The sequence below is a fragment of the Arenibacter certesii DSM 19833 genome, assembly GCF_000429545.1.
Lineage (GTDB): Bacteria > Bacteroidota > Bacteroidia > Flavobacteriales > Flavobacteriaceae > Arenibacter > Arenibacter certesii.
The window spans coordinates 1-57,671 of record NZ_AUCB01000007.1; the positions used below are offsets into that span (position 1 = coordinate 1).

At 37.8% G+C, this 57,671-nt stretch carries 50 protein-coding genes and 2 pseudogenes (1 of these 52 running past the window's edge); 11 read left to right on the forward strand and 41 right to left on the reverse strand.

Annotated features, from left to right (window positions below; translation table 11 throughout):
• The 4 genes from G466_RS24225 to G466_RS0103785 all read right to left on the reverse strand — a co-directional run.
• The coding region (locus G466_RS24225; RefSeq protein ID WP_205622022.1) for a hypothetical protein at positions 1 to 190 on the reverse strand (190 nt) is incomplete at its 3' end.
• Between the two features lie 189 nt (positions 191 to 379).
• Complete coding sequence (locus tag G466_RS0103775; RefSeq protein WP_026812449.1) at positions 380 to 1,738, reverse strand: RagB/SusD family nutrient uptake outer membrane protein; 1,359 nt, start codon at positions 1,736 to 1,738, stop codon at positions 380 to 382.
• Between the two features lie 9 nt (positions 1,739 to 1,747).
• Positions 1,748 to 4,762 (reverse strand): SusC/RagA family TonB-linked outer membrane protein, encoded by a 3,015-nt coding sequence (locus G466_RS0103780; RefSeq protein WP_026812450.1) that lies wholly within the window; start codon positions 4,760 to 4,762, stop codon positions 1,748 to 1,750.
• A 135-nt stretch (positions 4,763 to 4,897) separates the two neighbouring features.
• Positions 4,898 to 6,886: a S9 family peptidase gene (locus tag G466_RS0103785; protein ID WP_034234584.1), complete on the reverse strand. Its 1,989-nt coding sequence runs from the start codon at positions 6,884 to 6,886 to the stop codon at positions 4,898 to 4,900.
• A gap of 456 nt (positions 6,887 to 7,342) precedes the next feature.
• On the opposite strand from G466_RS0103785, the gene G466_RS0103800 reads away from it, so the two are divergent.
• Entirely contained in the window at positions 7,343 to 8,191 is an 849-nt protein-coding gene (locus G466_RS0103800) for a 3-keto-disaccharide hydrolase (RefSeq protein ID WP_026812452.1), read from the forward strand.
• A 141-nt stretch (positions 8,192 to 8,332) separates the two neighbouring features.
• Here G466_RS0103800 and G466_RS0103805 read toward each other — a convergent pair whose 3' ends face one another.
• The 9 genes from G466_RS0103805 to G466_RS0103845 form a co-directional block, all read right to left on the reverse strand.
• Complete coding sequence (locus tag G466_RS0103805) at positions 8,333 to 8,962, reverse strand: hypothetical protein (protein WP_026812453.1); 630 nt, start codon at positions 8,960 to 8,962, stop codon at positions 8,333 to 8,335.
• A 103-nt stretch (positions 8,963 to 9,065) separates the two neighbouring features.
• Positions 9,066 to 10,436 carry an MBL fold metallo-hydrolase RNA specificity domain-containing protein gene (locus G466_RS0103810; protein WP_026812454.1) on the reverse strand — a complete coding sequence of 457 codons (1,371 nt, stop codon included), beginning with the start codon at positions 10,434 to 10,436 and terminating at the stop codon, positions 9,066 to 9,068.
• A 92-nt stretch (positions 10,437 to 10,528) separates the two neighbouring features.
• Positions 10,529 to 11,380, reverse strand: a complete 852-nt coding sequence (locus G466_RS0103815; RefSeq protein WP_026812455.1) for an ATP cone domain-containing protein — start codon at positions 11,378 to 11,380, stop codon at positions 10,529 to 10,531.
• 178 nt (positions 11,381 to 11,558) lie between these two features.
• Complete coding sequence (locus tag G466_RS0103820) at positions 11,559 to 12,407, reverse strand: universal stress protein (RefSeq protein WP_026812456.1); 849 nt, start codon at positions 12,405 to 12,407, stop codon at positions 11,559 to 11,561.
• Between the two features lie 215 nt (positions 12,408 to 12,622).
• Complete coding sequence (locus G466_RS0103825) at positions 12,623 to 13,459, reverse strand: universal stress protein (protein ID WP_026812457.1); 837 nt, start codon at positions 13,457 to 13,459, stop codon at positions 12,623 to 12,625.
• A gap of 15 nt (positions 13,460 to 13,474) precedes the next feature.
• Complete coding sequence (locus G466_RS0103830) at positions 13,475 to 14,320, reverse strand: universal stress protein (RefSeq protein ID WP_026812458.1); 846 nt, start codon at positions 14,318 to 14,320, stop codon at positions 13,475 to 13,477.
• A 101-nt stretch (positions 14,321 to 14,421) separates the two neighbouring features.
• Complete coding sequence (locus G466_RS21405) at positions 14,422 to 15,324, reverse strand: universal stress protein (protein ID WP_051315517.1); 903 nt, start codon at positions 15,322 to 15,324, stop codon at positions 14,422 to 14,424.
• A 135-nt stretch (positions 15,325 to 15,459) separates the two neighbouring features.
• Positions 15,460 to 16,512, reverse strand: a complete 1,053-nt coding sequence (locus tag G466_RS0103840) for a response regulator (protein ID WP_026812459.1) — start codon at positions 16,510 to 16,512, stop codon at positions 15,460 to 15,462.
• A 63-nt stretch (positions 16,513 to 16,575) separates the two neighbouring features.
• Positions 16,576 to 17,802 (reverse strand): PAS domain-containing sensor histidine kinase, encoded by a 1,227-nt coding sequence (locus G466_RS0103845; protein ID WP_026812460.1) that lies wholly within the window; start codon positions 17,800 to 17,802, stop codon positions 16,576 to 16,578.
• Positions 17,803 to 18,151: 349 nt separating this feature from the next.
• Here G466_RS0103845 and G466_RS0103850 point away from each other — a divergent pair, with 349 nt between their 5' ends.
• The gene (locus tag G466_RS0103850) at positions 18,152 to 18,553 is read left to right on the forward strand and encodes a hypothetical protein (protein WP_026812461.1); all 402 of its coding nucleotides are present in this window, start codon (positions 18,152 to 18,154) and stop codon (positions 18,551 to 18,553) included.
• Positions 18,554 to 18,596: 43 nt separating this feature from the next.
• On the opposite strand, the gene G466_RS0103855 is transcribed toward G466_RS0103850, so the two are convergent.
• On the reverse strand, positions 18,597 to 19,478 hold the full coding sequence (locus G466_RS0103855) for a universal stress protein (RefSeq protein WP_084418723.1): 882 nt from the start codon (positions 19,476 to 19,478) through the stop codon (positions 18,597 to 18,599).
• 183 nt (positions 19,479 to 19,661) lie between these two features.
• On the opposite strand from G466_RS0103855, the gene G466_RS0103860 reads away from it, so the two are divergent.
• Positions 19,662 to 19,931 carry a hypothetical protein gene (locus tag G466_RS0103860; protein ID WP_026812463.1) on the forward strand — a complete coding sequence of 90 codons (270 nt, stop codon included), beginning with the start codon at positions 19,662 to 19,664 and terminating at the stop codon, positions 19,929 to 19,931.
• A gap of 8 nt (positions 19,932 to 19,939) precedes the next feature.
• Here G466_RS0103860 and G466_RS0103865 read toward each other — a convergent pair whose 3' ends face one another.
• Positions 19,940 to 20,785 carry a universal stress protein gene (locus G466_RS0103865; RefSeq protein ID WP_026812464.1) on the reverse strand — a complete coding sequence of 282 codons (846 nt, stop codon included), beginning with the start codon at positions 20,783 to 20,785 and terminating at the stop codon, positions 19,940 to 19,942.
• Between the two features lie 285 nt (positions 20,786 to 21,070).
• Here G466_RS0103865 and deoC point away from each other — a divergent pair, with 285 nt between their 5' ends.
• The 5 genes from deoC (at position 21,071) to G466_RS0103890 (ending at position 24,911) form a co-directional block, all read left to right on the forward strand.
• Positions 21,071 to 21,715 (forward strand): deoxyribose-phosphate aldolase, encoded by a 645-nt coding sequence (gene deoC / locus G466_RS0103870; RefSeq protein ID WP_026812465.1) that lies wholly within the window; start codon positions 21,071 to 21,073, stop codon positions 21,713 to 21,715.
• A gap of 11 nt (positions 21,716 to 21,726) precedes the next feature.
• Positions 21,727 to 22,425, forward strand: coding sequence for a purine-nucleoside phosphorylase (gene deoD / locus G466_RS0103875; RefSeq protein WP_026812466.1), 699 nt, complete (start codon positions 21,727 to 21,729; stop codon positions 22,423 to 22,425).
• 104 nt (positions 22,426 to 22,529) lie between these two features.
• A complete protein-coding gene (locus tag G466_RS0103880) occupies positions 22,530 to 23,174 on the forward strand; it encodes a SanA/YdcF family protein (protein ID WP_308427483.1) in 645 nt (214 codons plus the stop codon).
• Positions 23,175 to 23,279: 105 nt separating this feature from the next.
• A complete protein-coding gene (locus tag G466_RS0103885) occupies positions 23,280 to 24,530 on the forward strand; it encodes an NRAMP family divalent metal transporter (protein ID WP_026812468.1) in 1,251 nt (416 codons plus the stop codon).
• 186 nt (positions 24,531 to 24,716) lie between these two features.
• Positions 24,717 to 24,911, forward strand: coding sequence for a hypothetical protein (locus G466_RS0103890; protein ID WP_026812469.1), 195 nt, complete (start codon positions 24,717 to 24,719; stop codon positions 24,909 to 24,911).
• A gap of 68 nt (positions 24,912 to 24,979) precedes the next feature.
• Here G466_RS0103890 and G466_RS0103895 read toward each other — a convergent pair whose 3' ends face one another.
• The 8 genes and pseudogenes from G466_RS0103895 to G466_RS0103920 all read right to left on the reverse strand — a co-directional run bounded on the left by G466_RS0103895 (position 24,980) and on the right by G466_RS0103920 (position 35,879).
• Positions 24,980 to 26,920 (reverse strand): OmpA family protein, encoded by a 1,941-nt coding sequence (locus G466_RS0103895; protein WP_026812470.1) that lies wholly within the window; start codon positions 26,918 to 26,920, stop codon positions 24,980 to 24,982.
• Positions 26,921 to 26,939: 19 nt separating this feature from the next.
• Positions 26,940 to 27,941 carry a PorP/SprF family type IX secretion system membrane protein gene (locus G466_RS0103900; RefSeq protein WP_026812471.1) on the reverse strand — a complete coding sequence of 334 codons (1,002 nt, stop codon included), beginning with the start codon at positions 27,939 to 27,941 and terminating at the stop codon, positions 26,940 to 26,942.
• A complete protein-coding gene (locus G466_RS24670) occupies positions 27,938 to 30,271 on the reverse strand; it encodes a T9SS type B sorting domain-containing protein (RefSeq protein ID WP_373296586.1) in 2,334 nt (777 codons plus the stop codon). Before G466_RS24670 ends, G466_RS0103900 begins: the two co-directional genes overlap by 4 nt.
• 42 nt (positions 30,272 to 30,313) lie before the next feature.
• Positions 30,314 to 30,589, reverse strand: a pseudogene (locus G466_RS24675) (Calx-beta domain-containing protein); the annotation flags it as partial.
• A gap of 21 nt (positions 30,590 to 30,610) precedes the next feature.
• Positions 30,611 to 32,815: pseudogene (locus G466_RS24680) on the reverse strand (Calx-beta domain-containing protein); the annotation flags it as partial.
• A gap of 247 nt (positions 32,816 to 33,062) precedes the next feature.
• Positions 33,063 to 33,950 carry an ACP S-malonyltransferase gene (gene fabD / locus G466_RS0103910; protein ID WP_026812473.1) on the reverse strand — a complete coding sequence of 296 codons (888 nt, stop codon included), beginning with the start codon at positions 33,948 to 33,950 and terminating at the stop codon, positions 33,063 to 33,065.
• Between the two features lie 232 nt (positions 33,951 to 34,182).
• On the reverse strand, positions 34,183 to 34,692 hold the full coding sequence (locus G466_RS0103915; protein WP_026812474.1) for a gamma carbonic anhydrase family protein: 510 nt from the start codon (positions 34,690 to 34,692) through the stop codon (positions 34,183 to 34,185).
• 194 nt (positions 34,693 to 34,886) lie between these two features.
• Complete coding sequence (locus tag G466_RS0103920; RefSeq protein WP_026812475.1) at positions 34,887 to 35,879, reverse strand: PorP/SprF family type IX secretion system membrane protein; 993 nt, start codon at positions 35,877 to 35,879, stop codon at positions 34,887 to 34,889.
• A 118-nt stretch (positions 35,880 to 35,997) separates the two neighbouring features.
• Between G466_RS0103920 and G466_RS0103925 the strand changes: the two genes are divergently transcribed.
• The 3 genes from G466_RS0103925 to G466_RS0103935 all read left to right on the forward strand — a co-directional run bounded on the left by G466_RS0103925 (position 35,998) and on the right by G466_RS0103935 (position 38,170).
• Positions 35,998 to 36,903 carry a NifU family protein gene (locus G466_RS0103925; protein WP_026812476.1) on the forward strand — a complete coding sequence of 302 codons (906 nt, stop codon included), beginning with the start codon at positions 35,998 to 36,000 and terminating at the stop codon, positions 36,901 to 36,903.
• Between the two features lie 70 nt (positions 36,904 to 36,973).
• Positions 36,974 to 37,174, forward strand: coding sequence for a dodecin family protein (locus G466_RS0103930; protein ID WP_026812477.1), 201 nt, complete (start codon positions 36,974 to 36,976; stop codon positions 37,172 to 37,174).
• Positions 37,175 to 37,345: 171 nt separating this feature from the next.
• A complete protein-coding gene (locus G466_RS0103935; RefSeq protein WP_026812478.1) occupies positions 37,346 to 38,170 on the forward strand; it encodes a mechanosensitive ion channel family protein in 825 nt (274 codons plus the stop codon).
• On the opposite strand, the gene tsaB is transcribed toward G466_RS0103935, so the two are convergent.
• From tsaB to sov, 18 genes are all read right to left on the reverse strand, one after another.
• Positions 38,167 to 38,838 carry a tRNA (adenosine(37)-N6)-threonylcarbamoyltransferase complex dimerization subunit type 1 TsaB gene (gene tsaB, locus G466_RS0103940; RefSeq protein WP_026812479.1) on the reverse strand — a complete coding sequence of 224 codons (672 nt, stop codon included), beginning with the start codon at positions 38,836 to 38,838 and terminating at the stop codon, positions 38,167 to 38,169. The two genes, G466_RS0103935 and tsaB, sit on opposite strands and share 4 nt — an antisense overlap.
• A gap of 18 nt (positions 38,839 to 38,856) precedes the next feature.
• Positions 38,857 to 40,197 carry a TolC family protein gene (locus tag G466_RS0103945; RefSeq protein WP_026812480.1) on the reverse strand — a complete coding sequence of 447 codons (1,341 nt, stop codon included), beginning with the start codon at positions 40,195 to 40,197 and terminating at the stop codon, positions 38,857 to 38,859.
• Positions 40,198 to 40,234: 37 nt separating this feature from the next.
• Positions 40,235 to 41,374 (reverse strand): efflux RND transporter periplasmic adaptor subunit, encoded by a 1,140-nt coding sequence (locus G466_RS0103950; RefSeq protein WP_026812481.1) that lies wholly within the window; start codon positions 41,372 to 41,374, stop codon positions 40,235 to 40,237.
• A gap of 31 nt (positions 41,375 to 41,405) precedes the next feature.
• Complete coding sequence (locus tag G466_RS0103955; RefSeq protein ID WP_026812482.1) at positions 41,406 to 42,668, reverse strand: ABC transporter permease; 1,263 nt, start codon at positions 42,666 to 42,668, stop codon at positions 41,406 to 41,408.
• A 1-nt stretch (position 42,669) separates the two neighbouring features.
• The gene (locus tag G466_RS0103960) at positions 42,670 to 43,899 is read right to left on the reverse strand and encodes an ABC transporter permease (protein WP_026812483.1); all 1,230 of its coding nucleotides are present in this window, start codon (positions 43,897 to 43,899) and stop codon (positions 42,670 to 42,672) included.
• Positions 43,889 to 44,593 carry an ABC transporter ATP-binding protein gene (locus G466_RS0103965; RefSeq protein WP_026812484.1) on the reverse strand — a complete coding sequence of 235 codons (705 nt, stop codon included), beginning with the start codon at positions 44,591 to 44,593 and terminating at the stop codon, positions 43,889 to 43,891. Before G466_RS0103965 ends, G466_RS0103960 begins: the two co-directional genes overlap by 11 nt.
• A gap of 518 nt (positions 44,594 to 45,111) precedes the next feature.
• Positions 45,112 to 45,324 carry a hypothetical protein gene (locus G466_RS0103970; RefSeq protein ID WP_026812485.1) on the reverse strand — a complete coding sequence of 71 codons (213 nt, stop codon included), beginning with the start codon at positions 45,322 to 45,324 and terminating at the stop codon, positions 45,112 to 45,114.
• Positions 45,325 to 45,361: 37 nt separating this feature from the next.
• Positions 45,362 to 45,895, reverse strand: coding sequence for a DUF420 domain-containing protein (locus tag G466_RS0103975; RefSeq protein WP_026812486.1), 534 nt, complete (start codon positions 45,893 to 45,895; stop codon positions 45,362 to 45,364).
• A gap of 1 nt (position 45,896) precedes the next feature.
• A complete protein-coding gene (locus tag G466_RS0103980; protein ID WP_026812487.1) occupies positions 45,897 to 46,625 on the reverse strand; it encodes an SCO family protein in 729 nt (242 codons plus the stop codon).
• Positions 46,625 to 47,257 carry a thioredoxin domain-containing protein gene (locus G466_RS0103985; protein ID WP_026812488.1) on the reverse strand — a complete coding sequence of 211 codons (633 nt, stop codon included), beginning with the start codon at positions 47,255 to 47,257 and terminating at the stop codon, positions 46,625 to 46,627. Before G466_RS0103985 ends, G466_RS0103980 begins: the two co-directional genes overlap by 1 nt.
• A 118-nt stretch (positions 47,258 to 47,375) precedes the next feature.
• Positions 47,376 to 47,759, reverse strand: coding sequence for a cytochrome C oxidase subunit IV family protein (locus G466_RS0103995; protein ID WP_026812489.1), 384 nt, complete (start codon positions 47,757 to 47,759; stop codon positions 47,376 to 47,378).
• 52 nt (positions 47,760 to 47,811) lie between these two features.
• Positions 47,812 to 48,789 carry a cytochrome c oxidase subunit 3 gene (locus G466_RS0104000; RefSeq protein WP_026812490.1) on the reverse strand — a complete coding sequence of 326 codons (978 nt, stop codon included), beginning with the start codon at positions 48,787 to 48,789 and terminating at the stop codon, positions 47,812 to 47,814.
• Between the two features lie 148 nt (positions 48,790 to 48,937).
• Positions 48,938 to 49,519, reverse strand: coding sequence for a cytochrome c oxidase subunit 3 (locus G466_RS0104010; RefSeq protein WP_026812491.1), 582 nt, complete (start codon positions 49,517 to 49,519; stop codon positions 48,938 to 48,940).
• Positions 49,520 to 49,524: 5 nt separating this feature from the next.
• On the reverse strand, positions 49,525 to 50,424 hold the full coding sequence (cyoE, locus tag G466_RS0104015; RefSeq protein ID WP_026812492.1) for a heme o synthase: 900 nt from the start codon (positions 50,422 to 50,424) through the stop codon (positions 49,525 to 49,527).
• A 217-nt stretch (positions 50,425 to 50,641) separates the two neighbouring features.
• Positions 50,642 to 51,346: an energy transducer TonB gene (locus tag G466_RS0104020; protein ID WP_026812493.1), complete on the reverse strand. Its 705-nt coding sequence runs from the start codon at positions 51,344 to 51,346 to the stop codon at positions 50,642 to 50,644.
• Positions 51,347 to 51,582: 236 nt separating this feature from the next.
• Positions 51,583 to 51,942, reverse strand: coding sequence for a VanZ family protein (locus G466_RS21410; protein WP_034234590.1), 360 nt, complete (start codon positions 51,940 to 51,942; stop codon positions 51,583 to 51,585).
• A gap of 37 nt (positions 51,943 to 51,979) precedes the next feature.
• Entirely contained in the window at positions 51,980 to 52,360 is a 381-nt protein-coding gene (gene gcvH / locus G466_RS0104030; RefSeq protein ID WP_026812494.1) for a glycine cleavage system protein GcvH, read from the reverse strand.
• Between the two features lie 133 nt (positions 52,361 to 52,493).
• Positions 52,494 to 57,671: the 3' portion of a T9SS outer membrane translocon Sov/SprA gene (gene sov / locus G466_RS0104035; protein ID WP_026812495.1), read on the reverse strand. It continues 2,001 nt past the right edge of the window; 5,178 of the gene's 7,179 nt are visible here — the last part of the coding sequence; its start codon lies beyond the right edge, outside the window; it ends in the stop codon at positions 52,494 to 52,496.

Below are 57,671 nucleotides of genomic sequence, written 5' to 3' on the forward strand. Positions count from 1 at the left end.
AGATGCACCTTGGGCCCTTTTTGGCTTCCTTCAGACCAAGGGCCGCTACCAGTTCGTCCCAAGGGATGGCGATATAGATCTTGCCAAGATCGCTTTCGAGAAACCGGGCGTAAAACGCATCGAACTCTTCGGTCTGGGAGGAAAATGTAAAACTGTGCTGGAAATCGTGGATTCTTCGTATCTTGGACATAGACATTAAGATAAAAACCCCGTTTTTTGAGCTAGAGACTCGTTTTCGGGGTTTTATTATATCTAAATATACGAATTAAATACCTGATAAACAAGCAGTTGCGTCAATTCTGAATGCGCCGAATTAAAAAGGGCATAACCGACATATAGTGGTTATGCCCTTTTCATTTACTCAAAACGCCCCTATTCTCTAATACCCATCATTTTGAACTAAATTGGTATTGGCATCGGTTTCTCGTTGTGGAATAGGCAACACCAGATTATTAGCATTATGAGGAATAGATCCCACTTCATTCCCCAAGCGTTTAGCATCGAACAGTGCAAAACCCTCAAATGCAAGCTCGCGTTTTCTTTCCTTTAAAATTGTTTCTAAATCTATGGCAATAAGATAAGTAGCCGCCGAGGAGCGCATACGCAATGTGTTTATATCGCTTATAGGGGTGGTGCCAATAGAGGTAGAAAGCCTAAAATTACTTTCGGCACGAATTAAATACATTTCTGCCAATCTAATAAACGAAATATTGCCAAACTGGCTTTTCCATTTAGTAGTGGCCATTCCCCTAGCTTGGTAAAAGAAATTTGCTCTTTGATCATTAGGATCATCATAAATTTCCAAATGCTGATCTTCTATAGAAACATCCGGATTCCCAGAGCGACCACCAAAATCCCTCCCTGCCCAGAAAGTATTATTATCATTAATACTAACATCTTGGCTAGTTACCTGCCAAGCGAAGAGATTTTCAGAAGAATTGGAATCATTATTAAAAGCTCCTGCAAAATCACCTGTTAAACTGGCCCCGCTCTCACGTATCACCTCATCTGCCATATCCCGTGCCTTATCATACATCCCCATATCCAGATACACTCTTGCCAAAAGTGCCGCTGCACTGTATTTATTGGCATAAAAAGAATTAGAAGCAGGAAGTTTATTATAAGCGTCGGTTAAATCGGTTACCACCCTATTGAATACCTCGTCCAGGGTGTTTCTTGCCGGGGACTCTAGAGTATAAGGATCTATAACGGCGGCCAATGTTATAGGCACCGCCAATTGCGTATTGGGAGCACTCGCATTAAAGGGTTTGGAAAACAATCTTCCTAAATCGAAATAAATTAACCCTCTAAGAAATTTTGCTTCTCCCTCCTTGGTGCTTTTCTCGTCCGGATCTGTATAGACCTCCAAATTTTCAATTACAATATTTGCTTGGTTGATAACACTATATCCGTTCATCCAAATATCCTCCACAAAGCCATTATCGGGCAACATTGCTTTTTCATTAAATTCTGCAGGACCTACGTAGGTGCCGTTCCACGATAGATCACCACCGTTTCCAATTAATTCTGAGGCTAAATTAATGCCCCCTCCATAACTAGAACTGGCTCTGGCAGTTCCGTAAGCATTATTAAGAATCTTATTCAGATTCTCCGATGTGGAAATTACCTTCTCCGTGTTTAGGTATTGCTCCGGATCTATAGTGAGGTTGTCATTGCATCCCCAAAAGGATAGGGATAGCAGGACAATTACTGTTTGTATAGTTCTATAGTTGTTCATAATCATTCGTTATAAGTCAATATTTAAACCAATCGTATATGTTTTTGCTGGCGGTGCTGAATAGAAAGCAACCCCTTTCTGAATGTTGGAATTCCCATAATTATCATAGGTAGACTCTGGGTCGTACCCAGAATAATCTGTGAATGTCAGCAAATTAACGCCCGTGAAGTAGATCCTTACCCTATCTACGGAAAACTTTTGTGTGATATCTTTGGGCAGCGTATAGCCTAAACTTAAATTTCTTAATCTAACAAAATCAGATTTTTCCAAATAGCGGGTAGAAGCTTGCTGTCCGTTGGTGCTGTACATCCTTGCTTGCGGAACCATGGTTATGTCCCCGGGATTTTGCCATCTATTCATCTGATCTAAGGTCTGATTATCTTCATATCTAGCATTCCCAGACTGAAACTTACCTCCCTCATTATAGATAGACGCCCCCCACTCTCCTTGAAAAGTAAATGAGAAATCAAAATTATATGCGGATATATTATTAGTAAAACCAGCCATAAAAGTTGGGTAGGGACTACCTGCAATAACACGTTCTGCTTGACTATAATCACTGGTTTTAGTCCTATCTCTATTTCCATTTGCATCTAGGGTGTTGGTATAAAACAAAGCATCTCCATTATCTGGGTCTACTCCTGCGTATTCTACCACATAAAAAGAAGAAATAGTTTCTCCTTCCCTAACCAAATTTCTTCCTGATATAATATCCCCTTTAGGAAGCGAGGTTACCTCATTTTTTAGGGTAGACAGGTTTAAGGAACTAGTCCAGCTTAGATTTTCCTGAACTATATTCTTGGTGTTTAACACAAACTCAAAACCGCTATTTTCCAGAGAACCCACGTTTCTTGTAATGGAACTCCAACCAGAAGTGCCCGGTAACGGTTCATTTAACAAAAGGTCGTTAGTGTTTTTTATATAATAATCTATCTCCCCGGTTAGCTTATTATTAAAAAATCCAAAATCTAGCCCCACATCAAATTGCGTGGTACGCTCCCATTTTAGGTCTTTGTTAGGAAGCTGATACGGATTTAATGCGGATGTTTTGTTATATGCCGCACCGCGGAACAATCCTAAGCTAGCAAAGTTATCTATGCCCGCATTACCTGTAACACCATAACTTGCACGAAATTTTAATAAGGATACCACTTCGGAAGCCTTTATAAACTCCTCTTCAGACATTATCCACCCTACCGATGCGGCAGGGAAGAGCCCGTATCTATTGGAAGCTCCAAACCTAGAGGAACCATCGTAACGAATACTTCCTTTTAATAGATATTTATCCAATATAGAAAAGGTGGCCCTGCTAAAATAGGAGAGAAAGTTATATTTGGTCCTAGTGGTAGATCCCGCTGTAATTTCAGAGGCACTATCTACCGTTTGCAAATCGTCCGAAGGATAGCCGGTACCTGCTACATATTGTGATTTTCTAGAACTCTCTTCAAAACTCATACCCGCTACCACTTCTAAATCGTAGTTACCAATAAATTCCCTATTGTAAGTAAAGTAATTGTTTAAATTGTATTTGTCTGCCTGTACCGAAGTGGCGTCGGCATATCCATTAGTGGAGGCAGATTCCGTTAAACTACCTGCAAAATACTCGTCTAGCTGACTGTTATTGTCATACCCTATTTCGGACTTGAATCGCAGGCCAGGAATAATCTCGTATTCAGCATAGGTATTCATTATGGCCCGGAATATATTTACATTCCAAGATCCATTGTATTGTTGCATCAAGAAATTATAATAGATCGTAGACTCGTTGTTAGGCACTATTCCATCCGATAAATAAGGCGGTGATAAGGGTGATTGCGCAATGGCCTGCAATGGCGTAGAAAATGAATTATCGGTTCCCAGTCTTTTTACATGGGTTTTGCTTAAGCTACTATTTAATCCTACTCTAAATCTATCGGATACCCTATGATCTATATTGCCACGATACGAATAACGCTCCAAAGTGTTACCACGAACAATACCCTCGGTATTGTTGTATCCTCCTGAAATATAAAAAAGGGTTTTCTCATTTCCACCTGATACGGAAATACCATGGTCCTGAACGTAACCTTTTACCAGTGCAAGATCTTGCCAATCGGTGTCTACCTCCCCGGTTCTCCAATCTAAACCATTTGCCATGTCATCAAAATAACCCCCCTGCTCTGTGAGCCATAAATCATCTGCACCATAACTATTTGCCGAGGCTTCGGTAAACAATTCTACATATTGCTCAGCATTTAACCAATCTACCTTATTGGTCGCTTCACTCCATCCCGTAGCGGTATTAACTGATATTTTAGTCTTGCCTAATTTACCTTGTTTGGTCGTAATCAAAACTACCCCATTAGTACCCCTAGCACCATATATTGCCGCAGATGAGGCATCCTTTAATATCTGTATGGATTCTATATCATTTGGATTTAAGGATATCAGCGGATTCATTGGTGCCTCTGAAACACTTTCATCATCGTTGATCAAAGGCAATCCGTCAATCACATACAAAGGCTCTTGGGAAGAGGAAATGGTAGAAATCCCCCTGATTCTCATTTTTACCCCTCCTTCTACCTTACCATTTATTTGTTGAATCTGCACTCCAGCCGCTTTACCTGTTAATGCTCCCTGCATGCTTGCTACTGGGATCTGGTTGATTTCATCGGAACTTATTGAAGCGATATTATCCGTTACCTTACGCTTAGATTGTTTACCAAACCCAAGAACTATAACTTCATCCAATTCATTGTCTACCGTCATGGTAACGTTAATAGTGGATTCTTGACCAACGGTGATTTTTCTGGGTTTGAAACCTACAAAAGAATATACCAGAACATTCCCAGGTGCCGCTTTTATAGAATAATTACCATCAAAATCTGTTTGTGTACCAGACTGGGTATTCTCAATAATTATATTGACTCCTAAGAGGGGAATTCCCTCTCCATCCTTTACCACCCCAGAAATATCTTTTTCTTGTGCCATCGTCACCGACGAAAACAATATGGAGGTGAAAAGAAATAAAATATTGATTTTCATACAGTTATATTTTAGTTGATGTTATAATAAATTCCGTTGCTTTATATTATTTACGGCATAATTGTGGTGCGTTCCAGAATTAACAACGTTTAAAATTACGTTAATTTTAAGTTAAAATTAACTTTTGAAATATATTTATTTTAAATACTTTGAGAACCATTGTAGATAACGTTCATAGCGGTCCTTAATAAACGAGGGTTTTTGTATCCCATGAGATTCTCCTGGGTACACTACCAATTGGGTCTCTCTACCCAATCTTTTCATTGCTTGGTACATTTGTTCTGAATTGAGGATTGGCACATTCCAGTCGTCACTACCTCCTATCCATAACGTTGGGGTAGTAATATTAGCGACGTCATTAAAGGGGGAAATTCTTTCCCAGGCTTCGGCATTTTCCCAAGGCAATCCCAATTCTATTTCCCAAGTCAGCTGATAGTGGTCGTGACCATAATTCGCCCTATATAGCGCTTCGCTTGCGCCTGAAATAGCAGCTTTAAAACGGTTACTCTTAGTAATTAAGTAATTAGTGAGAATACCTCCATAAGACCAGCCCCCTACCCCTAAGCGATTAGGATCTGTATAACCTTGCTCTATTATATAATCTAATCCTGCCAATACATCCTCCACATCCTTATTTCCCCAATCGGCAAAAAGCGCCTGAGAAAAAGCTTGTCCATAACCAGAAGACCCTCTGGGATTAATTAACAAGGTAACATATCCGTTAGCGGCAAAAAGTTGGGCGTTATTATTAAATTCAAATTCGTACTGACTTACTGGCCCTCCATGTAACCAAAGTATTAGCGGGTATTTTTTTTGGGCATCAAAACCTACTGGCTTCACTACAAATCCTTCTATCGGGGTACCATCTTTACTCTTAAAGTTAATGTTCTCTACCCTTGGCATTTGAAGGTTTTCCAAATAGGCACCATTTACGGTTGTCAATTGTTTTAAATTATTTTTTTGATAGGTATAAATTTCATTGGGATGGTTCACTTTCCCCAGCAAAGGAACTACTAAGGATCCATTTACATCATAGTCCCCTATACTAAATTCGCCCTTAACAGTACGTTTAAATCCCTTTCCCGTTACATCAATGGACGCAATGATACTCGTACCCTGTTCTTCCAATAGGAAATAAATTGATTTGCCATCCATTGAAAATTTCGGCTTACTAATATTCCTGTCTATTTCATCTCCCAGAACTCTAGCCTCTCTCCCAGATATTCCTACCATCGCTAATTTTTGAGTGGCGTACCACATGGCACTCCCATCGGTAATTGTGGTAAAAGCAATAGTTTTTCCATCCGGACTCCACACTGGATTTTTATCGGCGTTAGGATTAGTGGTTAACTGCTTTAAGGATGTATTTTTGGTTGGATTATCAGTAGAAACCAACCAAATATCTGTATTGGAGTTTCCATCCGGATTTTCCGTCCTATTGCTTTCGAAGACTATGGTTTTACTATCCGGGTGCCATGCAGGGTTTACATCGTCATAATCACCAAATGTTATCTGCACAGCTGTGGAATCTCCTGGCACATAAGTGTACAAATGTGTTCTTTCGTTATTTAAATACCCCACATAATCCCTTTTAAATTGCAGACGATCCACCACAATAGGTTTTGCCTTTTTATCATCTTCTTTGTCCTCCGTCAACTCTTCCGGACTAGGGTCCTTTAAACTTAACAATAACTTTTGCCCATTGGGTGCCCATTCGTAGCCTTTTACTCCCTGTTTAATTTTGGTTAATTGTTGCGCATCACCACCCAATCTATTTAAAGCATATACTTGGGTCTTTTCCTCATGTTTTGTTCCCAAAAATGAAAGATATTTATTATCGGGACTCCATCTAGGCTCCGATGCAGAATAGAACTCCTTGGATGTCATAGGGATTGCCTCTCCTCCAGCAGTTGGGACCATCCAAAGTTGACTTTGGGATTTGTCTTTTTTTAGATTTAATTCAGACGTAACAAAAGCTACCCAATTCCCATCGGGACTAATTTGGGGATTGCTTACTGATTTTAGCTCCAACAACACCTCAATCTTGAGTTTTTTATCGGTATTTTGGGCAAATAACCCTGCAGCAATGGAAAAGCATAAAATGAATATGAGTTTTTTAATCATAATAAAAGGTTTATAAGTTGGCTATCTGGTAGTCTGTTAGGTTGTAGATAATATTTTTACCTATTTAACAACTTCTTAAAGTTATAATAAAAAATGGATTGCGATATGTATCTATTTCTGATTTGTTACGAAATAATATCATTAAATCCAACTCACTCTTTTAAAGAGTATAATCACATAGCTATTGACAACATTTCAGAAAAAACTCAGGCCAGCAAAATAGGTACAACTGAAGGAGAGTATGAAGCCGTTTTCTATTGAAACATAGTAAGGAAATAGATATAAAAGGTGTTTGCAAAAATTGAATGACTCCAGTTTTCATAAAAAGAAAGGCTTTTATGAATCACAGCCCTGCCAATTGGGTCAATTCCAAATAAAAATGATATTTTTATCGATTGTAAAAATTGCTTTAGGCAAAGAAAGAATTAATATAAATTATAATTTACAACCTTATCCATGAAAAACAAATTTCACCATTCCGTTCCTGCACTTTCCTTAATTTTTGTGCTATCCCTCTTTCTACAAAGTTGCGGTACCTCCTCTAATTTAAAGTGGGAGCAAATGTACAACGGGAAGGATCTTAGCAATTGGAAGATTAAGATTAGAAACCATGAATTAGGTGAAAATTTCGCCAATACCTTTAGAGTAGAAGAAGGTAACATACAGGTACGCTACGATGGTTACGATAACTATGATGAGCAATTTGGACATCTATTTTATGAAAAACCATTTTCTTCTTACCTAATAGGGGTTGAATACCGTTTTGTTGGCGACCAAGTGAAGGGCGGTCCAGGATGGGCCTATAGAAATAGTGGCATAATGATTCACGGACAAGAGCCGGAAGAAATGACTGTAGACCAGGATTTCCCTAATTCTATTGAAGTACAACTTTTGGGCGGAAACGGTAAGAGCGAGCGCTCCAATGCTAACCTTTGTACTCCCGGAACTCAATATGAAAAGGACGGTAAGGTAATTAAACAGCACTGTACCAATTCTAATTCTAAAACCTTCCACGGAGACCAATGGGTACGCGTAGAAGTTTTGGTTTTGAACGATTCCTTAATAATACATTACGCTAATGGCGAAGAGGTAATGCGCTACAACAAACCCCAATTAGACCCTGTAGACGGGAATGAGAGAGGAACCTTTTTAACTGGTGGAACCATTTCTTTACAGAGTGAAAGTCATCCTATTGACTTCAGAAAAGTAGAAATTGTTAATTTGGAAAAAGTTGCAGACGATCCAAAAAAGCTACAGCAAGCTATTGATAAGTTAATGGCTGAAAAACGCATGCCACAACAATAGAAATTGCATAAGGAACTATTACTAAGGTAACCATATTTGGTGATGTCATCATTTTATGATTACAATCAGGATAAAATCATTTAGGGGTGTTGCGCTAAAAATCTTAGACCAACACCCCTAACCTTTTATCCATAATCCGTATTAATTTCGAAAAATAAGTTCTTCTTTTTCCATCGCCTTTACCAATAACGTTATATAATCATTCATCGTCTTACTAATTTTCTTGGGATCCTTAATATCCAGCGCACCTCTCCATATTAACGATCGATCCTTATCTACGCAGATACAGTACAATGAGGTTTCTGCATGATACACCTTGAATTGATTATAGTAATCCTGATCGTAATAGATATTTTGACTACCCAAATAATCATCCTTAAAGCCCCCATAAAATCTATTAAGTTCAGACATCGTTTTTCTAAAGGTTTGTTTGCTTTCAGAACCAGCTACCTTAGTAAATAATATCGCATCAAAATCCTTATCCAGAAGCTGCTCCTCCAATTCATCTAGCTCCTTTTCAGTTTTTTGGGTATTTGTAAAAGCAACGTCAAAGAGATCTATACTTCTCATGGCCTCCACTCCCCTTTTATCGAATTCTTTTTTAAGTCGGGTTTCAAAATCCTGCCTTACGTCACTATCATCTGTCATGCCAACAATAAGTACCTTATACGCATCAAACAATACGATGTCTGGATTCTTATAACTCTCCACCATCTCTACGGAAGAACAACCCATTAAACCTAAGAATACAATTAATAGTAGCTTTTTCACGTTTTTTAATTTTAAATATTTTCAATTATACCCTATCTCCCCTTTTCAAATCCATTATAAAAATCTGAAATCAATAATCACTTAGGTTATTCTTATTCATCTTTTATATAGACAACTCAATCACTTCTTGTAGATGGGGAACATACACCTGCCATCCGAGAGTATCTTTAATTTTAACCCTAAAAGTATTCAATGCAGTAGGTTCTCCATGGATCAAAAAAGTCTTTTCAGGTATATTCTTAACCTCTTTCAGCCATAGTAATAATTCTCCTTGATCTGCATGCGCAGATAGACTTTCCAAATGATGAACTGTAGCTCTAACCGGTTTATAGGTTCCAAATAGTTTTATTTCATGGGCTCCTTCCAACAATTGTCGCCCTCTTGTGCCTTCGGCTTGATACCCTACCAATAGAACAGTAGTGGAAGACTTATCTACCATCTGTTTAAGATAAGTAAGCACTCTTCCTCCAGTCACCATTCCGCTTCCAGCAATCACCACTTTTGGCCTAGGGTCGTCTATAGTCTTCCAAGTATCGCCATAGGACGTTATAATATTGAAATGTTCACACATGGCATTGTATTCCTTTGACGAAAGTTTATGCCATTGCGGATGACTTTCAAATACGGACAGCACATTATTCCCCATAGGACTATCGATAAAAATAGGAATATTGGGAATTTTATTTTCTTTAAACAGTTTCCATAGCAGATACATTAAGGATTGGAGTCGTTCTACGGCAAAAGAGGGAATTATTAAATTCCCCCTTTCATTGATAGTCTTACTTATTAAGTTTGATAAAATAGCTCCAACATTCTCTTCGGGGTGAAGTTTATTGCCATAAGTACTTTCCAGGAATAAATAATCTGCCCATTCTGGTCGGTCTGGAGGATATAAAAGAAGATCCTCACTACGGCCGATGTCTCCAGAAAAAACAAAAATCTTACCGAAGATATTCAATTCAATAAAGGTGGCTCCAATGATATGACCGTTATATTTAAATCTAAACCTTATGTTCTCCGATAGGGATAGCCACTCATCCTTCTCCGCGTGTTTAAACAACCCAACCGTCTTTTCTACATCCTTCTCATCATAATAAGGCAGTGCTGGACGATGTTTACTATACCCCTCTTCATTGGCCTTTTTAGCTTCTTCTATATGGATTTTAGCACTATCCCTCATTATGATTGCGGCTATAGACAAGGTGGGAGAGGTACCTACTATTTCTCCCTTAAAACCTTCTTTAACAAGCCGCGGCAAATAGCCTGTATGGTCTAGATGACCGTGGGTAAGCAGTACGTAATCTACTTTAGAAACATCTATTGATAAGGGCTGCCAATTAAGTTCCCTTAATTCTTTTTGACCTTGAAACATTCCACAATCGACCATAATATTTAAGTCAGGAGTTTCAAGGTAAAACTTAGACCCTGTAACTGTACCCGATGCACCCAAAAAGTGAATCTTAACCTTGTTCATGAATATTTTTATATAATAGGATTATAATAAAGCCCTTATGGACTTCCTCTATAAGTAAACAGCTATATTATAGCGTCTATTCAGTAGAAAGATCACTGTTTTCCATGATCACACAACTGGCTTATTTCTTTCATTATCTTTTGTTTCCTTGTCTCGGATACCCCTAAATGATCCAAGAAAAAATGATCTTTAATTAGTTGCCTACAGAGTACGACATCCCTGCTTAATAAGAATTGTTTTTCCCTATTGGTAAGCAGTTGGGATACGGTTATTGGATATAGTCCCAACCGATAGATACGATCTTTAAGCCCATTGTCTTTTGGGTAGTCCCAACTTAGCAGGTACAATCCCATACACTTACTGTATTTAATGGCATCTTCCGTAAACCGGGTATTGGTTACTACCCCACCATTTACCAACAAATTAACTATATTCTTATCTTTTTCTAGCTGTTGTTTTACATCCTGAAATCGTGAATTAATATACAATGGAACCTTTACATTACAGTTACGCCCTTCTTCCCCATGGAATTTACATTCTAAAAGATATACATTGTCATTTTTCTGTGCATAAACGTCAATCTCATGAGTAACACATACTCCATGCATATGCTTCCCTACCAAAGTTTTATATCCGGAATATTCCAAGATTGCCGCAACTAATTTTTCAAAGGGAAACCCAGTAGGACCCAGTTCATATATCGCCTTTTTCACTTTATACTTCGCAGCAAAAATGGATTTCTTATTCTTTAATAAGGCAAATGCACGGTTGTAAATTTCTTTACTCGTTATCCCGTCATATAGTTCTTCTCGCACTTGCCCCACTATCTGCTCCACTAATTGATCATCTGCTCCACTCTGTCTTAAAGAATTTTGCAACTGATCCGTAGAGAACCTAACCTTCTCACCTGAAGATTTAATGATATCTATAAGTGCATCTTCCAAATCAATTATTTTAAGTTAATACTAGCATCTAAAGCCTATACTAAGCTGTTTAGTGTGATTTCTCTAAATCTTCATAGCATCACTGGAATCCTAAATATCCACATCATCGGCATATTTAAAAGTTAGGGTTAGGTCCTAAAGACAAGCATATAATTAATATTGTCCAGTAGGAGTAGTTTTAGTCCATATCGTGCAATGCCAAAATAGGTACGTCCGAGCTATAACTTACTTCCTTAATTAGCGGTTTGGTAAAAATAGTCTCTAGAAAACCATGTTTTCTATTAACAAAAGCAAGCATATTACTTCCTCTTCTAGTCATAAAACTTATGATTCCTGCCGGTATTTTATCTCCTTCTTCAAAACAGAAAGCATGTTCAACTTCTTTAAAGATAGTACTTAATAAGTTTTTATTCTCTAACTGCGTTTTATTCAATCCAGATTCCGATCCAATATGGAGAACCTGCACCACCGTACTGTGTAGTTTTACAATGTCTAGAAGATATTGCAACTCCCTACGTTTAAAACTGGTTTTAAATTCCGTAGGAAAAACTATTTCTTTTGGTGCAATAAACTTAACTTTTTCTGGTACTGCTATTACAGGACACAAGGTTGTCTTCTCCATTACCTCAACCGTATTAGATCCGAAAAGGGCCCTAGCAGCACCGCTCTTGCCTTTAGTCCCCATCACCACAATATCTAAATCCTTTTTATCTATTGCCTGTTTAACGCCCTCTAAAAGGGAATTAAAAATAGAGATAATATGAAAAGTATGGGCTATATTCTCAGATGCTCTTTGGAAATGTTGTTGCAATTTATGGAGTCCCTCTTCTGATTTCTCCTTAGCTGCCTCATAGGCCAATTCACCTGGCTCGGGAACCATCATTTTATCCAGGCTATAGCCACTAATTCCAAAAACATTTAATAAATAAAAATCGCAAGGTTGATCCTTATAAAGTTGAACGGCATAATTAATCGCGTTTAATGCGTTTTGGGAAAAATCCGTAGGTAATAAAACGTGTATTGGCATATTTATAACAATTATTTTGACACTACTAAATTAACCGACAAATTCTGGTCTACGTATGACAAAGATCAGTTATGCCCAATAATTTAAGGAAGCAATAGTCCTATATAATACGTGTCGCTTTATACGAAACCATCACCGTATTTAAAACGAGTAGAAGAAAAAGATGAGAAATTATAGATAGCTGATAGCTTGGGTTAATTAAAATAAAATAACAGTTACCCTGGGATTACCATAAAGGGTATACGTACATATAGTCCCACATTCTTAATAACTGGCTCAATAAAGAGTCGTTCCAAAAAAGTATGTTTGTTTTGGATCATAACCAAGAGGTTGATTTTTCTATCTACTTGAAAATTATTTATGCCTTCAATTACTCCCTGATTTGGTAAATTGTGGAACAAATGGTTGGTATTCTTCAGTAATTCCTCCAGTATCCCTTTATTCATTTGTTGTATTTCAGATATTTCATAGCTTGTGGAAATATGCAATACCCTTATCTGGGACAAATGGTTTGACTGTAATTGCAACAACATTTTAAACTGATCCTTGCGATAGGAAACCTCATAATCTGTTGGAAACAAAATTTCTTTGGGTGCCGTATATTCGTATTCGGAGGGTACCGCAATTATGGGAAAGCTAGCTCTTTTTATTAATTGAATAGTATTGGTACCCAAAAGTATTTCCTGTGCTCCTGTTGCGCCTTGGGTTCCCATAATTACAAGGTCTATATTCTCCTTAGATACCGTCTGCACTATTTCATCTACCAGCATACTATAAGCAGAGTGAATTACAAAACGGTGATTGGTATTAGTAAACTCGCTTTCTAGTTGTTTCTTCAACTTTTCTAAACCAGTCATAGACCTCATCTGATACTTATCTCCCAGCCCAATCTGCCCTGGGCTATAAAGTAAATATTCCGCCTTATAAACTGCTGGAGAATAAGTGTTTAACAAATAAAACGTACACTCTTTATTTTTAAACAATTGCAGGGCATACATTATGGCATTATATGCATTTTCCGAAAAATCAGTAGGTAATAAAATACGTTTCATTGTTGCCCCTTTAAATTATCTGGATACATTTTGAAGTACCATAAATGGAATTTTAATATGTAGCCCTAACCTATCTATTGTAGATTGATATAACATATCTTCCATAAAGGAATGCCTAGAATTAACCAAAACTAACATATTAATAGCGTGATGCTCTATGTGTTTAGTGATGGCGAGCGTTTTGTCCTTCTCCAAAGTGGTCCCAAAGGTAAGCTTGGGCTTGCGCAAGCAATTCTTTAAGAACTCCTTATTATCTTGCTGCCTCCAAGATAGGTTGGTAATAGGATCTATATATAGTAAATGCATGGTAGAGCGAAAAGATCCCGTCATATCACAGAGCAGTTTTAATTCTCTTCTTTTGTTTGGAACCATATAATTTGTAGGAAAGAGAATTTCTTTTGGAGGATGGTATTCATACCCCTCCGGAATAGCAAGTACTGGGCAATGAACATATTTTAAAAGATGCAGGGTGTTGCTCCCAAATGTAAGCTCCCTATCATTGGTAGCCCCTCTTGTACCCATAACCACGATATCAATATTCTCCTGATTTACCAGATCGTTCACTTCATCTACCAAGTCGCCAAAAACTGCAATCGATTTTACCTTGTGATTCGGATTAGGGGAAAAATCCTTTAAATTTTTCAGCACTTTTTTTAGTGATTTCTGTGTTTTCTGCAAGACAACTTCTCTTAACTCTTCTACGTGGGCAGAGTCCATCTCTGCAGCTTGCCTATACACCTCATCACCATAGGCATGTACAATTAAAAAATCACTTTTTTCATACTTAAATACCTGACATGCATATTTTAATGCGTTATAAGCATTATCTGAAAAATCTGTGGGCACCAAAACTTTTCTCATAGGAATTATAGATTATCTTTTATTATACGTTCTCTGCTATCAGCATGAAACTACTGTAGTAAGGAACTTTTCTTTTAATTGCACCACTAACCCATTCTACTTTAATGTGCTAATTGGGATGGCCTACTTAACGCTGGCCAGCGCATATTGGAGGGCAGCTTTTCATGAAGCACCAGGAAGGGGAGTTTTATATGATAACTTATCTCTTCAACCGCTGGCTTAAATAAAATTCTTTGAAGGAAATTTAAATTCTTTGCCACCATGGCAATCATATCAATCTCCTTTGTCTCTGCAAAAGATTCTATTGCCGTTTCTAATTTAGAACCAGTAAGATAGTAAAAATCATGCTCTAAATCTTTAAAGTAGTCGGCTAGAAACTCTTTATTGGTCAATTGCTCCTCGCTTAATGGGTCTTTATTTTTTGAGAAATTCACTATGCGCAAGGCAGACTTGTTAATTTGTGCTATTCCTAATAAGTTTTCCAACACGTTTATCTCATAACCTAGATGGTAATCGGTTGGAAAGGCAATTTCTTTTAGCGTACTGTAGCATGCCTTTTCGGGAACCGCCAACAGGGAACATTTTACCTTTGTAATAACATCACTAGTATTGGTCCCTATAGCCACCTCATTTATTCCCGTAATTCCTTTGCACCCCATAACAATAAGGTCTATATTCCTATTTATCACCTCTCGTTTAATTGCATCCACAAAATAATCGTGAATCGCAATGGGCACATAGGTATGATTCCTATTGGGAAACATCGCCCCTATTTTTTTTACTAGGCTCCTTAATTGTTCACGACTATCCTCTAATGCCCCCTCATTTGCACGGGTTTCGGAAGGTATCTTTGAAGTTTTATTAACCGTATTTGTATAGGTAGACAAAGGATTAACATGTAGAATATAAAAGGTACATCTGAACTCTTGAAACAGCTTAACACTATATTTCAACGCATTAAAGCAATTTTCGGAAAAATCCGTTGCTACTAAAATGTTCTTCATTTCTATTTGATTTTGCTATACTTTTCAAAAGTAAGTTGCAAATACCGCAAACTAAATGATTAAAGTCATGTACTAAGTTTAAACCGCGGTAAAATAAAAACATTTTAGAATTGAAAACCCATCAACCGAAAGCAGTTAATAGACTCTACTTAGCCCTTCCATATCCAAGATCTGGATATTTCTATCCTCTATTTGGATCAACCCTTCTTTTTTAAAGCTAGACAAGGTCCTGATTAGAGTCTCCGTTGCCATGCCAGCAACACTAGCTAGATCGCTACGTAGAATATGCAATCTCCCTTGAGGATCTTTTTCCAGTTTGCTGGCAAATCGTAGAATGGTTGTTGCAGTCTTTCTTCTAACGGACCCGTATGCCATTTCTAATAATTGTTCATTGGTCTCAGTAAGGTTTTCATTTAATAACGCCAGCAGCTCCATTACCAATTCTGGATTTTCTTGGAGCACCTCTTTAAATTTTTCCTTGGCTATCCCAATTAATCTTACCTCTTCCATAGCAGTAGCAGATTCTTGATAAGGAAGATTTTTGGTAAAGCAGGAAAAGCCAAAAAAATCATCGGCCTTATAAATTGCCGTGATCAATTCCTTACCCCACTCATCAAGTTTATGGGTCTTTACTACCCCGCTACCTACTAAATATATTAGATTGGAATTACTACCTTCATTATATATCACTTCTCCTAGCCTAAATTCATATAATCGACCTTGCTTCGCAATATAGCTTTTAAGTTGATCTATAGTTCGTATCCCAAGACCAGTATTAGTTGGCTTTGAATTAGTAAGGGCCCTACTCTCTTTTAAAATTGTCATTCTTGCGAGTCTACTTTTAATAGCTCCAAGGAGCTCAGCCTCCGTAAAGGGTTTAGCAATATAATCATCGGCTCCGAGTTCCATACCCTTGCGTATATCCTCTTTTTCTGTCTTAGCAGATAAAAATATAAACGGTATCTGATTGGTCACCTTCTCTTGGGATAATGATTCTAGCACTCCATAACCGTCTAGTTCTGGCATCATAATATCACAAATGATAATATCGGGCAAGTGTTTCTTCGCTAGCCGAACCCCACTATTTCCATTGGATGCAGTACATACTTGGAAATCGGCCAACTCTAAAATTTCGGCTGTATTCTCCCGCAATATAGGATCGTCTTCTATAATCAACACTTGTTTCATATGTAGTAGTATTTAGATTAGCAAAAGTTATTTGTGGAACACTTGGTTTAGACATTTTATCCTTTATAAGGTACCAAAAGGCAGCACCACAGAAAAAACACTCCCTTTCCCTATAATGCTGGAAAAGGATATATTTCCCCCAACATTCTCTACATGTTCTTTTACAATATTCAATCCAATTCCAGAACCTTGGATGAGCAATGCGTTTTCTGCTCTAAAATACCGTTTAAAAATATGCTTCCTGCTCTTTTCTGGTATACCGATCCCTTGATCAATTATATGAAAGCCAATCTCATCTGCCCTCAATTCCACCTTAATATCTATATCCGTATTTTCTGATGAATACTTTATAGCATTGTGTAATAAATTGGTAAGCACCAAAGAAAGTATTCTTTCATCTTGAATAATTTCTACCTCATCAATGTTTTCAGGGTAATTTATTTTCTGCCCATCCTTTAATTGCATATTGGCATTATAAACCACCTCATTAACCACCTTACTTAGCGAGAATTTAGTATAACTATATACTTCTTTCCCCTTTTCCAAACGCTCCAAGGATAAAAAATCATTTAAAATTCCAGTAAGTAAATGAACTCCCCCAATTATGGTATTGAGATGTTTCTCTCTTTTTTCTTGCTGATTTTCAAATTTATACTTTCCAACTAAAGTTGCCGAGGTAAGTATACCGCTCAAAGGAGTTTTAAACTCATGGGAAACTAAAGATAGAAATTCTGTTTTAAGTTCATTCAATTCTCGCTCCTTTTGTAAAGCGCTCTTTATTTTAGACTCCGCAACTTCCCGCAACTTTATCTCCTTGGTAAGTTTGGCTACCGTTTGCTCCAGTTCTTGGGTACGCGTTTCTATCTTTTGCTGCAGTTGGGCATTTAGTTCCTTTATCTGTCTTTCTTGTTCCTTTTTTCCGGTAACATCTATAATAAGAGCCATTACATAAGATTCCCCATCTATGCTAAAAGGATTTAAACCTACCTCAATAGGAAACTGCTCCCCGCTCTTCCGCTTCCCATACAGCGTTCTTCCATGGGCCATCCTTCGTTGGCCGCTACTTTTGCTGAAACTTTCTACATATTCATTATGAACTTTGTGAAAGCTGTCCGGAATTAATAAATTTAAGTTATTCCCATTAATATCCTTGTCCTCGTATCCGAACATTTCATTGGTGCGATGATTGGTTGCCATAATTATTCGTTCCTGGTTTATCACCAAAATTCCTTCGGATACCGCTTCGGACAACAGGTTAAAAATTTTCTTGTTTTTTTCAAATCCTCGCATTTTATAAAGTTACATTAATTTCTTTATTTTTTTAGGGTTACAGCTGCTGTTACAAGTGCTATTCCTAATAATCAGTAGCTTTCGTGGTTTTGACCTTCCTTTAAAAAACAAAGCCTATTTTATAATCTAAAACGGGGAATATGAATACAATGCACAGATAATTGGAATCATTTTGTATTTTTAAAAGAGATCGGACAATCTTCCAAGGCATATAGTGCCTCTATTAGAGAAGTGCAAAGAATTAGACCGTATTAGCGGTTTGCCAATTTGGGAAGTCATCTTACGTAATAAAAAAGTCAATTTAGGCTTTACGTTAATTATTTAATAAAACATTCTCTAAACTCAAACTATGTTACATAACAAGGAAAAAGCAAAGGAGTTTTACCAATGTTTAGGCAAACTATTCTATTCTATTGCCATGGCCGACAAAAAAGTGATGCCAAAGGAAATAGCCTCATTAAGAAAGGACGTTAAAAAATATTGGTTATCCTCGGATCACGAGGTGGACGAGTATGGTACCGATGCCGCTTTTCAAATAGAAATTGTATTTGACTGGTTACATGAACAGGAAGCTGAGGGAGACAAATTTTTTAAAGAATTCACAGATTTTTACGATGCACACTCCTCTTTATTTAGTCCTCAAATAAAAAAGCGCATATGGAAAACGGCAGATGATATTGCGTTTTCCTATGCGCATAAAAACAAATCTGAATTGATCCTTTTAAATAAGCTCAAACTTATGCTCACCTAAATGTAGACCAGAACAGCACCTACCATAAATTAGGAGGAATTTATTAGACCTTGTTTGTTGTACTTTCCTGGTCAGCGTAAAGTTTAACTTCGTTATAACTCATTAAGGGTATGGAGATATGTGATTCCATTTTTTTAACTAAACTCTTATGGAATATGCGTTGAAAGAATCCTTTTTTCTCTTTTCTTTCCAATAAAACCAAAATATCTGCATTAATCTCTTCCGTCAGCTTCCTTAGTTTAGCTTCGATATCATCAGAAAAAATAAGCTTGAAATCTATGTTTTCATAATCAACTTTCTGTCTCAACATTTCCTTAAACCACTCTAATTGCTGTTCCCCTGCGTATTCTTTTTCTGTAGATATATGCACAATTTCTATTTTAGCCTTTAGCAATTGTGCCATAGAAGCCAAGTCTTGAAGGGCTATTATATCGGCTTCCTCAAAATCGGTAGCATATAATATGGTATTAATAGATGCTTTTTCCTTACTATTTGGAGCAATCAATAATGGGCAAGTAACCTTGTCCTGAAGATCCTTACCAATATCCCCTACAAATAACCCTCGTTCCGAATGTTTATCCTTTCTTCCGATTACAATCAGGTCTGCCTTATGCTCTTTGGACTTCTCTAAAATTGCTTTGGTAATAGAATCAGCCTCAACAACCTCAAAAATAATATTTTTGGGATCAAATTTGGCCCCAATATGTTCCCTACAATAGGCTTCAAGAATTTCCTTTTGTTCTTGGATTACATGATACTCTATTTGTTGGATTGGACGGCTAACCGAAACCCTTAAAGGCTCCATACTATGCACGTAAAAAATTACGAGTTTGGCCCCTAATTCAACACTGAGATTATAGACATTTTTTAAAACAGGAACTTCACGCTCCGATCTATCGGTAGCGTAAAAGATAGTATTCATCATAACTATAGTGTTTAATCCTTAAATATATTGGATTAATATTTAGCGAACAATGATTTTGGTCATAAAGCATTAAACCAATGTAGTATTAGTTACTTATTAGTGCACTCTATTGTGGAGAAACAATTAAAAATATCCTTAATATTTCCAACCAATATATCATAAAAATTCATTAGATTCAGTGCCATGAAAGCAATAGCACAACTTAAAAATCCCTTATCTTCTTTGGAAGGGGAGACCATTAAAAACGTATTAAGTCCCATTTTTAATATCCAGATATTAGACATCGATCTGGAAAAAGGAAAACTCCTATTTATGTATAACAGCCGTATGGATTTGGTAACTACAGAAAAAATACTATTGGAAGCAGGTCTTCCTATAATATCTTATTCCATTCCCAATCGCATCCCTATAAACCATAGTGGGACTGACCCAGACAAAACCAGATTAGCCTAAGTATATCGCTATCGCTCAGTTAATACCAAAAGTGGGATATTGGTATGGAAGCCCATCCTTTTTACTACCGCCTCTCGGGTAAGTTTTTCGAAAAAACTATGGCTATAATGGATCAACGCAATTATATCAGCTGCGTTGGTTTCAGCGAAATCGGAAATGGTATCAGCTACATTGCCTTTAAATTCAACCTTGTGAAAACTATGATCAATTGCCGAAAAATATTTTTCCAGTAGCAACGTATTTGTGGCTTGTAAATCATTGAAGATAAATTCCGTTCCAACCTGAAAAATATAAGTTTCCGCTTTCCATATCCTCACCAGTTCCAGCATTGGATTTAATTCTGAAGCCTCAAAATAATTGAGGAAATTAGTTGGAAAAGCAACACGTTTTAGACGCTGCAGGCTATACTCTTTAGGAACAACGATTATGGGTCTATTCCTTATGGACATTACTACTTTAACCGAATTGCTACCTACAAACACTTCTTTGGCCCCTGTTGCTCCCGTTGCCCCCATTATAATACATTCTATATGATGGGTGTGGATAGTATCTTTAATGGCATTTAAAAGATTATTTGCGATAGAAATTTTTTCGAAAGTATGATTTGGGTTCTTGTGATTTTTCCTTAGATAATCTATGATTTTATCCAGTTTCACCTGCAATTGTTTACTCATGGATTCATAGATCACCCCTATCCTTTGTTTACCATTACCCTCAAGTAGATTAGCTATATTTGGTTCATAAGAGTTTAAAACAATAAAATGACAGGAAAAATCGGCATACAGCTTTAATGCAGTGAACATTGCATTCCAGGCACTTTCTGAAAAATCTGTGGGCAAAAGAATTATTTTCATCGTTTTATTTTTTATGGGTTAAACCCCCTAACTTTAAGTGACATTCAAATGGGGTTTAGCATAATTCTGAGTTCCCTTACACCTCAATTATCTACCAGATCAATGTTATATGGAATTAAAAAAATCGTCCATTTATTCATTACAAAATAGCTTATTACCACGTTAAAGTTCATGATATTGACCAGTCCTAAATTTCAGATAGATGGTTGACTTATATCATATAAATAGATGAAGGAAACACTTAGATTTGAAAGCAATAAAAAGAGTAACAACCAAAGAAATCAAATGCAACTCCAAAAATATATTGACCACACACTTTTAAAGGCGACAGCTATCGAGGAAGATATTCTAAAGTTATGCGATGATGCGCTGAAGTTTAATTTCATTGCCGTCTGCATAAATGGTGCTCATATTCCGTTGGTAAAATCCAAATTAGGTAATTCCTCAATTAAAATAGCTACAGTGATAGGATTTCCTTTAGGGGCTATGTCTACCAAGGCGAAAGTTTTGGAAGCAACAGATTATATAAATCATGGTGCCGATGAAATAGATATGGTTATTAATATCGGCTGGTTAAAATCAGGAAAATTATTGGAGGTAAGGAACGACATTTTCGAAGTAAAATCTGCCATAGGCACTAAGATATTAAAGGTAATTATAGAGACCTGCTATTTAACGAAAGAGGAAAAAAAAATAGCTTGCAGATTAGCCGTAGAAGCCAAGGCCGACTTTGTAAAGACCTCCACTGGTTTTGGTCCTGGCGGGGCTACTTTTGAGGATGTTATTTTATTTAAAAAAACGGTTGAGGATGCTATTAAGATAAAAGCTTCTGGAGGCATTAAGGATAAGGCCACAGCTCTAAAATATATTGAACTGGGTGCCTCCAGAATAGGAACCTCCTCTGGGATTACTATGATGGCGACTAAATAAAACAAAAAAGAATGAGTTTACACATACATGCAGCGGATGGAGAAATTGCAGAAACAGTATTATTACCAGGAGATCCATTACGCGCCAAATGGATTGACGAAACCTTTTTAGAAAATCCTTCCTGCTACAATAATATTAGGGGTATGCTTGGATATACAGGCACCTACAAAGGAAAACTCATTTCGGTTCAGGGAAGGGGTATGGGAGTCCCTTCAGCTATGATCTATTACTATGAATTGATTCACTACTACGGGGCTAAAAATTTAATTAGAGTTGGGACGGCCGGTGCGCTACAGAAGAAATTACAACTAGGGGATATAGTTTTAGCCATGGCGGCATCCACTATTTCAGCTTTCAATAATAAGATTTTTGCACATTCCCATTTTGCCCCAATAGCCAGTTTCCAATTGCTACAAAAAGCGGCCAATTACGCGGAAAAAATGAAATTACCTTATCTGGCAGGAAATATACTTACTTCGGATATTTTCTATAACGACGATCCTGAAGAATACAGAATATGGGCTAAATATGGCGTCCTTTGTGTTGAGATGGAAGCAGCAATCCTATATAGTTTGGCAGCAAAACATCAAATTAATGCGCTGGCCATTCTTACCATATCCGATTCTTTGGTAACTGGTGAAAAATCTACCAGTAAGGAACGGGAATCTACTTTTGCTAATATGATAGCGCTAGCCCTTAATATTACTTAAAAATCAGTTCTTTATATCCTAGATTATGCTTTTCATTATTTTTTGAATCCTCATCGACAATCTCCACCATTTCCAAACATAATACTTACCTTTAAAAATGATTTATGGGAAGAATGTGGAAAAAAATTGGCTATGCCCTTCTTACTTTAGTAAGCTGCTTTTGTCTTGTTTTAATTGTATGCAACATTATCATTGAGATAGCCGGTAATGGGAAGACTTATGAAAATGTGAACGACATTCCGAAAAATAAAGTAGGATTAGTTCTTGGCACTTCCAGCAAGATTATTGGCGGCTCACCTAACCCTTATTACACCAATAGAATAAAGGCCACTATTGCCTTGTTTAAAGCAGGAAAAATAGATTATATTTTAGTGAGTGGTGATAATGGCACTCCCTATTACAATGAACCACTAGTCTTTAAAAAAGATCTTATGAAAGGAGGAATTCCTGAGGAATGCATCGTTTTGGACTACGCGGGATTTAGAACTTTGGATTCCATGATGCGCGCCAAAATAGTATTTGGTTTAGATAAGGTAACTGTGATATCACAAAAATTCCATAATAAACGAGCCATTTATTTGGCTGAGAAAAAAGGATTACATGCTATTGCATACAATGCGGGAAATCTTCCTTTAAAATATGGTTTTAAAGTTCAGGCTAGAGAGTATCTGGCGAGAGTCAAGGTTTTTATAGATCTGGCCCTAAATACCCAACCTAAATTTATTGGCAATAAGATTTTGATAGAATAAATGGCAGAAAAATTAATCTTTAACATCCTTTTCTGTAATCTAAAAATCATCCAGCGGTAGGTACCATCTAAGATTTATTTATATTTACCTATAGAAAAGCCAAGCATGTCTGCCGTTAAAAAGTTAATTAAAAATCTTGGTCCTGGGCTCCTTTTTGCAAGTATGGCCATAGGGACTTCCCATCTAGTGTTATCTACCAAGGCCGGGGCACAATATGGCTGGATTATGATTATCCCGATTATGCTGGCAAACGTACTTAAATATCCATTTTTCGAATTTGGGGTGCGTTACACAAATATTACAGAAAAAACACTAATAGAGGGATACTTAAATAGAGGAAAGGAATATCTCATATTTTATTCCATTATCACGTTTATTACCACTTTCACCATTTTAGCAGCCTTATATGTGGTCACTGCAGGTTTACTAGTCAATTTACTTAAATTATCCCCAGATACTGTAAGTCTGGCCGCAGGCGGACTCTTTGTGCTTATATCCCTCTTGCTTATACTAGGACGCTATCGCCTACTAGAAACTTCCCTTAAATTTGTGGTAACTATTTTATTTGTTGCATTGATTGCCACAACTACTATGGTTATAATAAATGGGAAAGTCGCTAACAACATCAATTTTGCACCTCTACCGATATTTAATGAAGTAGGAATCTTGTTTTTAATAGGACTCATGGGATGGATGCCTACCACGGTAGAAGCTTCTAGCTGGGTTAGCTTATGGACCGTGGAAAAATTTAAAACCTCCAAACAAAAGCCCAGTTTAAAAGATGCTCTATCCGAATTTAGGTTTGGGTATTTTATAACTTCTATACTTGCAGTATTCTTTCTTATAATAGGATGGTTTACCCTTTATGGAACAAATACTGAACTAAGTGGAAATGCAGTTATTTTTGCAGACCAGTTGGTACAAATTTTCACTAACAGTATTGGGATTTGGGCCTATATATTTATTGCTATAGCCGCCTTTGCTACCATGTTCAGCACCTGCCTAACTGCGCACGACGCCATTGCTAGGGTAAGCGTGGATGCCCTAAGCCTTTTGCTTCCCGGCGCAAGGAACATTAAAAAAAGGGGATTGCCCATTGCCATAATTCTGTTAGCAATAATAAATTTTTTAGTGATCACTGTATTGGCAGCCAATATGGGATTGCTGCTCTCCATTGCAACTTTTATATCCTTTGTTGTGGCACCAATAATTGGTTATATGAATTTAAAAAATGTAATGAGCCAGGAAATTCCCGAGAAATATCGACCAAAGAAAGGTCTACAACTATTAACATATTCGGGTATCCTATTTCTAAGCTTATTTTCTCTCTATTATTGCTGGATGGTGCTGTTCTAATAAAATCTCCTGTCACTACTATTTAGTTAGATTGGCCTTACCTCAATTATAACATAAGTAATATCCACCCAACAATCAACTGATTATCAATGCAGTTAAATTTATTTTAACACATCATTAACATCATAGATTTGTAATTGGCAACTGTATCCCTAATCTTTGCCCTCAATGCAAAGGACTATAACCATGAAATTGATTACAGTAACCAGAAATACCAAGCAAGAAAAAAGATTTACTCAAAAGATGGGTATGCTATATACCAATGTAACTTATATTAAAAAAGCTATTTTTGGTATTATACCTATTACCACCATCCACAAATACAGAGAGACCTACTACGGTAAGGTAAAAGATTGCGACCAATGTGTCTTGAGCAAATAATTTATTGGTAGTTTTTCTGAATACTGTTTTCACCTAAGAAAATATAAGCGACATTCCTTTTCTGTAGTTTACTTTAGACCAAACAGTTCGTTGTAATTTAGGATTATTATATTGGTTCTTTCATTTCTGTTATGCAACATTTCTAAACAAAACACCCCATTTTTACAATTGTTCAACAATTGCTCTTCCCCATATCCTACTGATTCTATAATGTTATTTTCAGGAACTCCTTCTTGCATCAAATAATCTTTAATGGCATCGGATCTCCTATTTGAAAGATTAATATTGTAGCGATTACTTCCCCTACTGTCTGTATGCGACTCTATTTTTAATTGTAGTTCTGGAAAACTATTTATAGCAGCAACAACTTTATCCAATTCTCTGCTTATTTCTGGTGTTACATTATATTTACCTTTATTAAAGAAGAACTTATTAAGTTTTATCACATTTTGTTCTTCATGCTCGGTAACGATATCATCAATAGAGACCATTTCTAAATTGAACTTGGCTGTATCGACAGTGTCTAATGAAGCAGCATCAAACTGCTGTTTATACGTAGAATACCGCTCTTTTATTGCTTTAAGGATAACATTATCTCTCCATGGTATTTCCAATTCATAATTTCCATCCCTATCTGCAATTACTTCTTTAATAATAGTCCCCTCATTATCCAATAAGCTAATTACAGCTCCATCAATTCCAACGCCATCATTGGGTTTTTTAATCGCTCCCTTTAATGCCAACGTCTTTAGACCAGGTTTTTCATCCATATGAAATCCGTAGATATCATCATTCCCTTTTCCCCCAGATCTATTTGAGGCAAAATACCCCACGAATCCTTTAGATTCATCCAATTTTATAATCATACCAAAATCGTCTTCAGCAGAATTTATTGCAGACCCCAGATTCACGGGAATACTAAAGTTGTCGTTTTCCTGTAAATTCGACCTATATATGTCCATCCCCCCTAAACCATAAAATACATCCGACGCAAAATAGAGCGTATTATCAAAAATAAAAGGTGCAATTTCATTTCCAGGAGTATTAATCCTTGGTCCTAAATTTACAGGAGAAGACATAATTATTCCATTATTAGTGTGTACATAATAAAGATCGGTTCCCCCGTAGCTATCGTCAAAATTAGCCGCAAAAAAGAGTCTACCTGTAGCCCCCTCATAAAAAGGATAATGAAAAGAAGTATCTAAATCCCTAAGAATATATGTGTGTGAATCTACTCCACTACTCATACCGATGGACATGGCATTTTTTCCTTTATCACTAAAAAGTAATTGCTCGCCATCTGCATTGGATAGACTGTAAAAAATACGATCTAATTCCGCAGCGTAATAAGGGGTAGACTTATGAAATGGAGAGTCCATTAGTCCTTCAAATTCCTTAACGGCGTTCAAATCCCCTTTAGAATCCACCTCAGCTTCATATATATTAAAAAAAGCCTCTCCAGATGGGTTGTATACCTTCTTGGAGCCTCGTGGCCGCCCACTGGAGAACAATACCTTATCATAAAAAAAAGCGGGGGAGAAATCGCCCTGACTACTATTAGCGCTTACATTGAAAAGCCCATAATTAGGTGCTGGTTTTGATTTGGATTGAAGAAGTTCATAATTAAACTCTGCATTTTCCAAAAGCTCCCCTGAAAACACGCTATTATTATCACTCAAAAACGTTTTCACCTCCTCCATGCCCGAAGTTTTGGCGATGGATTGCAGCAACCTATTAAAATGACTTGGGGACATAATGGTGTCCTTCTTAAAAATATCCACATAGATCTTAGCAGCATTTTTATAATTGCTCATCCTTAAATAAGAATCTGCCAGATTTAGGTACTGTTGATTGGTAAGTGCTCCTTTTATCTGTTCCTTTTGATATTCTTCTATGGCAGTCCTATAGGAATACTCAAAAAATGCAATATCACCCTTAGAACGCTTTTGCTGAGCAAAGCATAGGGAAGGAATAAATAATAACAGTAGATATAAGTTACTGAATCTCATGACACTATATTATATAATTTTAGAAAAACCTTGGACTATCAATCTGCTTTGGCTTTCCTTTTGATTTATTATCCTCATCTTCCTCGGAATTTAAGCTACTTTTACCAATATAAAATTTCAAGATTACCTCGTGCGAGCCTTGACTGTATTCCCCTAAATTAGTGGTATTATAATCATAGGAATAACCTAAGAAGATAGTGTTGGATATTTGTAGTCCAGCAAGTCCGCTTAATGCATTGTCCCATCTGTAAGAGGCCCCCACGGTAACTATATCACTAATTAAAAAATTGGTAGAGAGATTTACGTTCAAGGGAGCACCTTTTAAATGATTGATTAAAAATGCCGGTTTAAATTTTAAATTTTCGGAGAGGTCAAAAACATAACCTCCAATGAAATTAAATTGCACCTTATCTTCCACTATATTAGCAACTTCATCAGCATAGATACCTTCCGTAAGGAAATTAGGTATAGACCAACCCAGATACCAGTTTTGTTGATACATGAACATACCTGCTCCAATGGTTGGATAAAATTTATTAAACGTATCTTGTCCATTCAAAAGGGGTTCGTTAGGGTTTTGAAAGTTTCCTTTACTATAGTCAACATCTAACAGAGATCCCCCAGCATCTATTCCAAAAGACAGTTTAGTATTCTCTGAGAGTTTTACCTGAAATGAATAGGCTAAATCTATATAGGTTTGGGAAGTTGGCCCTAGTTGATCGCTTACTACATTAAACCCTAATCCTTGTTTTTTATTAGCAAAAGGAAGGTTTGCCCCTAGCCTGAGCGTTTTTGGAGACCCTGGAATCCCGGTCCACTGCACCCTATATAGTCCCGAAATGTCTGGCCTTTCCACCGTGCCAACATAAGCGGGGTTAAAACTTCCAATATTGTACATATATTGAGTGTACTGGGGCTCTTTCTGCCCGTATGCCATTAGCGTTGCCAACAACAAAAACACAGCGCACAATCGCTTACAATTTCTTAAATTATAAAATCTGTAATGCATAGTCTTTTTCATCTAATGATTTGGATCCAACCTTTTTTAATAGCTGTTCCATCACCTAGGTCGAGGATATAAAAATAAGTTCCTTTTGGCAAATCTCCCTTTTTCCCTGTTCCCCTCCAATTATTTCTATATCTACTTGTCGCAAAAACTTCATTACCATAACGATCAAAGATCTGAAGCCTATTTTTGGGATAATCTTCAATACAATTTATATGAAGGTGGTCATTATTCCCGTCTCCATTAGGGGATATTAAATTGAAAAGAAATCCGCAGTCTTCGGGAGTCACCTCTCCTACGGCAACCGTAACGGCAGCAGAATTATTTTTAGGATTTCCGTCCTCCGGAAAACTATCTACGAGGGTGGCTACATTTGTAAACCTACCCTCCTGTGGTACAGCTACGACAATCGTGAGGGTCTGCACCTCTTTTTCCATCATCTCTTCCAATTCCCAGAGGCCACTTAGTTCATCATACACTCCTGCAGATGTAGTACTACTTATGTACTGAAAGCCATGGCTAGAATCTATAAGATCATTAACCTGTATATCCGTTACCATAATAGTACTTAAGTTGGTTAGGGTTATGGTAAAAGTGATTTCATCCCCTATACCTGGGTTTTTCCGATTCACCTTCTTCTTTATTTCTAGGTCTACAATACAGTTTGCAGCATCTATATTAGGATAACATGCATCCAAGGCATCTATAATTCCATCGCCATTGGTATCTATGGGATTGTTTAGATCTGGACCAACCTCCTCTCCGTCTGGAATGCCATCTCCATCCGTATCTGGGTTAAAGGGATCTGTTCCCAGGACATTTTCGTCTCTGTCAAAAATACCGTCCCCATCACTATCTACAAAGCAATTGCCTACTGAAATAGTTACTTCCACACTTACCTCCTCACAAGGTGCAACCGCTGTATCAGTAGTAAATTTAAAGGTATATTCTCCTATGGAGGCGCCTTCAAAATTCACCTTATTATCTGCACCTATAGTGACCGCTCCGGGAGGAGTCCCTACTATGCTCCACTGTCCAGTTGCTACTCCACTTATCCGAGTGTCGTCTAAATCTACAACAGTTGCTCCCTCCCCTATTATATTACAGGCAACCGTATTCTCTGTAGTACCCACCTTAACAGGTTCTTGCACGGTAACTGTTACCGGAACGCGGTCTGTGGTACATCCGTTGCCAGTAGCTTCTACGTAATATACTGTTGTAGTATCATTACGAGGAGTGGTAAAGCTACTCCCTTCTCCAATTGGATCTATGGCTGTTTCTGAAGCATACCAAAAAAGACTACCGTTATCGGAGGCAGAGGCCGTAATAGTTGCTCGACCCCGACCGCAAATGGACGTACCTTCAGTATCCAAAATTTCTGGAGGAATATTCCTTACGAGCGTGACTTCTAAGGGCGGACTTACGCAACCTGTTCCCTTATTGTAAAGATAACCATAAAACGAAGCTGCAAAATCTACAATACTACTTTTTCTCCTCGCCCCTACATTGGAAAAGTCATCGCTACTACTCCACACTAATTCATAACCCGCTGGAATGGGAGTAGTTGTATACTCATTTAAATCCTGATTAAAATCGGAACAGAAAATAGTAGATACATCGGTATTTATCAATGGGGCCTCTATACAGTTATCGTTATCTGTTATGGTCCCTTGCCCGCGATTTTTTATAATTTTGGCAAGGCCTGTAGCATTCACTAAATTAACGTAAAACGTTTTGGTTCCTTCGGCTACATCATCATCTATTATAGGAATATTAATAATTTTCTCCTCCCCCTTAAACCCTACAAAAACAAGGTTTCCGGATCTACTTAGGTAATCGCTTCCTGCAATTGCAGTGTTGTCCGAAGTGGTGTAAGTGACAATGGTCCCCAATAACACGGCAGCATTTAGGGTTACGGTAAATTTTGCTACCCCAGCACTTTCTTCAACCACTACATCGTTTATAGAAACTCCAGCAACATCATCATTGGCAATATTTACAGTGGCTTTATTGGGAAACCCAACACTATATCCCGCATCCGGTAGAAGGGTAACTTCTACAGTTTCGAAATCCGCTTCTACTAAGTCATCATTAATTGGTGTTACGGTTATAGTACTTTCAAATTCGTTATTGGGTATAGAAACAGTTCTAGAAAGGGCAATATAATCGTCTCCTTCCGTAGCCGTACCTTTTACATCATAGTTTATAACGATAGGTCCTCCAGAAGTGTTTGTCGTATTTAAAGAAACTGTAAAAGTTCCCGATTTTAAAGGGTTTTCTGACGCATCTTCATCTGTTGCAAGAATAGTTGCGATATAACTATCATCGTTTAGTATGGTCCCAATGGACTTGTCTTTGCCGTCTTCAAAAACATAATTTAAAGGGGGAGCAGTGAGCGTTAATGTAAAAGTCTCATCTTTTTCTACTGTAAAGTCACCTTGGACCTCTATTGTTATAATTGCCGTTTGAGAGCCCGCAGGAAATGTAACTACACCATTAGGAAAAAAGCCTCCAACAAAATCGGCACCATTAACCGGATTCTTACCACTTGGCGAAACACTATAACTTATATCCACTTCATCATTGGCATTCCCAGTACGAGTTACTGTAAAATTAAATTCAGTTACTTCTTCATCGCCTTCTTCAAGGCTTACACTTTTCACTATAGATATTACATTAACATCATCATTCTGAATAGTTCCCTGTGCTGTGGTTTTTGCACCCAGCTCATATCCTGTACTAGGATCACTAAGGGTTACAATAAAAGTTTCATTGGGCTCCACATCGGCATCTCCCTTAACCTCAATTTCAATTGTTGCACTAGAAGAACCGGCTGGAAAATTCACATTCCCCGCTGGGAGGGAGTTTCCAACGAAATCTGCCTTAGTAGCAGGGTTAGTCCCTGTACCGGTTACCTTATATTTTGCAGTAGCAGCAGCAGTATTATCTCCAGTTCGGTTTGCGGTAAACGCAAAAACCGAAGTCCCGGAATTACCCTCTGGAAGAACCACATTCGCTGCCATGGTCATCTTTTCCAAATCATCGTTTACGATAGTACCCTGAGCAGTGGCCTTACCTAACACATAACCACTACTAAGCCCACTTAGAGTCACGTTAAAATTTTCATCTGGCTCCACATCCGTATCACCCTTCACGTTTATCGTAAAGGTAGTAGTAGCAGCCCCAGGCGCAAAATTTACTGGTCCTGTAGGAAATGTGTTATTAGGAAAATCCGCCGTATGGGCAGAATTGGTAGATCCGGCAGATACGGTATAGGTAGCACTTGCCCCAGAACTAGCATCCCCTGTGCGGCTTGCGGTAAAAGTAAAAGTGGTTGTTCCAGAATCCCCTTCCTCCGATACAACATTATCACCTATGCTGATTGTATTGCTATCATCGTTCAGAATTGTTCCAACCGCGGTAGTTGTTCCAATACTAGTATTCTTAGGATCAGAAAGGGTAAGCAGAAAAGTCTCATCAGGTTCGGCATCAAGGTCCCCTTTTACATTTATTGTGATTAACACCTCAGGAACCGCTACCTCAAACTCAACTGCCTCCTCAGGGAACCCTCCTCCTTCAAAATCCGCCGCATTGGCCGGATTGCTCCCAGTACCTGTTACCTTATATTTTGCACTGGCTAGCTCAGAGAGATCTCCAATTCGGTTAACCTTAAACTGAAATGAAGTTAGCCCTGTATTCCCCTCATTTAAAGACACATCGGAAGCAAGTGAAATTTCACTATCATCATTTTCTATGGTTCCAATAGCTGTACCTATTTCTATATTTGCATTTTCGGAATCGCTAAGATTTACCACAAAAGTTTCGTTGGCTTCATAATCTAAATCTCCTTTGACTTTTATGGTGATTGTCTTTTCTAGTTCATTCTTTTTAAAATCTACTTCCCCCTTCGGAAAAGTATCACCCTCAAAGTCCGCCTCATTAGCCTCATCCGTCCCACTGCCTATCACAGCATATTTCACTTTTGCCTTATCAGAGACATCGCCTTTACGGTTAACTATAAACTTAAAATCCGATGTACCCGAATCACCCTCTAATTGGGAAACATTTCCGCCTAATGAGATCTCAGTATCATCATTTAAAATAGTATAGGTGGTGGAATTAGGAGTTATAATGGAATTGACATTCCCACTTATAGCGCCAATGTTCAATATGATTTCTTCCGCATCTTCCACCGCATTATCATTAAGGATTGTGAGATCTAGCGGAAACGGCTCATTAACATAAGCGCCTGGAGGAATTGTAATTAGTTTATTATTAAAGGAAAAATCGACGTCTTCCGTTGCAGTACTATTGCCATCTACTTCTATTGTAACGGAGGTAGAGACATCCACAACATCACCATTTACTATCAAACCTGGCAAATTACCACCCACATTTTCAAAGTCTTCACTACTCACCGTTGAAAAGGCTACGGAAGCATCGTTGTCTTGGATCGTTATCGTTGTTGTATCTTGAATAAGACTTATGAACCCCTCATTAGCATTATCTACCTGAATAACTATTGTTTCAGGGCCTTCCACCAGTAAATCATCCTTTATTGTGATATCTACATTAACAAACGAATTTATTCCTGCTGTTAGTTCTACGGTAGCACCAAAATCTTCATAATCGTCTCCTAGTGTTGCGGTAGAGGAAGGTAATATTTTTAAGTCCACCGTAGAATCCCCCACAAGAACACCTAAGCAGGAAACTCTAAATCGAGCAGGAGTCGGTCCATCCTCTGAACCATCGTTTACAGCAGAGATAGAAATAATTTGCGCCTGTGCCAACGCTCCAAATAGTAATAAAGATATAAGCAAAGACCACATAGATAGGCCTTTAATCATTTTAGGAAGGAAAGTTGCTCTCAATAGGGTATCCATTTTCATAATTGATAATCTCTGTAAACAAATCCGAACATGATTGGTAATATCGCAGAAAGGGACTGTCAATATTACTAAAAAATAGCCCTCCCCCCTAACAAACTAGGGTTAAATAAGAAATTATCAGATGAACGGTAAATTACGGTTAGCTGTGGTCGTTCAAGCTTTTAATTATAAGAGGCAAAGACAGACCCATTAACTATATAGTAGTCGTCCATTCTTGCCTCTTAGAATTATTATACTCAGTAAATTATTATCCTTCTACATTGGCGGATTCTGTATGTGCATCAGGGTGAATTTTCTTAACCAATCCCTGCAAAACTTTACCTGGTCCAATTTCCGTAAACAGGGTTGCACCGTCGGCCACCATTTGTTGCACACTCTGCGTCCATTTTACCGGAGCCGTAAGCTGCGCAATAAGGTTTTCTTTAATTTCTTGGGGATCCGTCACTCCCGTTGTGGTCACATTCTGATACACTGGGCAACTAGGTGTATTAAAAGTTGTGTTTTTTATAGCTTCAGCTAATTCTTCTCTTGCAGGCTCCATCAAAGGCGAATGAAAAGCACCTCCAACGGGAAGTACCAATGCTCTTTTTGCACCGGCTTCCTTCAATTTTTCACAAGCCTCTTCTACAGCGGCAAGTTCCCCAGAAATTACTAGTTGACCAGGGCAATTATAATTTGCAGGTACTACAATACCGTCTATTTCCGAACAAATTTTCTCTACAACAGCATCTTCCAATCCTAGTACTGCAGCCATAGTACTTGGTTGCAATTCACACGCTTTTTGCATTGCCAACGCTCGCTGTGACACCAATTTCAAGCCATCTTCAAAACTCAAGGTGCCGTTGGCCACCAAGGCTGAAAACTCACCCAAGGAATGGCCCGCGACCATATCTGGCGCAAAACTATCCCCCATTATCTTACCTAAAATAACAGAATGTAAAAAAATGGCTGGTTGCGTCACCTTAGTTTCTTTTAAATCCTCTGGTGTTCCTTCGAACATCAAATCCGTAATGGAGAAACCTAAAATAGCGTTAGCCTTTTCGAACATCTCTTGTGCCAAGGGATAATTTTCGTAAAGATCCAATCCCATACCTACAAATTGGGCTCCCTGCCCCGGAAATATATATGCTTTCATATTCTAGTAATTTTAAATTTATATTATTAAAGTAAGTGCATCATTTAAATGAGAACAACACCTACTCTATTTCAAATTTTAAGATGCAAAAATAAGATTATTTGACTTATTGTCCTTACCGATGGACTCTCAGTTAATGTAGGGTGGGTTTAAAAATGCCTATTAGCTTAGGGTAATCCCATGAGGCTAAGGAGGAACACTACCCGTATTTTTTACAGACCCAATTATAAAGCTACTCCTTAAACCAGTTAGAGTACTTCACATAACTATCGGCAATCCTATTAACCTCTCCTTCGCTTAATTCTATGCTAATATCTTTAATCTTTTTCGCTGGCATCCCCGCAAAAACGGTCCCCGATGGCACACGGGTTCCTTTTGTAACCACCGCTCCCGCTGCTATAATACTATTGCTTTCAACAACGCAATCATCCATTACAATACTCCCCATTCCAATTAACACATTGTCGTGAATCGTACAGCCGTGAACAATGGCGTTATGCCCTATGGAAACGTTGTCTCCTATTGTGGTAGGCGATTTAAGATATGTACCATGGATTACCGCACCATCCTGCACATTAACCTTATTGCCCAGCTTTATATAATGTACATCTCCGCGGATTACTGCATTAAACCATACACTACATTGTTTTCCCATTGTAACATCGCCAACTATTGTGGCATTCTCGGCTATATAACAATCCTCTCCAATTTGTGGAGATTTCCCATTAACTGCTTTAATCATATTAGTTTTTTTAGTATCTCGATTTCCATCAGAAAAATTCAATTATAAATCTGCAGCTACACGCTAAAGCGATGGTATACCTCAGCCTTCCATACTATTTTTGATAGTACAAAACTATTCAAAATAAGCTGTAGTTTTCTGTAGAGGGCGAAGAAAACCAAAATCCACAAAAAAGAGAAATGATAATAACGGTACTAATAGTTGACCGCAGGACACTTACAATCGTATCGTTTTTCTTTTTGACCAAAATCGTAACCTAGAGTTAGCTGATGAAATCCTCCGTCATGGAATCTTAAATCGCCCATCTGATAGGAATAGTTGTAAGAAACCAAGAATTGCTTATAATTGACCCCCACAATGGGAGTAATTAACTGCAAATGCTGATTCCCCACATATATTTCGGTTTGGTATTGTGTCCCTTCTAAACTTCGGCGATAGGAAACACCGCCCCAAACCGTTCCAAAATCCACCCGTTTATAGGACTTTAAGTTTATATCAATCATTTTCTCCTTTGTAAATTCAGTGTACTGGAATAGGGTAGAAGGCTCAATCTGCCAATCTCCTTTTCCAAAAACATAACCCAAAGAAATTAGATATTTTCTTAAGTTATTAGCCTCTACTGCAGAGTAAAGGTCCCTTCCCCTCCCCAATAGATTGTGCACAGCAGCATGGGCATAGAATTCCAGAAAATTATAAGATATTCCCAAATCCATATTAATATAGCCCACACTATTCCTAGAGCCTGTGACCAAAGGGTCCGGAACCACAGAAACAAAGGCTGTTTCATCCAAGTTACTTTGCTGCATTCCAGCACTAAGTCCAAAGGACAATTGATTAAGGCTACGAAAATCTGAACCCAATTGTAAATGGTGGGCATAAGTGAGTTCAAGACCGGTTTGTGAGTGATACCCATTGGCATCATTAAAAAACAGCACTCCTAAACCAGAACGATCCCCAACCTTAAAATGCGCATTAAGAGTTTGCAAATTTGGAGCTTCATCTACATTAAACCATTGTTTCCTTAAAGTGGCCCTAATTTTTCCACCTTCGCCTATTCCGGCCATAGAAGGATATATTAGATAATAGTTGTCGGACAGATAATCAGAATAAACTGGAATGCCTTCTTGACTATAAGATGGGAAACCCATAGTAACAAGAATAATGGTGATCAGTATGTAATGTTTCATTTAAAATGTAGAGTAGATTAGCTGCATTGTGTAAATATGGATTGTATGATTTAAAGACTACTTTGATATATGAGCTATTACTTAGAAATCCTTTGTACTTTTGTCAAAAATATTCATTATGAAGGAGTTTATAATTACGGTTGTACCCACAAACAATCCGGCGATTTTAAAATTTGAAACTAATCATTTTCTCACAAAGAATCAGAATTACGAATTTAAAAATATAGACGACGCTAAAAATTCACCTTTAGCGCAGCAATTATTTCACTTGCCTTTTATAAAGACAGTATATATAGCTGGTAATTTTATTGGTTTGGAACGTTTTAATATTGTGGAATGGGATGATGTAAAAGATAGCGTGGCCCAACAATTGACCGACTATTTAAATGCAGGAGAAGTTGTTGTAAAAGAGGAGGAAGACAATAAGAAGAAAGTAGCAGTAACCGTTTATGCGGAAGTTACCCCCAATCCTTCGGCCATGAAATTTGTTACCAACAAAAGAATAGTTCCTACTTCGTTCGAATTCAAAAATATTGATGAGGCAAAGGATTCAAAATTGGCAAAACATTTGTTTACCCTGCCTTTCGTAAAAGAAGTTTTCTTTGATGAGAATTACGTATCTATAAACAAATACGATGTGGTAGAATGGGACGAAGTCACATCTTCCCTACGCGAGATAATTCGAGACTTTCTTGCTGAGGGCAATGAAGTAGTATCTGCAAGCAGCATACAAAAACAACGTACAGAATCTCCCGCCTCAAAAATGGAAGACGCTAACCTAGACGATACCTCTAAGCAAATTATCGATATTTTGGAGGAATATGTGAAACCAGCTGTTGCGTCCGATGGCGGAAACATTATGTTTAAATCATATGAGGAAGATACTAAAACCGTAAATGTAATTTTACAAGGGGCATGTAGTGGCTGCCCATCCTCTACCTTTACCTTAAAAAATGGAATAGAAACCATGCTAAAAAACATGATGGGCGATAAAATAAATGAAGTAGTCGCCATAAACGGCTGATTTTCTTACCACTTTAAGGTTTTCCCCTTTTTATTTGCTAACTTTAAGAAAATCCAAAAATTTATATAATATGGCAATTTTAAAAATTATCGAAGTTCTAGCAAGTTCTAAAGAGGGATGGGAAGATGCAACGAAAAATGCAGTGGAGCAAGCTTCCAAAACCGTTAAGAATATTCGCTCTGTATACGTTAAGGAACAAAGTGCAACGGTAAGCGATGGAAAAATAAAGGAATATCGCGTAAATGTTAAGATTACATTTGAAGTGCAATAATCCTATAAGTTTTACAGAAAAAAAGCGCCATTTACGGGCGCTTTTTTTATGAAGTGATTTATTGGAAATGTTATTAAAATTTGTACCAATGAGCAACATTAACAATTGTTTGGAGCACAATACTTGGCCTCCTAAGGGATTTTTATTTGTTTTGTAAAAAAATTAAGATTTATGGATATTATTACAAATTACGAAGAACACTGGGATAAAGCAGTCGATTTTATGTGGGAGGCTCTTCCCAGCCTCGCCATGGCCATTATTATTTATTTCTTAGGAAGTTGGGCCATAAAATTAATCAACCGATTGGTCCGTAAGTTTTTTGATAAGGCAGACTATGACCCTTCGTTAGAATCTTTCTTGCAAAGCTTTATAAGCATAGGCCTTAAAATTATGCTATTCGTAATTGTTATCACCCAATTGGGAGTAGAAAGCACTTCCCTTGTAGCAATTATTGGTGCGGCCGGACTTGCAGTAGGTTTAGCATTACAAGGATCTTTGGCCAACTTTGCCGGTGGCGTTCTATTATTACTGTTTAAACCTTTTAAGGTAGGTGATTTTATATCTGCCCAAGGGGTAGACGGTACCGTTAAGGAGATCTCTATATTTACTACTAAGCTTACTACATTTGGAAATCAAGTTGCCATTATACCAAACGGACAACTATCAAATAACAATATTATTAATTACAATGCCCAAAATACAAGAAGGGATAATATTATTGTGGGTATAGGCTACGATTCCAATATAAAACAAGCTAAAGAAATCCTATTACAGATTTGTGCTGAAGATGAAAACATCCTAAAAGATCCAGAACCACAAGTATTTGTAGCAGAATTAGGAGATAGTTCCGTGAATCTTTCCTTGCGTTTTTGGGCAGATACCAGCGTATTCTGGGCTGCACATTTCCACGTAATGGAAGAGTTAAAACTTAGGTTTGATGAAGCAGGAATAGAAATACCTTTCCCACAGAGAGTTATGCACAATGCAAAGGCTTAAGACTTTTTACTCTGTAAAATAAAATCTTTTAAATAATAAGGTTCAAAGTAGGCGACATCTTCAAAGTCACCTACTTTGAACTTTTTATTTGATAGTTCGCCCATTTCTAGTGCTGTTGGTAAAGCAGCTCTAAAAGTAAAGTTTGGGTGATTTAACATATCTTTACATTTTTCCGCACCATCACCTATTAAAAGCACAGCACCTTGTTCTGCATACTCCTTAAAATGGCCTTCTTCAACAATCTCGGCTTTAGTTTCCCTTATTTGTTCTCTCTTGGAATTGAATACCGCCGAATACACTTCCATCCTTCTAGCATCTAACAAGGGAATAACATATTTGTAGGTGTTTTGAATAGCTTGATTCGCTAAACTCTCCAATGTAGGAATGGAAATTAAAGGGATATCCAACGAGAAACATAATCCTTTGGCAGCAGACACCCCTATTCGCAATCCTGTGTAGGATCCAGGACCTTTACTTACTGCTATAGCGGAAAGATCATTAAAAGACAAGGAAGCCTCTTGCAAAGCTTCCTGTATAAAAATATGTAGCTTTTCTGAATGTGAATAATTGGGGCTGTTATCCTCCTTTAGAAGAATCAGCTTTCCATTCTTGGCGATGCTCACCGAACAATTGGTGGTTGCCGTTTCCAAATTTAAAATTATTGCCATATAGGCTACAAATATAACCTAATCCAAGGTTATTGGTAATCCAAAATAAAACTCAAGCACTTTTAATCTAAAAATATAATCGTATTTGGTCCTGATAAGCTCGGCCTCTGCGTTATCTACACGAGATTGCGCCTGACTATAGTCGAAAGAGTTCATTAAACCTACATCAAATCGGTCTTTAGAGTATTCGTACGCTAAACGTCTTGCTTCCAAGGTCTTTTCTGCTGCCTCATAGGCCTTGGCAAAACTAGTGACGTCCACATAAGCCTGATTGATATTGGTCTCTAGATCCAATTCATTTTGCTTATGCTGCAATCTAAACCTCTCCACATTAATTTTGGCTCGCTGCACTCCATTTCTGGTACTAAAACCATTAAACACGGGGATGTTTACTTGTAATCCGTATGAAATTCCATCGGTTAGATACAACTGATCCCCAAAAGGAATGCGCTCCCCTGTGGAAGGGTTTCTAAATTCACTTGAGTATTGGGTTCCATAATTAATAAAGGCACCTACGGTAGGATATACAGCTCCTTTGGCAATCTGAAGGTCCTTTAAAGCCAATTCTACATTAGATAAAGAAAACTTTATATCGTTCCTAAAAGTTAATGCTTTTTCGAATATGGATTTTGGAGTATTATCCAAAATATTTGAAGGTGGAATGTCAAATTCTTCCTTCGAAATATCAAAATTCTCATAGTCGGTAATTTGTAAAAGCTGCGCTAGATTAATGCGGGAAATCAGGACCATGTTTTCACCATTTACAATCTGCTGCTCCTGGTTAGCCAAGGTAGCCTCAATTTCTAACAAATCTCCCTGTGGAACCACACCGGCCGCCACCAATTCTTTAGATCTTTCTAGATCCTTCAGAGTTTCGGCATATTGTACACGAAATACTTTTAACGATTCCTTATTGGACAAAATTTGAAGGTAGGCATTGGCCACGGCCAACATTATATCTTCCTTCAAATCATCTAATCGATACTGGTTTGCCAAGGCATTCAATTTCGCCCTATTTAATCTATGGATGTTCCTTAGCCCATCAAAAAGGGTTACAGAAGAGCCAAATCCACCCGATGCCGTAGTAATTGTTCCGGTTACCTGCTGGTTTCTAGATTGATCCAAAACCAAACCGGAATTACCAGATATACGGCCGTTAACATTAAAGTTGGGCAACATATCACCTATGGCATCCGACCTATCTATTAAAGCGTTATCTAAATCTAGCTCATATTGCTCTATTGTTAGGTTATTGTCTACGGCATAAGTAACACATTCTTCCAAAGTCCAATTCTTCTTCTGAGCACTCATTGTCGCAAAGCAGAAAAGGAATATCCCTATAATACCATTAATTCTCATCTATACTAATTTTTTGGATTGATATTGCCAATTGGTCTTATTTGGTTTCTTCATCTTCTTCCTTACCTATTTTAATAGGCTCCGTCTTATTCCATATTTTCACCCTATCTTCCTCATTGATTCCAGATAAAATTTCCACGTTAACTCCATCGGAGATACCGATCTCAACATCACGTCTTTCAAATTTTTGCTCCTCAATTGGCCCCATGGCAATTTCCACAAAAGGTTTGTCCGTTGTTTTATCAAATTGCAATAGCGCTTCTGGAATAGCCATAACATCTTCTTTTCTTTCCAAAACCAAGGAGGCATTGGCACTATATCCTGCACGGATCAAGAAATCATCCTCAACGGTGACGTCACCTTCAATCTTAAACTGTACAGCTCCTGCTTCTTCAACCCCTTTTGGCGCTATAAATCTAAGTTTGGCATCAAATTTTTTATCGTTGATCGCTCCCAAGTTTATCTCTAATGGCATCCCCAATTTCAATTTACCAACTTCCCCCTCATCTACCTTACCTTCAAAGATCATAACACTCAAATCTGCAATTGTAGCAATGGTGGTCCCTTCATTAAAGTTATTGCTCTGGATTACCTGATCTCCTTTTTTAACTGGAATTTCCAAGACTGTTCCAGAAACAGTAGCTCTGATATTGGTGTTGGCAAGAGAGGAGCCCCCAGCAGAACCCACACGAATAATCTGGTAATCTGAGCGTGCATTTTCCAATTCCAAAACAGCCTGGTCATACCTTAATTTTTGAGTATTGTAATCTTGGCTCGAAATTACCCCTTTATCAAATAAGGTTTTATTTCTGTCGTATTCTATCTTAACATTATTTAAGGCTATTTCTGCATTTCTAACTCTTCCTTTTGCCTGATTAAGAGATTGCTCGTTAGGCACCACCTTAATTTTCGCAATAAGATCCCCAGCGGCTACTTTAACGCCCTCATTAAGAAATATCTCATCTATTATTCCAGAAATTTGTGGTTTAATCTCTACCTCGTCTTCCGGAATTACTTTCCCGGTGGCAACTGTTTTCTTTTCTATACTAGTGGTTATCGGGGTTTTCACCTCGTAGGATATGGCAGATTTGCTATTGGATTTTATAAAGAAGGCAGCCGCCCATAACGCTCCAAGTACCAAAACCCCTATTAGCACATATTTTACAATCTTATTCATTTCTATATCTATTTATTTGAATTGGTTTAGTTTATTCTTCTCTTAACGCGTCTATTGGTTTTATACTTACTGCTCTTTGGGCAGGAATTAACCCTATTAAAGTCCCTAGGATAACCATAATAGCCAAAGCGCCTATAACATAAGGTATGGGCACGGTAGGATTGGAATAAGGAAAGTCTAGGTCTTGGGTGGCATTATTAATAATAGTAAGCACTACTGCACCCAAAATAATCCCCATAATCCCTGCTGTCACGGTAAGAAATACAGATTCTAAAATGATTTGAGCGCGCACCTCACGTGGCGTAGCCCCCAAAGCCCTACGTACCCCTATTTCCTTGGTTCTTTCTTTTACTGAAATCAATAAGATATTTCCAATCCCTATCACCCCTGCTAAAATGGTAGCAATACCCACCACTAGCGATAAAAAAGTGAGCCCCTTGGCAAAACCACTAACACGACCAAAGATCTCTCCTAAGTTAAAAGATCCAAAGGCCCGTTCATCTTCCGGATTTACCCGATGGATAGACTTCAACAGCGTTTTAACGCTTTCTTCCACTTTCAGCACATCTGCATCATCATAGGCTGCAATAGAAAACCATCCCACATTATTCCCGCTGTTATATAATTTCCTGTAGGTAGAAAAAGGAATAAAAATATCGCCATCGCTATCAAATCCTCCTCCTTGAGAAAACTTATGCACGCCAACAACTTGGAAGAATACATTGTCTATCCGTATAAATTTCCCAATAGGCATCTCTCCCTTTTCAAACAATTCCTTTTCGGTACGTTCCCCAATAACGCATACTTTTCTTGCTTGTTCTATATCTGCATCATTGATAAATCTACCGCCATCATATATTTTTTTTGTAGTAATTTTGGTAAATACTGGAAAGTCCCCATAAACGTTATAACTACCAAATTTCTGCCCTCTTACTATTGTCCCTGGCGCATCTCCAAACACGCCTCTTACATTCCTAGGTGCTATATATTGTATTTCCGGAATCCTATTCTTTATACTAGTAGCATCCTCTAACTTCAACTGTATAGGCCTTCCCGTTCTAAACCCCTCATAGGGCATACTAGTATTTTGCGCCCATACGAACATACTGTTCTTGGCAACGTTCTCAAATACCTCTTCAAACCCATTATCCATTCCTTTTGCGGCACCGGAAAGGGCTATATAAATAAAAATCCCCCACAATACCCCTATTACGGTAATTATGGTCCTAGTCCTATTTTTCCCAATAGAACCAAATATCTCCTGCCATGTATTAGTGTCAAATATAAATCGCATATTATTCGTCTCTTAAGGCTACAATTGGTTTGATATCAGCTGCTCGTTTTGCTGGAATATAGCCCGCAATGGCACCGAATATGATTAAAAGTACCGTAGCGCTAATGGCCATCGTGATATCAATAAAGGGATTGGTTATAAAATAATCCTTAAGCTTATCACCCATAAAGTTTAGTACGGCAATTCCAAGGATCATCCCAATAAATCCGGAAATAGTAGTAATAAATACGGATTCCAATAGTATAGAGCTAATTACGGATTTTGGTGTTGCTCCCAAGGCTTTTCTAATTCCCAATTCCTTGGTACGTTCTTTAACCACAAATACCATGATATTACTAATTCCTATAATTCCCGCTATAATGGTTCCAAAGGCAACAAAGGCAACAATAATTTGTAGCACTCTGGCAAATTGCTGGTTTTGCTTCAATTGGTCCGCCACGTTTCTTATAAAGAAACCGTTTTGATCTTCTGGGCTTATGTGTTTCTTTTCTCTAATGAACCTACCTAAACTCTTGTCTAGCGCCATAGCTCCCACGTACCCAATCTCTGGCTTAAACCCGACTATAAACTGATCTATTTTATCTGTGTTTTTTTCAATGAGCTGCCGAGTGGTATAGGGCATATAGATTAATCGTTCTTCGTTGTCGCCCCCTTCATCCTGAAACACTCCAATAACCCTAAAGGCTATACCGGCCACATCAATATATTCACCAATTGAATTCTTTGTGCCAAAGAGGTCCTGCTCTACCAACCTACCGATGACCACATATTTGGTTCTGTTCTTAATATCCTCACTATTTAGGTAACGCCCCTTCATCATTATTGTCTTTTCTGCATATTGATGCGCCGGTCCCACTGCCCGTGTAGTATAGTTATTGGATTCGCTTTTATACTTTACCAATCCCCCTCTGGTAATCCTAGGAGTAGTGTACTCCACGAACATAGCAAGATTTTTTTCTATATCGACCAGGTCGGAGTTATCAAACTCAATTGTCCTATTGGATTTGTACCCTTTATATGGAATAGTAGTACGTCCTGGGAACACATAAAGAACATTGGTAGCATCGTCACCAAAAAAGTCATCAAAGGTATTGATAAGGCCATTCCCCATACCAAACAAGACCACAAAGATTAAGATCCCCAAAGCCACGGTAAATCCCGATAGGAATGTTCGAAGCTTATTCTTTTGAATAGTATCGAAAATCTCCTTCCAATTATCACTACTGAACATATTGTGACGCTCTTACCTGGGTTATTTTTTCGTCCTCTATAATAACACCATCCTTTAAGTGAACAATTCTTTTACACATTTTAGCAATATCTGGCTCATGGGTAACGATTAGAATAGTATTCCCCGCATCGTTAATTTTTTGGATCAGGTCCATCACCTCATAGGAAGTCTTACTATCTAGTGCCCCTGTTGGCTCATCGGCCAGCAACACTTTTGGCTCTGCTGCCATGGCCCTAGCGATAGCAACCCGTTGTTTTTGTCCACCGGACAATTCACTTGGCAAATGGCCCGCCCATTCCTTAAGACCTACTTGTTCCAAATACTTTAAAGCTTTCTCTTGGCGTTCCCTTCTACCCACCTTTTGGTAGTACAAAGGAAGCGATACATTTTCAGCTGCTGTTTTGTAATTGATTAAGTTGAACGATTGAAAAACAAACCCCAAAAACTTGTTTCTATACTGGGCAGCCTTGGTTTCATTCATGTTCTTAATAGGCACTCCATCTAAGGTATAAGATCCCTCGTCCAGCACATCCAGCATTCCTAAAATATTGAGAAGAGTAGATTTTCCAGAACCTGAAGAACCCATAATTGCTACCAATTCACCATCTTCCACAGAAAAATTAATTCCTTTTAACACATGGAGGGTATTACTCCCCATTTTATAAGATTTATGCAGATCTTTTATTTCAATCATGTTTTTTAATGAATTAGCTGGTTTTGGTTGCTACAAGTATAAGACTAAGCATCCTTTTAAATGTTACATAAATATTCGAAAATTATGATAAATTACCAATAAACTATTGATAAAGAGAAGATTAAATTATAAAATAAATTTAACATCTATGCTTTAACATATACCACAACCGACAATCTTTCCCTGCGCCGATTAATTTTCGGATTCTTATCTATTATGAATTACGTCTTGCCTTACTCGTAAAAATACGAATAAGATCTTGACACCGAAATGATTTCTCTCACCTATCCCACTATTCATTACCAATTTACATAAGGTGAAGATATCCAATGAATAAAGTAATTCAATAATTCCACCCAACTACAAGAAATATTAAATGGAATCTAATTTGTTTTTGATTTAAGAAAGGTAAGTTAAATTGAAGAAGACTATAGAAGGCGTTCACTATTACAATAGTTAAAAGTTTGGAACGCTTTAACCCGTAAGATTATTTAAAAAAAGATGGTAAGTAGGAAAATCTAAGATTTCATTTTCCTATAGACAAAGAAGAATAGGCCACCAACCAATAAATAAGGAACGGCCATTAGATATACAATCCCATTATTAATTCCTTCGGCAACTGCATTATCGCCGCCAGTTTCCAATACCGCCCTACACATTGCACATTGCGCAACTGCAGACTGCGGAAATATCATTATAACGAATAATAGGGAAAGCACTAGATTTCTCATCTTAGTACCACCAAATTTATTAAAGAGTACATTAACTTTAGTTTCCATAATAAGGAGATATCATTAAATAAACCACCACACCGCTTACTGCTACATATAGCCAAATAGGAAAAGTAAACTTAGCAAGTCTTCTATGAGCTTCAAATTGCTGTAAATAAGCCTTAGCAAAGGTACGCAACACCATTGGCACAATTACTATGGACAAAATAATATGTGTTATTAAAATAAAGTAATACACGTACTTTATAGGCCCCTCGCCACCAAATGTAGTAGAGTCTGACGTCATATGATAAGCCACATACATGACTAAAAAAGCCAGAGATAGTGCAATGCAGCCAGTCATTATTTTTTTATGAAGCTCTAGCTTACCTTGTTTCACCGCAATCACTGCAACAACCAGTAATATCGCCGTAAGTCCGTTTACAGAGGCATATATAGGCGGCAAGAAGCGCAAGGGCTCTACGTTGGGCAATTTAACACCAAATAGGAGGGCTACCACCAGCGGAATCACCACAGACACCACATTAATAAGTTTATTAAACTTCTTTTCTTTAGCTAAATCTACCTTCATGCTACTCTTCCAATAATTTTCTTATATCACGTTTAAGTATCGAAATCTGCTCTTCTTCGCCATGGTCGTTTACCTTTTCGGATTCTGTTATTGCCCCTCTATAATAGATAATGGGATTGCCAAATTTATCTGTTCGCGAACGAATAAATCCATTTTTATCGATTAGAGCAAATAAGCCAGCATGTTCAAATCCGCCAGCGGCTTCAGGCATTTGGGCTGCAAAAATACTAAACCCCGTATTGGCAAGTTCATAAATATCCTTCATATCGCCGGTCAAAAAATGCCAATCCATATTGGTAACCCCATAATCCTCTGCATACGCCTTCAGTACAGAAGGAGTATCATTTTCTGGGTCAATGGTAAATGAAGCCACTCCAAAGTCGTCAAACTCCTTAAATTCATCTTGCAGCTCTACCAAGTTCCTGTTCATAATAGGACAGATAGTTGGACAAGAGGTGAAGAAAAATTCTACGATATATACTTTCCCATCAAAATCCCTATTGGTAATCATAAGACTATCCTGGTTCACAAAGGCAAAGGAAGGTACTTTTCGCTTTTTCCCGTTCATTTCCACAAAGGCTAGTCTTTCATTATCACCTTTAAGGTTCATTCTATCATTTTGAACCACGGTCCCCTCTTGAAGGCGATCTATAATTCTAGGAATAAAAATAATTCCGAAAACCAAAACTACCAAGGAGACCCAGACGTAGGTGTATTTATTTTTTTGCATTATATCTCTCTATCGGCTTTATATTTCTTTAGGGCCATACGGTATTCGGCCAAAACGATTTTAATATCATCGATCATCTTATTATTAAGCTCAGCTACCTCCAAGGCATTAAACCCATATTTAACCCCTTCATCCTCATCATCGTCTCTTCCCCTTAGCGTTCTTTCCTTATCTATTATAAACACATGGGGAGTTCCAAGATCATCTCCTAAGACAATATTGGTACCTAAACTATTAAACTGATCTCTTATATCTTGTTCTTCCCCAAAAACAAAGTGCCATTTTGAAACATCAGCCAATTGCCCCAGCTCCAACTTAAGGGATTCCACAGCTGTCTCTGTGCCTTTTGGCATAACCATCACAAACTGAAAATCTTGAAATTCATAAAATCTTTTATATATTTTCTGATTCAAGTTAAAAGCCTGTGCTTGCTGATATTGGATATTTTTCCCTAAGAAACCTAAAACAGTTATCTTGCCCTGAAGCGATACATCCTCTTGATTAAATCCTATTTCCGAGACGTTTTCTGTCAGTTTGGACAACTTTCCAAAGTTAGTGACCCCTGAAGCGAAAAACAGATAAATTACAATTGGAAGGACAAACAAGACAACAAGGACAAATGTTTTTTTCATCTGTTAAAAATTACAAGGACCATAAAGCAAAAAGAGGCAATAAGCCTCCTCCCAATATGGCCTGTACAAAAATAAAAAAGACGGTCGTTAAACCGTCTTTTAAGTTGTTAATTATTCGTTAGAAGTTCCAGGCTATAAAACTATCCTTCAAAATGTTGTAGATATAATCTGCCTCGAACAACATTATGAAGATGATGTAAGAGATCAAAAATACAGGAGTCCAAACGATAATTCTCCTTAGAGATGTTTTTTCATCCCGTAAGTGCATAAAGTCCCATGCAATATAATAGGCTTTCACCAAGGTTAAGATGATAAAGATCCAGTTTAGCAATTTCATCCCAAGGAAATGGGAATGCACCAAACTAGAAGGCTTTATAATTCCTAAAACCACTTCAACCGCTGTGATAAGGCTAAGCAATATAAGTACTCCCCATATTTTTTGAATATTGGACTTAAATTTCCAACGTCCCCTAAAGATTGCAAGCTTGTGTTCTTGTGCCATTTTAAATATATTTTTTACGTCTTATGACAGATAATAAGATTTCGTTAATTAATTACACCAAGTAGAAGAAGGTAAATACGAATACCCATACCAAATCCACAAAGTGCCAGTAGAGTCCAACTTTTTCTACCATTTCATAATGACCACGCTTTTCGTAGGTTCCTAGCAGGACATTAAAGAATACAATAATATTCAACATAATCCCCATACTAACGTGAAAACCGTGGAAACCGGTAATAAAGAAAAACAGATCAGCAAACAGCCTATTCCCATATTCGTTGTGTATTAGGTTTGCACCTTCTACCACCATTACTGCTTCATCTAATTTCTTAAGACTATCTTCCCTAGAGAGCACTGTTTTTTCTCCTTTTTCTGTTAATTGCTCAACACGAACAACAACATTAGGATCTGCTTTTGCACCTTCTATCACTTCATTCAGAGAATAGCTTGGAAGTGCTTTTTCTTCGTAATACCAAATTCCATTTTTACGTTCGTGATCTACTCGCTCCCCTGGAATAGCTTTAGCAAAGTCTTTAAGCGCCAATCTCTCTCCAGAATCAGCAGCCTGAAACTGAATAATACGACCACCCTTGGTCTCTAAAGCACCATAATCCCCTTTAATAAAGGTTGCCCACTCCCAAGCTTGCGAACCAATAAATACAAGTCCACCAAGAACGGTTAAGAACATATACCAGGTTGTTTTCTTCTTATCCATACGATGTCCCGCATCCACTGCCAACACCATTGTTACGGAAGAAATAATGAGGACAAAAGTCATAAAAGCTACATAATACATAGGATAGCTCCCATGAAAAAATGGAACGTGGGTAAATACCTCATCTGCAATAATCCAAGAATCAGCAAACTTAAACCTTGCAAAACCGTATGCCACCAGAAAACCCGCAAAGGTTAATGAATCAGAAACAATAAAGAACCAAATCATCATTTTGCCATAACTGGCACCTAATGGTTTGTTATTCCCTCCGCCCCAAACGTTCTCCTCTGCAACCGTAGTAACCGTAGAATCCATATAAAAGTTATCGTGTTAATAAAATTTTCACAAATTTACATTTTTTTCGGCTAAACCAAATTTTTGCCATTCAAAAATGGTTAAAAAAATACATTCTAAATAAGGGCTCATCCAATATAGCCTATCAAACTAAAAATAAAGCAAATACCTACTTAACGAAATACATAAATAGAATCAAATATACCCAAAGAATATCTAGAAAATGCCAAAAAGTTGCTCCTAATTCCAATCCCAGCATATTCTCTGAAGAGTATTTTTTCTTAAAATGATTAACGACCACCACCAAAAGACTAATAATACCCGCCACCACATGCACAACGTGCACTGCTGCGATCAAAAACACATAAGACATTTTTATACTACTGGTAGGTCCTGTGAAATAATACCCTTGAGCATTCATTTGAGAAAAACCATTGAATTGAAATACTATAAAGGCAATCCCAAGTCCCAAGGTAAGCAATAGCCAATTGCCGCATTGCTTATGATTATCCTTTGCTATTGCCCTTTTAGCCAACCAATAGGTAAAGCTACTTAAAATAATCACTATAGTACTAAACAAAAATGCTGAAGGAAGCGCAATATCATCTAACCAATCCTCTCTGGAACTACTAACAATGTAGGCGCTAGTCCAGCCTGCAAACCCCATTATAAGGCTTACAATCCCAAACCAAAGCATCATCTTTTTAGCCCTCTCGTTCTTTACTTTTTTAGTCCCTTGAGTTAAGTCCATCTGTATTAAATAAATTTATCGATTACATATACCACCTGCATTAAAGTGATATAACTAACACTGGCCAGCATTAATTTGCGCGCCGATGCATTGTCCCTTTTTTCATATAAACGAAATGCAAAAAAGAGCATACCTAGGCCCATTAGGAAAATGATGATAGCAGCAACAACAGACAACGTTAACCTTCCTGTAAATCCAAATACAGGTATAATGGAGATCACAATCATCCAAAGGGTATACATAATAATCTGCAAGGCAGTACCTCTATCTTTTTTCCCAGTTGGCAACATTTTAAAACCACCTCTTTTATAATCATCGTCCAACATCCATCCCAACGCCCAAAAATGTGGAAATTGCCAAAAAAATTGGATCATAAACAAGGTGCCCGGCTCTATTCCAAAATTATCTGTGGCCGCAACCCATCCTAACATAAAGGGTATTGCACCAGGAAAAGCCCCCACAAATACGGACAAAGGTGTTTTTGTCTTTAACGGAGTATATACACTGGTATAAAGAAATATGGAAATTGCGCCAAACATGGCGGTTTTAGGATTCAAAAAATAAAGGGTAACAATCCCAAGAATAGTAAGCGTAATTGCTATGGTCATTGCCGTGACAACAGACATCCTGCCAGCTGGGATAGGCCTATTCATGGTCCGCTTCATTAAAGCATCTAGGTCTCTTTCGATTACCTGATTAAATGCATTGGAAGCACCCACCATGCAGTATCCACCAAACGCTAACAACAAAACGGACATATAATTTACCTCAACGGCACCTAACAAATATCCAGCAATGGAAGAAAAGACCACACTAACAGCAAGTCTTACCTTTGTAATCTCTTTAAAATCAGAAAAATACATTGCGAATGAATCGCTTTTCACTGAACCAACTGCCGTTTTCATCCCCTTTTTTTAATAAGAGCGCAAAGATACATTGCCTTACATATTTTTGCAACCAATTGATGATGTTTATTATTACCGGGAAGACTATTTAACAAAAAGCATTGCACTAAAATGCAATCAGTGATTTACTATCAGCGAAAAGATTGGGGTTGATGGTTGACAGAAACAAAAAATCCCGGACCTAAGCCCGGGATCATAAATATATTCTTACTTTCTACTATTGCAACTTAAAGGTGATCGGAATACTAAATGGTACACGAACCGCTCTACCTCTTTGCTTACCTGGAGTCATCTTAGGCAACTTTTCAATAATACGTGCTGCTTCTGCTTCAAGATTCTTATCTGGACCCCTCATCCTAACATTTCCAATACTTCCGTCCTTTTGAATAACGAACATTATATTCACTCTACCTTGAACACCCATTTCTTGAGCAATTTCGGGGTAACGGAAGTTTTTACTAATATGCTTTTGCATCATTTCGTTAAAACATGCTCTCTTATCCTTTTCGTTTTCACAACCTGGAAAAATTGGCACATCTTCAATAACCGCGAAAGGAATATCTAGATCTTCTTCTACTTCTTCTACTTCCACATCTGCAACTTCTATCACCTCTTCCTCCTGGCTAGTTTCGGTAGATTCAATAACTGTTTCCTCTACCTCTTCCTCATCCTCTACAATTTCAATTATTTCGGGTGCTGCTGGTGGCGGTGGTGGCGGTGGAGTTTTTATTTGTTCAGTCATAGGAACTTCTTCATCCAAAGTATCCTCCACATTCATAGTATAGTCAAAATTGTTATCGTCATCATAGGTCTTCCATTCAAAAGCCACCCATGTTAACGCTAACACCGCAACCAAACCAATAACGAAATAAAGTCCGCTATTTCTTGTTAAATCCGCCTTAGGATTCTTTTTAAGTTCCATAGTTTATAAGTTTAATGTTCGCTAATTTATATATTTATTTCATCTGTTTAAAATTTTTTCCAAAAAATAGGAGAAAAAATTTCAAATACCCTCTCGGGAGCACCAAGTTTACCTTTTAACAACCTTCTAACATTTATAAAAGTAGGATGAGCTTTATATTTATACTATTACATCTTCCATAACTGTCAAGGCATCCTTAGCTTTTCAGAAACCGTTGACAAGATATTGAAAAAAAACTAATTTCTCCACTTCAAGGGGGTATTCCCCGAAAAAAACCACTTCACTACCAACCCGGCCAACAAAGCTCCAGCACTATTAGCCAAAACATCCAAAATATCCCCCTGGCGATAGGAAGTAAACCACGCTTGTAACACTTCAATAATTATGCCATAAGTGATGGCGAATCCTACTACCCAAAATATTGTTTTACGGAGGGAAAATCTGCCTTTTGTTCTTTCCCATACACACATAGTTCCTAAAATTGTTGCACCAAAATAAAAGGAGAAGTGAACAAACTTGTCAAAATGTGGGATTTTAATATTGGGAAGCGCATTATTCCCACTAAAAGAAAATAAGCTGAGTAGTGTTACTAACACTATCCAGCTTATAAATGCAGTAGTAAAAAGGTATTTTCTATGCACCCACTAACTCTTTGTAATCAGCGTCTGCCATTAGAGCTTCTATCTCAGAAGCGTCACTGATCTTTATCTTAATAATCCAACCTTCCCCATAAGGATCACTGTTCACCTTTTCTGGCTCATCCTCCAAAGACTCATTAAAAGCAATAATCTCTCCACTTAAAGGTAGAAATAGATCAGAAACAGTTTTCACTGCTTCTACGGATCCAAAAACCTCGTCTTTATCTAGGGTCTCATCCAAGGTCTCCACCTCAACATATACGATATCGCCAAGTTCTCCTTGTGCGAAATCAGTAATTCCTACTGTAGCAATATCACCATCTACTTTTACCCACTCGTGGTCTTTGGTGTATTTTAAATCTGAAGGTATATTCATTGTTTCTATTTATTAAAAAAACAAATGTAAAAGATTATCCGTAGCAAATCAATATTACGCATTTAAACTTTTCGAATATTCTGAGTAAATATATGGAAAGCAATTATTCCACCCCTAGTATTAATACGAAAGCTTAATTTCCGAAATTATATACCAAGGTAAACCCGGTATTGATAGAGGTTTGGGGGAAGGCGGTAGAAACGGCAAATTTAGAAAAGGAATGGTCGTAAAAGAAGAGTGCATTTAAACTTTTGCTTAACGCATAATCTGCCCTAAATTTTAACGACATAATATTTTTACCAGAGGTTATCTGATTATTATCTATATCTAAATTCCTTATTATAGTAACATCGTCCCTAAGGGTTACATCTGCCTTAAGATTTAAGTCACCCTTTAACCGCTGCTGATCGCCACCAATGTTGGTTACAAATTTTACATCTTTAAATCTATATCCCAAACCTACGGTATACTCCTTCCCATTGATTTCTGTCATTAAATTATTATCAAAACTTAAGGACAAGGCCCTATCCGTTCTAATTTCAGCTAAGACACTCATGGAATTCCGCATTTCAAAATCGACTTTTACCAAAGGATTAAACTGATCGGTTAACACTACGTTATTCATTATAGTCTCTGGCAGAAAATCCTGATTTTCCATGTTTACTGGCTCAAGACCTTCATTTACCATCTGGGTACGCTCCAAGTTGGTCTGAAAAGAGTTGATGCTATAAGCAGAACGATACCCATGGGTTAAAGAAAAACGATTAAACTTCTCCTTAAACCAGGCATTTCGCATAAGGCCAGTATATTTAATGTTCCAGTTAGGAATTGGAATATTCCTTAAAGCACCTAGATTCACCTTGTCCGCATCTTGCCCAGTATAGGCCGCAAAAAATGCTGGCAGCAGTACATCTTGACTAGTTTTCCCATATCGCTCAGGGAATCCATCACCGTCCACTACGCCTGTATCCTGATTTCGCTCTTCCACAATTCTATTTGCCACTGTAAGGCGGTTTTGCTTAAAAGTGTCAAAATTAGTGGACCCAAACTCGTTGCTCTTATTGAACACCGTGCTGATCATCATGGTAGAAATACTGAAATTTCCAAAATTGTTTCCTAGGAGATTTACGTATTCAAAGGCATTGTTCCCTAAATCTGCAACATTAAAACTTTCTTTATAGCTTTCTGAGAATTGTCTATCGGCCACCAAATCAATAGTAAGATCCCGCGTTGGCTGTGCCGTTGCTGTTATATTCAATTGCCTATTGGTGTTTTCCATGTATTGTTGACTAAACTCTGGAAAGGTAGTTAACCAACCATTCTTAGCCGCCTCGAAACGCACATCTGCCTGACTACCGAATACGAAACCTATGGTTGGTTTTACCGTACCAATAAACCCGACCGATTTAGTATAACCTGGAAGTACTTTTCCATTATTCTCACTATAAGTTACATTAACCCTTTTTACCATGGTAAGCACATCTATAAGAGCATTATACCCAGCATCCGACGATTGTTCAACATCATTATTCTCATTGTTTTGGGCATTGGCAGCCCTAGCCAAAGCAGTCTGCCCCCTAACAGGTGTCCTAGCATTTCTTCTTCCCAATCCGATGGCATCATAGAACTTCTGCATACTAAGTGAGGTAGTCAAGTTATGCGTATTGGCATTTTGCACCGTATTCACATCCTCTCCTGCCACCTCACGGATAGCATCTCCACCACGTTGCCAGTCAAAATTACTGGTATAGGTATATTGGGCATTTATAAAATCGAGAAAAGGGATTTTATCAAACGGGAGTTCATAGTTCAATTGTAATTCTTGTGAGTGTCTATTGGGTTCGCCAATATCAAAGAATCCATCCCAAAGACCCAATGCAGGATCTATTCCGGAATCTGGGTTTCCATCATCAGCAAAATAGTTTCTTACAATATTGTTGTTAGAGGCGGTTAGGTTTAAACGTAAGGACTTCGTTAAACTATAATTGATAGCATACTGCCAATTAAAAAGATAATTTCGTTGTTGTAGAAAAGGCAGCTCTAGTTTTTCTACCCCCGGCTCAAATACATCTCTAAATTTCTGCTGATTAAACGCCCTGTTAAAATTGGATTGCAGCGAGACACTTGCTGGTAACACATTAATATTTAAATCTTTTAGCCATTTCCAATACCTACTCGTAAATAAGGAGTCCTTTTTCGCAAAAGGTTCAACTGAAAGGGGGTCAAAATTATGATTGTAAACAAAGCCTGTCACTACATTTTGATCGTGCAGTTCTGCAATTTCAAAGTCCCGGTGATTAACTTCATTATAAGAATAATTAAAGGTGAAATTCTCCACATCGTAAAAACGGGCCTGGGAATCTGCAGCCTTGTCCTTTCTAACTCCTATGAAATTGATGCTTGTTCGCTTGGTGTAATCTTCTCCCTGTTGCCTAACAGCTTCTGCATCCTCGGCAGTTTGTGCGGCGGCAATCCGATCATTTAGTTTTAAATCATCATATACTGGATCAAACTCGGGAGTAATCACCTGTTCCGAAATACCATAATTAAAAGGCAATTGAAGTCCCCATTGTTTTGGGAAAAGTTGACCAAAATTAACATTGGTGACCATATCATAGGAAATAGCATCCTCCCTAGCACGTTCATTGGGCATTTGATCTATAGAACCAAATCCGGAGGTACTCTTACTACCTGTCGCGGAAAGGGTAGCAAAATCTGCCATATTCATATCTACCGCTGCAATAGCTGCCCATCCTCCATTGTTATCCAATCCAGCCAGACGCAGCTCATTAAACCAAACCTCTCCTCTTGCTGGAAGATCATCATCGTTCTTTATCCCCACCATCATACTACGGATACTCCCTAAAGAAGGATTACCACGGATACCGATCCTAACTTTCCCTAATGTCCTAGGGTCAAATTCATTTACTTGTACTGCTACCCCATCTACTATCTCATAATAATTCACGGTATTAAGACTCTGAGAGGCAATTCCCGCCGATTTAACTTTTGAAAGATCATCTAAAGCCAAATCCAATTGGTTAACATTTGGCCATATTTCAGTAGCCGAAGTAGCTCCAAAAGAGGTGAATTGCAATGGCAATTCTATTTGGTAGTAATTCTGTGAGAAATCGGTTCCTATCCTTAAAAATCCGACCAAGGGATATTCATCATCAGCATAGTCCGATTCTACTTTCTCTTCTGCATGCATAAACATTTTTAATCGTTTATACTGTCGTATATCTACATTAATATTTTTAAAAACACCCCTAGAATCCTTTGGCTCCAAATTATCTACCTTAAAGGACATAGACTGTTCATTTTGCCTGATTATAGTGTTGTTATTATTTAAGCGTTCTCTCTCGACACCTGGAGGCAAAACATAGGGAATGGGACTTCTATTGGCATTCTCTTCAATATTAACGGCATTTACATCTACTAAAGTCCCATCGTCCGATGGATCAGAATCTACATCTGGCTGTAGGGATCTAGTGTAGGTTCGCCAATCGCCACGTACAAGATCTAAAGTAGCGAAACGTAAAATTACATCACTAGAGAATCCGGTAAGGAACATTCGCATAAAGCTAATGGACCTAAAGTCGCTAATCCCACCCTTAGCATCCGTAAAATCACTCAGAGGTATTTTGTATTGTATCCAACGTTCGTTTAAGTTATCGCCATTAGGCAACGTACGGGTAACTCCTTCCTTAACATCTGTTACATACTTGTCATTAATAGAAGTTCCGGGTTTAATTTTGATACGATATTCAAAATAGCTATTTACCGTATTCATGGTACCATCCCTATTTATATCCTCCACATCTGGTAAGGTAGTGGACCCCCTGCTCTTATTACTGACCGTCACTGGAGAATTCCCTTGAGGGTTATTATAATTTAAATAGCGTTGTGGGATACTCCCCTCCCTATCCAAAAAATATTCATAATTATCCAACGCCGGATCTTCTGGAGGGCCATTATAGGAAATGCCACCGGCAAAAACATAGGTCGCTTCCTCTTCATCGTCTAGGCCGTCAAAACCCACATCTTGTTTCTTTCTGTTATTCTCATCCGCATCAAAAGCGTATACCAAAGATTGGGTCGCAGGCACTTTTCCCCATACTGTTTTATAAGTAAGATCATTGGAATCGGGATTCACAGGCAATCCATTTTCGTATTGCTTTCTCCCATCTGGTAGAATATCCTCAGAGATATTTCCAAAGTTTATCACTAGATCCCCTGCACTGGAAGCAATTCCATCTACATAGGGGTCCAATACCCAAAACTGAAGATATTCCACATTAGACTGCTCAAAATTGGTACTGTTCAGCGATCGCATTATCCCTCCCCACTTATCTTCTGGACGTTCTACGTCAAAATTTGGACTTGCGTTATATGGTCCTTTCAATTGGGGATAATAGGCAAGATCCAGGGTGTTTTGCGCCAAGGTCTGCCCTTGCGGAACATCTTGGTTAAAAACATCTTGGATATATATTCGCCTAGTTTCGTTAGTAGAAATATCATCATCCCTTATAGCGGATGGTCTTTGGTTTGAGTAGAAAATAGGATCAATTGTATACCATGCCAATTTTGCTCTACCATATCCAGACTCCATGCTATTATCTTCTGCCAAAAACTCTACTGGCGGACTAGCCAATGACCAACCTAAGAAAGAACGAATATCAATTAAAGACTGGGCCCCTTCAAAATCGTCTAAATAAGTTGTAGTCTCTCCTTGAAAATTGGCATTCTTGGGAGAGCTGGGCTTTAAAAAAGCCACTTCCCCACGTACAGATAAATTAGAAGCAACGTCCGTATCAATATTTGGAAGTTTATTAACCAAACGCGTTAAGAAGGGAACCTCTGTAGAGAAGTTACTATTTAATCCGAAAATGGTATTGTTCACGGGCTCTACCCCATAATTGGATTTCTGTGTCAACGGTCTTTCGTTTAGGTTTAACAAGGTACCGCCTAACACAAAATTTTTATTAAACTGATGTTCCACATTAACCCCAGCAAAACGTCTTGTCTGCTGACCGAAAACAGCGTTGTTCTCTACAGAAATATTTATTGGGGTATTGGAAGCTTCCAAACTAGGGTCTAGAATTTGTACCGTACCAGCTTGATAATTTACCGTATAATCTATGCCTTCTTGTAATTGTCGGCCACCTGCAGTTACCCTTACAGATCCATGAGGCACGTTAAAGGCACCTATTGGAATACCACTTGCTCCTTGCGACTTATATCTTCCCTTTAGGATAAACTTATTTTTATCGGCATCTTGTTGTGCAGCGGCCGAAGGTAGCGCATACAT

Coding starts and splice junctions, on each gene's coding strand:
- G466_RS21405 (WP_051315517.1), bottom strand. CDS start 15,324: ATGAAGAACATTTTAGTAGCAACGGATTTTTCCGAAAATTGCTTTAAT.
- G466_RS0103850 (WP_026812461.1), top strand. CDS start 18,152: ATGTTACATAACAAGGAAAAAGCAAAGGAGTTTTACCAATGTTTAGGC.
- G466_RS0104020 (WP_026812493.1), bottom strand. CDS start 51,346: ATGGAACTTAAAAAGAATCCTAAGGCGGATTTAACAAGAAATAGCGGA.
- G466_RS0103955 (WP_026812482.1), bottom strand. CDS start 42,668: ATGCGATTTATATTTGACACTAATACATGGCAGGAGATATTTGGTTCT.
- G466_RS0103865 (WP_026812464.1), bottom strand. CDS start 20,785: ATGAAAATAATTCTTTTGCCCACAGATTTTTCAGAAAGTGCCTGGAAT.
- deoC (WP_026812465.1), top strand. CDS start 21,071: ATGCAACTCCAAAAATATATTGACCACACACTTTTAAAGGCGACAGCT.
- cyoE (WP_026812492.1), bottom strand. CDS start 50,424: ATGAAAACGGCAGTTGGTTCAGTGAAAAGCGATTCATTCGCAATGTAT.
- G466_RS0103780 (WP_026812450.1), bottom strand. CDS start 4,762: ATGAAAATCAATATTTTATTTCTTTTCACCTCCATATTGTTTTCGTCG.
- G466_RS0104010 (WP_026812491.1), bottom strand. CDS start 49,519: ATGGACTTAACTCAAGGGACTAAAAAAGTAAAGAACGAGAGGGCTAAA.
- G466_RS0103960 (WP_026812483.1), bottom strand. CDS start 43,899: ATGTTCAGTAGTGATAATTGGAAGGAGATTTTCGATACTATTCAAAAG.
- G466_RS0103810 (WP_026812454.1), bottom strand. CDS start 10,436: ATGAACAAGGTTAAGATTCACTTTTTGGGTGCATCGGGTACAGTTACA.
- G466_RS0103895 (WP_026812470.1), bottom strand. CDS start 26,920: ATGAGATTCAGTAACTTATATCTACTGTTATTATTTATTCCTTCCCTA.
- G466_RS0103880 (WP_308427483.1), top strand. CDS start 22,530: ATGGGAAGAATGTGGAAAAAAATTGGCTATGCCCTTCTTACTTTAGTA.
- G466_RS0104000 (WP_026812490.1), bottom strand. CDS start 48,789: ATGGATTCTACGGTTACTACGGTTGCAGAGGAGAACGTTTGGGGCGGA.
- G466_RS0103930 (WP_026812477.1), top strand. CDS start 36,974: ATGGCAATTTTAAAAATTATCGAAGTTCTAGCAAGTTCTAAAGAGGGA.
- G466_RS0103975 (WP_026812486.1), bottom strand. CDS start 45,895: ATGAAGGTAGATTTAGCTAAAGAAAAGAAGTTTAATAAACTTATTAAT.
- G466_RS0103920 (WP_026812475.1), bottom strand. CDS start 35,879: ATGAAACATTACATACTGATCACCATTATTCTTGTTACTATGGGTTTC.
- G466_RS0103925 (WP_026812476.1), top strand. CDS start 35,998: ATGAAGGAGTTTATAATTACGGTTGTACCCACAAACAATCCGGCGATT.
- tsaB (WP_026812479.1), bottom strand. CDS start 38,838: ATGGCAATAATTTTAAATTTGGAAACGGCAACCACCAATTGTTCGGTG.
- G466_RS0103840 (WP_026812459.1), bottom strand. CDS start 16,512: ATGAAACAAGTGTTGATTATAGAAGACGATCCTATATTGCGGGAGAAT.
- G466_RS0103915 (WP_026812474.1), bottom strand. CDS start 34,692: ATGATTAAAGCAGTTAATGGGAAATCTCCACAAATTGGAGAGGATTGT.
- G466_RS0103860 (WP_026812463.1), top strand. CDS start 19,662: ATGAAAGCAATAGCACAACTTAAAAATCCCTTATCTTCTTTGGAAGGG.
- G466_RS0103900 (WP_026812471.1), bottom strand. CDS start 27,941: ATGAAAAAGACTATGCATTACAGATTTTATAATTTAAGAAATTGTAAG.
- G466_RS0103775 (WP_026812449.1), bottom strand. CDS start 1,738: ATGAACAACTATAGAACTATACAAACAGTAATTGTCCTGCTATCCCTA.
- fabD (WP_026812473.1), bottom strand. CDS start 33,950: ATGAAAGCATATATATTTCCGGGGCAGGGAGCCCAATTTGTAGGTATG.
- G466_RS0103820 (WP_026812456.1), bottom strand. CDS start 12,407: ATGCCAATACACGTTTTATTACCTACGGATTTTTCCCAAAACGCATTA.
- G466_RS0103950 (WP_026812481.1), bottom strand. CDS start 41,374: ATGAATAAGATTGTAAAATATGTGCTAATAGGGGTTTTGGTACTTGGA.
- G466_RS0103980 (WP_026812487.1), bottom strand. CDS start 46,625: ATGCAAAAAAATAAATACACCTACGTCTGGGTCTCCTTGGTAGTTTTG.
- G466_RS0103800 (WP_026812452.1), top strand. CDS start 7,343: ATGAAAAACAAATTTCACCATTCCGTTCCTGCACTTTCCTTAATTTTT.
- G466_RS0103995 (WP_026812489.1), bottom strand. CDS start 47,759: ATGGCACAAGAACACAAGCTTGCAATCTTTAGGGGACGTTGGAAATTT.
- G466_RS0103890 (WP_026812469.1), top strand. CDS start 24,717: ATGAAATTGATTACAGTAACCAGAAATACCAAGCAAGAAAAAAGATTT.
- G466_RS0103825 (WP_026812457.1), bottom strand. CDS start 13,459: ATGAAACGTATTTTATTACCTACTGATTTTTCGGAAAATGCATATAAT.
- G466_RS0103885 (WP_026812468.1), top strand. CDS start 23,280: ATGTCTGCCGTTAAAAAGTTAATTAAAAATCTTGGTCCTGGGCTCCTT.
- deoD (WP_026812466.1), top strand. CDS start 21,727: ATGAGTTTACACATACATGCAGCGGATGGAGAAATTGCAGAAACAGTA.
- G466_RS0103970 (WP_026812485.1), bottom strand. CDS start 45,324: ATGAGAAATCTAGTGCTTTCCCTATTATTCGTTATAATGATATTTCCG.
- G466_RS0103965 (WP_026812484.1), bottom strand. CDS start 44,593: ATGATTGAAATAAAAGATCTGCATAAATCTTATAAAATGGGGAGTAAT.
- G466_RS0103935 (WP_026812478.1), top strand. CDS start 37,346: ATGGATATTATTACAAATTACGAAGAACACTGGGATAAAGCAGTCGAT.
- G466_RS0103830 (WP_026812458.1), bottom strand. CDS start 14,320: ATGAGAAAAGTTTTGGTGCCCACAGATTTTTCAGATAATGCTTATAAC.
- G466_RS0103845 (WP_026812460.1), bottom strand. CDS start 17,802: ATGCGAGGATTTGAAAAAAACAAGAAAATTTTTAACCTGTTGTCCGAA.
- G466_RS0103985 (WP_026812488.1), bottom strand. CDS start 47,257: ATGAAAAAAACATTTGTCCTTGTTGTCTTGTTTGTCCTTCCAATTGTA.
- G466_RS0103855 (WP_084418723.1), bottom strand. CDS start 19,478: ATGATGAATACTATCTTTTACGCTACCGATAGATCGGAGCGTGAAGTT.
- G466_RS0103945 (WP_026812480.1), bottom strand. CDS start 40,197: ATGAGAATTAATGGTATTATAGGGATATTCCTTTTCTGCTTTGCGACA.
- gcvH (WP_026812494.1), bottom strand. CDS start 52,360: ATGAATATACCTTCAGATTTAAAATACACCAAAGACCACGAGTGGGTA.
- G466_RS0103785 (WP_034234584.1), bottom strand. CDS start 6,886: ATGATTAAAAAACTCATATTCATTTTATGCTTTTCCATTGCTGCAGGG.